The sequence below is a fragment of the Kitasatospora sp. NPDC093806 genome (genome assembly GCF_040683335.1).
Taxonomy (GTDB): domain Bacteria; phylum Actinomycetota; class Actinomycetes; order Streptomycetales; family Streptomycetaceae; genus Kitasatospora.
In genome coordinates this window covers 1-57,671 of record NZ_JBFBDO010000031.1, presented here as the reverse complement: position 1 = coordinate 57,671, position 57,671 = coordinate 1, and the positions used below count along the sequence as shown (strand labels likewise).

The following is a 57,671-nucleotide window of genomic DNA, read 5'->3' as shown; positions in this document are numbered from 1 at the left end:
CGAGCAACGCCAGTTCCTCGGTGATCCGCACGCTCTGCCGGTCGTCGAAGAAGTACGCGGGAGGCACCATGAAGAACTGCGCCAGGGCCTCCAGATGGCGCTTCGTCGGGTTGTCCCGGCGGCCGGTGCGGAGCTGCCACAGATAGGTCGCCGAGAACGTCTCGCCGGTCGCCTCCCGGCAGGCCCGGGCGACCTCCTCGTGGCTGTACGGCTCGCGGTCGGGACGGCGGACCACGTCGAACAGGCGGTCCAGCTTCGCTGCGAGCGTGGACGCACCGGAGTCTGCTCCGGACACGGCGCACCTCCTCCCTCACCCCTGCGGCCACGCCCCGTGCGGGTGCGGATCGTCCACTCGTGACCGGCCGCCCATTGTAGGGGCTGTCCGGGAGTTCCCGCCGGGCGCCGATGTCGGCTGCCCACCCGGGCGGGAACACGATCGCCCCGGCCGTGGCGGCCGGGGCGATCGTGGTTGGACGGGGCGGGGCCGCGGGCCCCGTGGCTCAGACGGTGACCCGCTCCGGCCGCTCGGTCGTGACCGCTTCGGCGCTCCGCTCCGCCTCGGTGCTCGGCTCCGCGTCGGCGGGCGCGTTCTCCCGGGGGACGGGCAGCAGGGCCATGACCGCGCCGGAGACCAGGATGGTCGCCGCCCAGGCGAGGCCGTACCGGCCGACCGGGGTGTCGGACAGCGGGCCGGCGAACCAGTCGCACTTGGTGAAGGCCAGCCCGACCAGCAGCGCGACCACCCACGACACCATCGCCTGCCAGCAGAAGCCGCCGACGTACCAGTAGCGGCTGTTCCGGCTGGTGTCCATCAGCGCGGCCGCGTCGTAGCGCACCGCGCGCGAGCGGCGGCGGAACATGTCCACCGCGTAGACGCCGATCCAGGCGGAGAAGGAGACGGCGAGCAGGATCAGGAAGGTGATGAAGGAGCCCAGGAAGCTCGTGGCGACCAGCATCAGCAGCAGACCGCCGACCAGCGAGATCACGGCGTTGATGCTGACGGCCATGGCGCGCGGCAGCCTGACGCCCATGGTCTGGGCGGTGAAGCCGGCCGAGTACATGGAGAGGCTGTTGATCAGCAGCATGCCCACGATCGCGGTGAGCAGGTACGGCACGGCCAGCCAGGTCGGCAGCAGGTCGCCCAGGAAGGAGACCGGGTCCGCGGCGTCCGCCAGGCCGGGCGAGGCCACCGCCATCACGGCGCCCATCAGCACCATCGGCACCATCACCAGGCCCGCGCCGGAGACCGTCACCCCGACGATGTTCCGTCCGGAGGCGGAGTGCGGGAGGTAGCGGGCGAAGTCGGGCCCGGTGGGGACCCAGCTGATGCCGCCGGCGGCGATGGTCCCGATGCCGGCGATCATCATCGCGGTGGTGCCCGCGGGCTTGGCGAAGACCTCGTGCCAGTCCATGGTCGCGACCAGGTAGCCGAGCACCAGGACGCTGAAGACGCCGAAGAGGTAGGTCGACCAGGTGTTGCAGACGTTCAGCGCCTTCCGGCCGAGGCCGGAGACCAGGAAGGTGCAGGCGACGAAGGCGAAGAGCGTGATGACGATCAGCGCGGTGTTGCTCCGGACGCCGAGGAGCAGGTCGAGGACGGTCAGTACCGCGTACGCGCCGGTGACGGCGTTGATCGTCTCCCAGCCGAACCGGGCGATCCAGAGGATCGCGCCGGGGAAGAGGTTGCCCCGCACGCCGAAGGTGGCCCGGGAGAGCGTGGCACCCGGGGCCCCGCCCCACTTGCCGGAGACCGAGAGCAGTCCGACCATCCCGAAGGAGGCGAGCGCGGCGCACGCGGCGACGATCAGGACCTGCCAGAAGTTCAGCCGGTTGAACACCACCAGGGCCGCGCCCATGGTGAGCAGCAGCACACTGATGTTCGCCGCGACCCAGGTCGGGAACAGCTCGCGGACTCTGCCCCGGCGCTCGTGGTCCGGGACGGGTTCGATACCGCGGGTCTCCATCGCGCCGTCGGTCTCGGCGGTGGACGGGTTGTCCATGAGGGTGGCTCCGTGCGTGTGAAGCGGGAGATCGATCGAGGGGATCAATCAGGCAAAGTGCACATCTTTAGAAGTCTTCGCGCGTAGAACGAAGGTTGGGTCATCCTACTTTGTCCGCTAAGGCCCAGGACGCCACCCGGCCCCTCGGCGCCCCTGTCGCCGGGGTCGTGGCACAGGCCGAGCCTCGGTGGACGCCCGTTCGTGCCCCCGCCCGAGGGCCGGAGCCGGCACCGATGGATGATGTCCGCCGTGACACCTGACGCGGTTGCGGAGTTCGAACGATCCCGTTCACACCTGTTCGGCCTGGCCTACCGGCTGCTCGGTTCGGCCGCGGAGGCGGAGGACGTCGTGCAGGATGCCTTCCTGCGCTGGCATCGCGTGGAGGCCGGAACCGTGGTCTCGGCTCCGGCGTGGCTGGCCAAGGTGGTCACCAACCTGTGCCTGAACCGGCTGACCTCGGCCCGGGCGCGACGGGAGAGCTACGTCGGGTCGTGGCTGCCGGAACCCGTTCCGACGGCCGGCGGAGCCCTCGGTCCGCTGGACACCGCGGAGCGGCGGAACTCCGTGTCGATGGCGCTCCTGGTGTTGTTGGAGCGACTCAACCCGGTGGAACGCGCGGTGTTCGTCCTGCGCGAGGCGTTCGACTACAGCCACCGGGAGGTCGCCGGGATCCTGGAGGTGTCCGAGGCGAACAGCCGACAGCTGCACCGGCGTGCCCGCCTGCGCCTCGGCGACGTTGCCGACGGGCCCGGTCAGCACGCCGACCGACTCGATCGCGGCTGCCGGACGGACCTGGTGGCGCGGTTCCTGGCCGCCGCGGAGGAGGGCGACCTACGCGGTCTTGAGGAACTGCTGGCAGCGGATGTGACCGTGTGGGTGGACGGGGGCGGCCGGGTCGGCGCCGCTCGACGCCCCGTCATCGGCCTCTCCCGTGTGGCGCGCTACCTGGTGGGAGCCTTGGAGGCGGCTGGGCGGCCGATCCGGCTCGTGGCGTCGGAGGTCAACGGCGAGCTCGCCGGTCTCGCGCTGGCGGATACCCGGTTGGTGGGCGTGCTGGTGGCGGAGACGGCGGGCGGCCGGATCAGCCGCGTTCACATCGTCGCCAATCCCGACAAACTGCAGTTCGCGGCCCGGTTGTCACATTCGGAAGCGCTGTCCGGTTCTTGAGGGGTGAACCCGACAGCCGTGCGGGCCCGGCCACGTCGCCGGGGCCGCGCCTTCACGAAGGTGGCACCCCCATGACAGACCCGATCCTGGTGACGGGCGGTACCGGCAGGCTCGGCCGCGTGCTCGTGCCCCGCCTCGTCGCCGCCGGACACACCGTCCGTGTGCTGAGCCGCAGCCCGCGGCAAGCCCGGACGGGAGCCGGGCACGACCGGGTGACCGGCGACCTGCTGACCGGGGACCTGCTGACCGGGGACGGCTTGGGCGGGGCCGTCGCCGGAGCGGGTACCGTGATCCACTGCGCCACCGGTAACGACCGCACGGACGTCGAGGCCACTCGCAACCTGATCGCGGCGGCGTTGCGGGCCGGCCGCCCGCACCTGGTCTACGTGTCCATCGTCGGCGTCGATCGGGTGGGCCTGGCCTATTATCGCGCGAAGCTGGAGTGCGAACGGCTCCTGCGGAGTTCGGGTCTGCCGTGGACGGTCCAGCGTGCCACCCAGTTCCACGACCTGGTCGCCTGGATGTGCTCCGTCCAGCGATGGCTGCCGGCGATCCTGATGCCCTCCGGCGTCGGCTTTCAGCCCATCGACGTCGGTGAGGTGGCGGACCGGCTCCGCTCGCTCGCCGATGCGGGTCCGCAGGGGCGAGCGGACGACATGGGCGGGCCCGAGGTACGGGCCGCCGTCGACCTGGCACGGACCTGGGTGAGGGCGCACGGTCGGTGCCGCCCCGTGCTCGCGGTGCCGGCGCCTGGAGCCGCCTTCCGCGCCTACCGGGACGGGGCCCACCTCGCTCCCGAGCGCGCCGTCGGGCGGATCACCTTCGAGGAGTACCTGTCCTCCGCCGGCCTCGTCGCAGGGCGGCGCGGATGAGCGCGCGAGCCTGGCTCCGTGCGGGCCTGGCCTTCCTCGCCGTGGCACAGTCCGCCGTCGGGTGCTGGGCGCTGCTGGCCCCGCGCTCGTTCTTCGACATTCCCTGGGTGGGTATGGGGATGCCGTACAACGCCCATCTGATGATGGACTACGGCGCGATGAGCCTGGCCACCTCCGTGGGCCTGTGCGTGGGTGCCGTCACGATGCAACGGCTCGTCGTCCGTACGGCCCTCGCGGTGTACCTCGCCTTCGCCGGGCCTCATCTGCTGATCCACGTTCACCTGCTGCACCACCTTCCGGCCGGCCAACGTGTGCCGCTGCTGTCCGCACTGGCGGCGGCGGCCGTGATCCCGCTCCTGCTGCTGGCGCTCACCGGCAGGCATGCCGACGGAGGACCGGGCCGTCCGTGAGCCGCCCCGTTCGCCGTCGTCGCCGGGGCCGACACCAGGGCCTCCTCGGACGAGCCGCGTCGCGGCCGGGAGATCATGGTGCTTTCAGCGTGTGGTCCCGGGGCCCTTCTCGGGCCACGGTCGAGTGGAACAGGTACACGGGATGAAGGTCGGGTTCGGGTGGAAGCTGCACGGGGACGGGCGTGCGCCGCGGCCCGGGGCTGTGGTGCGGCCGGACGAGCGGTTGTCCTGGGGGCGGACGGTCGGACTCGGGGCGCAGCACGTGGTGGCCATGTTCGGGGCCACCTTCGTGGCGCCCATCCTCATGGGGCTGGATCCGAACCTCGCGGTGATGCTGTCGGGTGTGGCGACGATCTTCTTCCTGCTGGTGACGCAGGGCCGGATCCCGTCGTACCTGGGCTCCAGCCTGTCGTTCGTGGGCGTGGCCGCGGTGATCAAGGCACAGGGCGGTGACACGGCGACGGTGACGGGCGCGCTGCTGGTGGCGGGCGCGGTGCTCGCTGCCTGCGGCGCGGTGGTGCGGGGGCTCGGGGCGAAGGTGGTGCACGCGGTGCTGCCGCCGGTGGTGACCGGCGCGGTGGTGATGCTGATCGGCTTCAACCTGGCGCCGGTGGCGGCGGGGACGTACTGGCCGCAGGACCAGTGGACGGCGCTGCTGGTGATGGCGTTCACGGGGTTGGCGCTGGTGGTGCTGCGGGGGTTCTGGTCGCGGATCGCGATCTTCCTGGGGCTGGTGTTCGGCTACGCGGTGTCGTGGCTGTTCGACCGGATCTTCGGGAAGATCAACTCTCCGGTCGGCGGCGGGGCCGCGACGGAGCACTGGCGCCTGGACCTGTCGGGCGTGGGGAAGGCGGACTGGGTCGGTCTGCCGTCGCTGCACGCGCCGAGCTTCTCGGCGTCCGCGATCCTGGTGGCGCTGCCCGTGGTGGTGGCGCTGATCGCCGAGAACGCGGGGCACGTGAAGGCGGTCTCGGAGATGACGGGTGACCCGCTGGACGACCGGATGGGCACCGCGATCATGGCGGACGGCACGGCGACGGTGCTCTCCACGGCGGTGGGCGGTCCGGCGACGACCACGTACGCGGAGAACATCGGCGTGATGGCGGCGACCCGGGTGTACTCGACGGCGGCGTACTGGTGCGCGGCCGGCTTCGCGATCCTGTTCGGCCTGTGCCCGAAGTTCGGCGCGGTCGTCGCGGCGATCCCGGGCGGCGTGCTGGGCGGGATCACGGTGGTGCTGTACGGCATGATCGGTCTGCTGGGCGCGCAGATCTGGATCCACAACAGGGTCGACCTCACCAACCCGCTCCACCTCGTGCCGGTCGCGGCCGGCGTCATCGTGGGCATCGGAAACGTCACCCTGAAGTTCACCGACGACTTCGAGCTCGGCGGCATCGCCCTGGGCACCCTGATCGCCCTGCTCGGCTACCACGGCCTGCGCGCCCTGGCCCCCGCCCACCTCAAGCACCCGGCCGCCGACGGCCCCCTGCTCGACGAGGGCACCAGCTCCTACGACGACGACACCCGGGACCGGGGCTGACGCAGCCCGCCCCCTGACGGAGCCCGGCCTCAGGGACGGGGGCCCTCGCAGCGGCGGCCCGCCGCGGCGAGGGCGCTTCGCCGGATGATCCCGACGCCCGGACGGATCAGGAGCCAGTAGGCGGCGAACCGGCGCCTTGCGCGGGCATCGGTTCCCTGGATGCGGGTCTCGGTCACCAGCCGCGACCCGGTGCCGTGGGCGACCACCTCGTGGGAGATCACGGCCTTCGCGTAGCCGGGTTCGCCGAAGGCCAGGAACCCCGCGCCGTCGCGCAGCGGCGCCGGCTCGCGCGGCACCGGGCTCCAGAACCGTGCGACGCGGCCCAGCACCAGGGCGCGCCCGGGTTCCTCGGCCAGTGTCACCCAGCGGTCGCCCCGGCGGAACAGGTCGGCCAGCGGCACGGACCGGTCGAGGAGGTCGGGCCCCTTCCCGCGCAGCCGGGAGGGCAGGGTCCGCAGCGCCAGCAGCATCCGGGGGAGCGGGAGTTCGGCCAGCGTCACCGCGTTCAGCGCCGCCCAGACCTCCTGCGGCGGTGCGGCGAGGGTGATGCCGTGGACGGTGCGGTGGCCGTAGGCGGGCAGGAACCGGTCGAGCGTCTGGTCCATCGGGGGCGGCCTTCCTGGATCGGGGGCGAGTGTGGGGGGCCGGCGGTGCGGCCGCCACCAGCGTGTCCGCCCGACGCCCCCGACGGCCAGCCCCCGGGGCACGAACACCGCTACCTCCGACGGGGGTTGACAGAAACATCCGGCGACGTGACGCCCTGACCCGGGAGCAGATCGGTTCGTAGACCCTGCTATCGTCTGCCGTCATGAACACGGGTGGGGCTCGTCCCACCACCGCCCCAGGGAGAAGTTCCACCGTGCGTCGTCCCACCCTCGCGGCCACCGCCGCGGTCACCGTCATAGCCCTGGCCGTGCTCACCGGCTGCGACGGCGGTAGCGACGGCGGCAGCGTCGACCGGTCGGCTCCGTCGGCCGGATCCGCCACGCAGACCGCCCTCGACCCGGCGGACTTCGACCCGGCGGCGGCCGTGGCGAGAGCGAGCAAGGAGCCGTACGCCGTCTCGATCCGAGCGACGACGGAGCCCCTGATCCTCACCGTCACCGCCCGGCAGAACTTCAACACGGAAGTTCCCACCGGCCGCCAGGAACGCAAAGTCGGCGGCACCACCCGGGAGGTCGTCATCACCGCCGACGGCCAGTACCACCGCATCGACGGTCCCGGCGGCCCCTGGCGGAAGACGCCGATCCCGATGCCCTCCATCGCCAAGGAGTTCGACCTCACCGGCTACGCCCCGGCGCTGCTCTCCCTCGGCCCGGCCGCGCGTAAGGGCATGGAAACCCGCGACGGCGTCCCCGTCTTCCACCTCTCCGGCCACCTGGACCTGGAGCACCTCGCCAAGGTCTCGGCCCTCGCCCGTGACGACGTCGAGTCGAGCGGCGCCACGGGCATCGACCTCGACCAGTGGATCGACGTCCAGGGCCGCACGCGCTACGCCGAGAAGCGCATGGTGGTGGACGGGGCCCCGATCGTCCTCACGATGGCCTTCGGCGACTACGGCCCGCCCGAGACCGTCGACGCCCCGACCGTCACCACCGTCTGACCGCACCCGATGAACGGGCCGTGCCCCGCACCGGATCGGTCGTGCTCGGTAGGGCCGCTGGTGGCGGGGCACTCTCGCCGTGTCAGGCGCGGCGGGTGCGGTCCAGGTGGCGGGTGAGGGCGGCCGCGAACTCGGCGGGGTGGCTGAGGTGGGGTGCGTGGCCGGCGCCGACGATGGTGTGGACGGTGGCGGCGGGTAGGCGTTCGGCGAGGATCCCGGTGATCCGGCGGACGGCGGGCGGGCCGTCGGTGCCCACCGTGAAGGTGATCGGGACGGGGCCGGCGGCCAGCGCGGCGAGGTCCAGCGCGTAGTGGTCGGGGTCGCGGAACTGCTCCAGGAACGTACGGGCGTTGGCCGCGAGCATGGCTCGCTGCGGTCCGGCGAACAGCTCCCGCCAGTGCTCACCGAAGGCGACCTTCTCCGCGAAGAGCGCGACGGCGTCCTCGGCGCGGCCCGCCTCGATGTACGCGGCCACCGTGCCGACGTGGGCCCGGGCCGCCTCGCGCATCGGTTCGCCGACCGGGTCGCCGGCGAGCAGGGGGAAGACGGGTGGCTCGTGGACCAGCACGCTGCGGACCGGTTCCGGGTGGCGGGCGGCGGCCATGAGTGCGACGAGGGCGCCGTAGGAGTGTCCGACCACGTGGGCGCTGCCGCCGGTGAGCTCGTTGATCACTGCGACGAGATCGTCGACGTGCTCGTGGATCACGGTCCGGCCGGGCGCGCTGCTGCCGGAGTGGCCGCGCCGGTCGTAGCGGACGGCTGTGACGCCCGGCGGGAGCAGCGGGACGACGCCGTCCCAGCTGGTGTGGTCGTCGAAGGAGCCGTGTACGAACACCACCGGTGTGGTGGCCTGGGCGGTGTGCCAGCTCAGCTCGGCGCCGCCGGTCCGGAGGCGGCCGGAGCGGTGAATGGTGGTGGCGGGCGGGGGAGTTGCCCGGGTTGCGAGATCCATGCCGGGAAGGGAATCATGGCATCTGTCAGACCGTCAATCATTGACCGTCCAGCGAGTTCGGAGAGCAGATGCTGAAGGTCGGGTCGAGTTCACGCGTCGAGCGGATCACGGAGGTTGTGCTGGAGGAGATCGCCTCCGGGCGCTGGGGAGTGGGTGACCGCATCCCGCCCGAGCCGGTGCTGATGGACCTTCTCGGCGTCGCCAGGAACACGATGCGCGAGGCGGTTCGGGCGCTGGCCCATGCCGGTGTGCTGGAGATCCGGCACGGGGACGGCGTCTACGTGCGGGCGCGCACCGACACGGAGGGGATCCTGCGGCGACGCTTCGGCGCGGTGGACCTGCGCGAGATCCTCGCCGCGCGACGGGCCCTCGAAGTGGAGGCGGCGCGGGCGGCGGCCGAGCATCGCACCTCCGAGGACCTGGACCGGCTCGCCGACGCCTGGCAGCGGCTCCACGGCGACGGCGAGGACGAGGCCGCCGGGGTCGCGGCCGGAGTCGCCTTCCACCGTGCGCTGGTGGAGGCCTCGCACAACGTCGTCCTGATCGAGCTGTACCAGGGACTGACCAGTGCGGTGGCCGAGAGCCTGCGGCGCTCCAACGCCCTCGGAGGCCTGCCCGAACCGCCGGTCCATCTGCATGGAGGCCTCTACGAGGCGATCCGTTCCGGTGATCCGATCCGGGCTGCGGCGGAGGCGGCCAAGCCCCTCGACGCCATGATCGACGCGCTTGGATCGGCGGCGACGAAGGCGGCGCGGATCGCGTGACTCGACGGCAGGGGAGCCGGGCTCGTCGAGTGCCCGGTGGATGCCGTCCGGGGCGGGGGAGTCGATCGGTGGGGCGGGCGACCGTTCCGGGGCCCGGTGTCACGTGGGGGGACCGACGGGTCCTCCTCCCTCTCATGGGCATGTCACGAGAGGGAGGAGGGAGTGCCCACACGGTGGGAGCGAGGGGGCCTCAGGCCCCGTCGCCGGCGAGGAGGGTGAAGAGGGGGGCCAGGCCGGCGGTGCGGACCGAGTCGGCCAGGGGGGCGAGGTCGGCGCAGATCTTGTCCACGCCGTCCTCACCCAGGACGGACAGGCCGCCCGACCAGGAGAGCTCGTCGGTCTGGCGCTCCACCCGGTCGCGCAGCTCGCGGCCCTCGGGGGTGAGGGTGCCGGAGGCGGCGTCCAGCAGGCCGCGGGCGACCAGGGTCTCGGCCGCCTCGGACCACTGCTCCGGTGTCCAGCCCCGCAGTTCGCGCATCATCTCGGACCGGCCGAGTTCGGCGGTGAGCAGGTGGTGGGACTGGAGCCCGGTGACGCCGGCGGTGACCCAGGCGGCCAGGTGTCCGTCGCCGCGGTGCTCCCGGACGGTGCTGGCGAGCTGCCACAGTGCCGCGACCGGGTCCTCCGGGAGCGGGAGGGCGGCGTTGGCGGCGCCGAGCGGGCGGCCGGTCGGGTCGAGCGACGACCGCAGCACGGCCAGCCGCGCGACCAGCGGCTCGGCGATCTCCTCGGTGATGCCGGCCTCCCGGAGCAGTTCGCCCGCGAGGGTGTTCCGGCGCTCGATGCACCGCGCCGGCGGCACCAGCGCCCATGCGGCGGGGACGGACTTGCCCACCATCTCCGGGGCGAAGCCGCCGAACGCGGCGACCACCGGCGCGGCGTCCACCGCGCCGAGCGGCGCCGAGCGGAAGGCGATCAGGGTCATCCAGAATCCCCGGAGACCGAGTTCCTTCCCGACGGCCCGGGTGTGCTCCACCGACAGCGCCGGCTGGTAGAGCGCCTCCAGGCTGTGCCAGAGCCGCCGCGCCGGGTGCGTGCTCATGCGCCCACCTCTCCCGGGACGCGCAGGATCAGGGCGGAGCCCTGGCCCCCGCCGCCGCACAGCGCGGCGGCGCCGACGCCGCCACCGCGGCGCTTGAGTTCGAGCGCGAGGGTGAGCACGAGGCGGGCACCGGACATGCCGAGCGGGTGCCCCAGGGCGAGCGCGCCGCCGTTGACGTTGACCTTGGCCTCGATCTCCTCCTCCCCGAGCCCGAGTTCGCGCGCGGAGTGCAGGCCGACCGCCGCGAACGCCTCGTTGAGCTCGATGAGGTCCAGGTCGTCGACCGACAGGTTCTCCTTGCCCAGCGCGTGCCTGATCGCGTTGGACGGCTGCGCCAGCAGGGAGTTGCCGGGGCCGGCCACGTTGCCGTGGGCGCCGATCTCGGCCAGCCATTCGAGGCCGAGCTCCTCGGCCTTGGCCTTGCTCATCACGACGACGGCGCAGGCGCCGTCGGAGATCTGCGAGGCCGAACCGGCGGTGATGGTGCCGTCCGGGCCGAACGCGGGGCGGAGCCTGGCCAGCGCCTCGACCGTGGTGTCCGGCCGGACGCCCTCGTCGGTGTCGACCAGGACCGGGTCGCCCTTGCGCTGCGGGACCTCGACCGGCACGACCTCCTCGGCGAACCGGCCGCTGCTGATCGCGGCGGCGGCGCGCCGGTGCGAACGCGCCGAGAACGCGTCCTGGTCCTCGCGGGAGATGCCGACCTTCGCGGCGTCCTGGTCGGTCAGCGCACCCATCAGGATGTCGTCGAAGGGGTCGGTGAGACCGTCGTGCGCCGTGACGTCCAGCAGTTCGACCGGCCCGTACTTGGTGCCGGTACGGGAGCCGGGCAGCACGTGCGGGGCGTTGGTCATCGACTCCATGCCGCCCGCGACCACGATGTCGAACTCGCCCAGGCGGATCAGCTGGTCGGCCAGGGCGATCGCGTCCAGGCCGGACAGACAGACCTTGTTGACGGTCAGGGACGGCACGCTCATCGGGATGCCGGCCCGGACGGCGGACTGGCGGGAGGGGATCTGCCCCTGGCCGGCCTGCAGCGCCTGACCCATGATCACGTACTGCACGGCCTCCGGCGCGAGGCCCGCCCGGTCCAGCGCCCCCTTGATCGCCACGGCGCCCAGGTCGACCCCGGAGAGGTCCTTCAGCGAGCCCAGCAGCCGGCCCATCGGTGTCCGCACTCCACCGATGATCACAGAGCTTGACATGTTTCTCCCATGCAACGACGACTGATGTCTTCTGGATTATCGGACCCGGCCGTCAGCTGGTCGACCCCGCAGGGGAGTTGCTCGCGTGGGGCAGGCGCAGCGCGATCAGGGCTCCGACCACCCCCGTGGCGGCCATCACGAGCGCGGTGACGAAGCCGGCGTGCGGCGCGTCGGACGGGGCGTGCATGAGGTTCAGCAGCACCGAGCCGAAGACCGCGACCCCGATGACCTGGCCGAGCTGCATCACCGTGGTCAGCACACCGCTGGCGTCCGCCGCGTTGGCCGGCGGCACCTTCCAGAGCGCGATGGTGAACAGCGGGCTGAACGCCGACCCCATGCCGAGGCCGAAGAGCAGGATGCAGATCTCCATCCAGACGGAAATGTGACCGGAATCCATGGCGAGGGCGAGCCCGATCAGCGCCAGCATGGTGAGCGACAGGCCCGCCGTGGGCAGCAGCCGGTGCCACTTCGCGGGCAGCTTGCGCCAGTTCATGCTGGCGAAGCCGAAGGCGCACGCACTGGGCAGGAACACCAGCCCGGCGGCCAGCGCGCCGTGGTTCAGGCCGGTCTGCACGAAGAACGCGATCAGGAACAGGATCGCGCCGTAGTTCGCGGTCGCGGCGAGCAGCGCCAGCGCGCCCGCCACCATGCCGGGCGCGCGCAGCAGCGCGCCGTGGACCAGCGGTGAACCGCCGGTCCTGGTGGCCCGGTTCTCGACCGCCACGAAGGCCAGCGCGAAGACCACGCTCAGCGCCAGGCTCACCCACGTCCACGCGGGCCAGTCCAGCTCGTGCCCGAGGACCAGCGGCAGCACCAGCGCGATCACCGCGAGGGACAGCGTGGCCAGGCCCGGCAGGTCGAGCTTGCGGGCCGGATTGCCGGGGTCCTTCGGCAGCGTGCGCGCCCCGGCGATCAGCAGCACCAGGCCGACGGGCACGTTGACCAGGAACACCGGCCGCCAGTCGGTGCCGAGGATGTCGGCGCTGACCAGCACGCCGCCGGCGATCTGGCCGACGATCGCGCCGCCGGCGATCACCGTGGCGTAGGCGCTGAGCGCCTTGGCCCGGGCGGCGTCGGCGAAGTTCAGCTGGATGAGGCTGAGCACCTGCGGCACCATCAGCGCGGCCCCGGCCCCCTGCACGAAGCGGAAGACGATCAGGGCCGGCGCCGACCAGGCCAGGCCGCAGGCGAGCGAGGCCGCCGTGAAGACGGCGGCCCCGGTGAGGAACATCCTCCGGCGGCCGGTGAGGTCGCCGAGCCGCGCGCCGGTGATCAGCAGGACGGCGTAGCTGACGATGTAGCCGGCGACGACGAGCTGCAGCTCGGCGCCGTTGGCGTGCAGGTCGGTGCCGATGCTCGGCGCCGCCACGTTGGCGATGGCGACGTCGAGGATCGCGATGAACACCCCCGTCAGCAGGACGGCGAGGAGTCCGCGCGACGACGTCTCGGCGCGCGCGACCGTTGAGTTGTGGGACATGCCGGTTTCCCCCTACTGCTGCGAGAGTGCCTGGAGGCGCTGCTTCGCGCGTTCGGGAAGGACGAACTCGCCGTCCCGTTCGATCTGGTCGTACAGTCGCTCCACCCGCTCGTAGTGGGCGTCGAGGTTCTGGTCGAGCAGGTGGTACTCGGACTTGTTGTAGACACCGAACTGGAGGTCGGTCATCAGCCCGAAGGGGTTGATGTGCTCGTTGTGCCGGGTGCCGAACACCAGGTACAGGAACTCGTCGATGTCCTCGTAGCCCAGCGTGGTCAGCAGGAAGTCGATGGAGTCCCGCTTGCGCTTGATCTGGTAGTCGCGCTCGTCCGGGTCGACGATGAAGTCGAGGCCGCTGGACATGCCCGCCGGGTAGTGCACCTTGTTGAAGCAGCGGAAGTCGATCGTCAGCCGGTCCTGCGGCGAACCGGGCAGGGTGCCGTCGCCGTGGGCCCGGTAGTTGTCGAAGACCAGCGCGTCACCGACCCGCGAGTCGCAGTAGTAGCCGGGGGACGGCGTGTCGGCGTACCGCTTCTCCCAGTACTTGGCCATCAGGAAGTCGCGCACGGTGGGCAGGTCGAGCTCGGAGAGCTTGCCCTCCAGGAAGAGGTAGAGGGCCTTGTCGACGGCGGCCTTCTCCTCCTTGTCCACGCCGTACTCCATGATCTTCTCGTACGCGAACTGCAGGTTCGGCGCCTCGACCTCGGCCTCTTCGAAGATCACGAAGGGCTGCCGGTCGAGCGGGGTCGGCGTCACCGCGGTGTGGAAGCTGCGGTACTCGGTCGGGAACCCGAGCCGCTTCTTCACCAGCGACGGGATCTGCAGCGCGATGCCGCTGGCCGAGTGGGTCCCGTAGGAGCGCTTGTTCGCGGTGACCACGAAGGCGTTGACGACCGCGGTCTCGACCTCGGGGAAGTGCTTGTGGACGATCCCCTGGTTGAGGTCGTAGAAGCGCTTGGCCGAGGGTATGAACAGCACGCAGTTCTCGAACATCGTCGACAGCGGGAAGTAGTTGCCGATCGACGCCGCGGCGAAGCTCTCCTGGATGACGGCCTGACACCGCAGCTGCCGGGCCAGGTTGTCGGCCAGGCCGTCGTCGAGGTTCATCTGCTCGACGACGGTGGGGGTGGTGTCCGGGTAGAAGCAGCTGGGGTTGAGGACGCGCTTCGGCGGCAGCCGCAGCTCCACCTCCCCGGCGTCCACCGGGTACTTGTCCAGCACCGGCATCAACTTCTCGGCGTGCGCGCCGGCGGACGTGTGCAGGAAGGTCCCGCTGGGCTGGTAGGTGCCCGTCATCACGGGTTCCTGCTCGGATGCTGCACTCATGCCGTTCACTCTCCTGTCGATCCTGGTGTCGCTGAGGGTGTCGCTCCGGGGCCGGTGGCCGGTCGCTGCTGCCGCTCCGGTGGCCGGTGGCTGGTACCGATCCGGGACCGGTGGAGCCGCCCCGGGTAGGGACGGCTCCACCGGTGCCCGCTGTCGTCACGCCCCGACGGGGCCCTGCTTCCTGGCGTCCGCCTCGTCGGCGGCGATGATGCGGTGGACGTACCGCTCGACGAACCGCTCGTCCAACGGCTCCGCGGGGTGGTCGTCGCCGCCCAGCACGTGCTCGCCGGCCAGGCCGGCCCCGAAGGTGAGCGTCAGGTTGTCCGGCGTCAGCCCGTCCACCAGGGCCGCGATCCGGGCCAGCGGGCTCTTGGTGTCCGCGACCGCGAAGGCCAGGGCCCGCTGCTTCCACTCGTCGAACGGCACCAGCTCACCGGAGCCCGCCGCCGCGCCGACCATCTCGAAGAAGCGGTCGAAGCTCGGCGCCCCCGCGTTGACGAAGTCGTAGTCCCGGCCGATCCGGTCCCGCTCGTCGAGCATGATCCCGGTGATGGTCCGGGCCAGGTGGTCGACCGGCAGGACCGCCGCGAGACTGGCGCCCGTGCTCGGGAAGCAGCCCAGGGCCATGCTGCCCGCGACCAGGTTGTGTAGGAAGTCGCCGCGGTCGAGCCGGAAGTGGCCCGTCGTGGCGGACGGCCCCACGAACGGCAGCCGGTAGACCGAGGCCTTGGCGCCGCGCCAGCGGGCCGCGGTCACCATCTGCTCCGCCATCCACTTGGAGGTGACGTAGCCGTACTCGAACTCGTCCGGCGTGACCTCGTAGCCGAGGTAGCGCGGCAGCGTCCCGAAGGTCGACATGACGTGCAGCGTCTTGCCGCGGCCCGTCGACGCCAGCCGCAGGGCCTCGTGCACACCGACCACGTTCGGGCCGATGTACTCGCTCAGCGGCCGCACCCAGTCCACCAGGGCGCCGGAGTGGCACACCGCGTCGACCTCGTCGGCGAGCCGGCCGAACGCCTCCTCCGTCAGCCCGAACAGCGGCTCGGACAGGTCGCCCACCACCGGGTGCAGCAGCGGCCCGAAGTCGTCCTGCCACATCCCGTAGCTCGACAGCACCCCGGTCAGCCGCTCGGTGCCGGCCTCCTGGCCGTCGGCCCGCACCAGGCAGTGCGTGGCGACGCCGGCGGCCAGCAGCTCGCGCAGCAGGAAGGCGCCGACGAAGCCGGTGGCCCCGGTGAGGAACACGGACTCCGGACGGCCCAGCTCGCCCCGGGCGTTGTCGAACCGCAGCGTCGGGTCCAGGTAGCCCTTGCGCACCGCCGTCAGGTCCGGACCGGCCGCGTCGGCCGGGGCCGCCGCGCTCACGGTGGACTCGTCGACGGAGGCGTCCGCCTCCGACGGCGCGTCCAGGCCGCGCTCCACCAGCTTCTCCAGCAGGAACTGGGCCAGCGACTTCAGGTTCGGACGGTCGAGCGCGATCTTCGCCGGAAGGGCGAGGCCGGTCATGTCCGCGAGCTGGTTGCGCATCAGGACGGCGGTCAGCGAGTCGATGCCGAGGTCCTGCAGCGGCAGACCGGGGTCCACGTCGTTCATCGAGGCGAAGCCCAGCGTCCTGGCCACGCCCTCGCGGACCATGTCCAGCACGACCGACTCCTGCTCCGCCGGAGCGGTCTGGCCGAGCAGCTTGCGCAGACCCGCGCCGCCGTCGCCCTTGCTGCGGGCGGCGCTGCCGCCCTGGGTGCTCAGCAGCGAGCGCATCAGCGACGGCACGCCGCCCTGGCCCTCGTAGTAGGTCTGGAGCGCGGCGAGGTCCAGCGCGGCCGCGACGGTCAGCGGGCGACCGCTGCGCACCGTCTCCTCCAGCAGCTCCAGGCCGTCCTGCGGAGCGAGCGCGTCCATGCCGGTCCGGCTGATCCGGGCCCGGTCCCGCTCGCTGAGCGTCGAGGCCATGCCCTCGCCCTCCCACGGCCCCCAGGCCACCGAGGTGGCCGGCAGGCCCTGGGCCCGGCGCAGGTACGCGAGCGAGTCCAGGAAGGCGTTGGCCGCCGCGTAGTTGCCCTGGCCCGGCGCTCCCAGGATGTCCGAGATCGAGGAGAAGAGCAGGAAGAAGTCCAGCTCGACGTCCTGCGTCAGCCGGTGCAGGTGCCAGGCACCGTCCACCTTCGGCGAGAACACCGTGTCCAGCCGCTCGGGCGTCAGCGCCGACAGGGCGCCGTCGTCGAGCACACCGGCCGCGTGGACCACGCCGCGCAGCGGACGGTCGGCGCCGAACAGCGCCAGCACCGAGGCCATGCTCTCCGCGTCGCCGGAGTCGGCGGCCACCACCGTGGCGGTGGCGCCGAGCTCCGCCAGCGCGGCCACCAGCGCCTCAGCGCCGGGGGCGTCCGGACCGCGCCGCGAGGTGAGCACGAGGTCGCGCACCCCGTGGGTCTGCGCCAGCCAGGTGGCGACCTGCCCGCCCAGGCCACCGACGCCGCCGGTGATCAGCACCGAGCCGCCGGGCTGGATGAACTCCTTCTGCTCGGTGGGCGTCAGCACCACCTTGCCCACGTGCCGGGCCTGCGCCATGAAGCGCAGCGCGTCGGACGTGGCCGTCATCGGGAAGGAGCGCAGCGGCAGCGGCGTGAGCTTGCCCGCCGCGAACAGCTCGGCCAGCGAGCGGAGCATCGCCTGCATCTGGTCCGGGTTGGCCTCCAGCAGGTGGTAGACCCGGTACTTCACGCCGGGGTGGTTCTCGTCCACCCAGGACTGCTCCCGCAGGTCGATCTTGCCGAGCTCCAGGAAGCGCCCGCCCTCGCCCAGCATGCCGAGGCTCGCGTCGATGAACGCGTCGGCGAGCGAGTTGAGCACGACGTCGAAGCCGCGTCCGGGCGCGGTGCGGCCGAACGACTCGACGAAGCCCAGGTCGCGGGAGGACGCGATGTGGTCGTCGTCCAGCCCCATCTCGCGCAGCGTCGCCCACTTCGGCTCGCTGGCGGTGCCGTAGACCTCGGCGCCGTGCAGCCGGGCCAGCTGGACGGCCGCCATGCCGACGCCGCCGGCCGCGGAGTGGACCAGCACCCGCTCGCCCGGCTTCAGCGCACCCAGGTCGTGCAGGCCGAACCAGGCCGACAGGAACGCCATCGGGACGGTCGCGGCCTCCTCGAAGGTGAGGTTCTCCGGGACCCGGACCACCCAGCGCGCGTCGGTGACGACCGACGCGGCGAACGAGCCCTGGCCGAGGCCCAGCACCCGGTCGCCCACCCGGACGTCCTTGACGCCGGCCCCGACCTCGGTGACCACGCCGGAGAACTCCATGCCGAACACCGGGAGTTCGACCATGCCGAGCGCGTTGAGCACGTCCAGGAAGTTCACCCCGGCGGCCTTCACATCGGCCCTGATCATGCCCGCCGCCAGCGGCTTCGGCGCCACCTTGCGCACCGACAGCGGCTGGTCCAGCCGGCCCTTGGCGGCGATCTCCAGCTGCCAGCCGCCCTCCGGCGGCAGGGTCAGCTCGCCCGAGGCGCCGACCCGCTCCAGGTGCGGGACGAGCACCTCGCCGCGCCGCAGCACGCACTCCGGCTCGTCGGCGAGCATCAGCGCCGGGGCGAGGGCGGCCAGATCGGCCTCCTCGTCGCCGAGGTCGAGCAGGCGCAGCGCGAGGTCGGGGTGCTCGCTGCGCGCGGTGCGCATCAGGCCCCACAGCGGTCCCGCGCCCAGCCCGGAGGCCATGTCGTCGGCGTTGACGCCCACACCGCGGCGGGTCAGCCACACCAGCGGCGGCACGAACCCGCTCTCGGCCGCGGTCTGCAGCTGGCCGAGCGCCGCGGCGGACAGCGTGTGCGCCCCGGCCAGGGTGTCCTTGCCGGCGTCCCACAGGCAGATGACGCCGTCGAGCTCGTCGGCCTCCTCCAGCGAGCGCACCTTGAACGCCTGGACACCGGCCCGGCTCAGCGCCCGCTTCACCTCCGCCGCCCACGGCACCTCGCCGCCGGGCGACAGCAGGCCCCAGGAGCCGCCGATCTCCGCCTTCTCGGTGTCGGTCGGCCGCCAGTTCACCTCGAACCGGAGCCGGTCGACGCCCTGCGCGGCGAGCCTGCGCAGCACCGCGCGGTCGACCCGCCGGGCGTGCAGCCGCTCCAGCCGGCCGACGTTCTCGCCCGCGGAGTCGAAGAGGTCCAGCGACGCGTGGAACTCGCCGTCGCCCAGCTCGAACCGGGCGACCCGGACCCACACCTCCGCCAGGCCCCGCTCGCGGATCGACAGCCGCTCCGCCTCGAACGGCACCAGCACGTCCTCGGGGTTCGCGTTGTGCATCCGCATGCTGAACAGCTGCGACTGCATCGCCGAGTCCAGCAGGGCCGGGTGCAGGACGTAGGAGCGGGCGGTGTGCGCGGCCTCTTCGGGCAGCGCCGCCCGGGCCCACACCACCCCGTCGGCCTGCCAGGCCTCCTGGATGCCCCGGAACACCGGGCCGAACTCGTAGCCGATCTCGTCCAGTTCGTCGTAGAGCGCGGAGGTGTCCAGCCGCTCGGCACCCGGCGGCGGCAGCACCACGGAGCCCGCCGTGACGGGCTTCGCGGGCACGATCCGGCCCTCGGCGTGCAGCAGCCACTCGCCGTCCTTGCGGTCCGGCGCGCTGAACACCTGGACCGGCCGGGAGCCCTCGGACTCCTCGCCCACCACGACCTGGAGCCGGGCGGGGGCGCCACCCGCGAACACCATCGGGTACAGGAAGTCGACGTCGGCCACGTCCCAGTCGCCGGGCGCGGTGGCGTCGGCGGCCGAGCGCATCGCCTCGATGTACGCGGTGCCCGGCATCAGGACGGTGCCCATGATCTGGTGGTCCTGCACCCAGGCCGGCTCCTCCGGCGCCACCACGGTCGTGAACACGGCCGTCTCGGTGCCGGCGATCCGTACCGCGCCGCCCAGCAGCGGGTGCGCGGTGTCGTCCAGACCGGCGCCGACCGAGCGCTGCGCCGTCGGCTCGAACCAGAAGCGCTCGCGCTGGAAGGCGTAGGTGGGCAGGGCGACCCGCTCACCGCCGGCCGGCCCGAACCAGCCCCGCCAGTCGACCGGCACACCCCGCACGTGCAGCTCGCCGAGGCTGCCCAGGGCGACGGCGGAGCCGTCCTTGCCCGCGGCCAGCGACGGCAGCCAGGCGAGGTCGGTCTCCTCGGCCAGGGTCGCCACGCCCATGCCGGAGAGCACCGGCTGCGGACCGAGCTCCAGGAAGGTGGTGACGCCCTCGCGGTGCAGGGCGGCGATGCCGTCGCTGAAGCGCACCGCGTGGCGCACCTGGCGCACCCAGTAGGCGGCCTGCTCCATCTCGCCCGGGGCGGCAAGAGCCCCGGTCAGGCTGCTGACCAGCGGGATCGTCGGCGGACGGTAGGTCACGGTCTCGGCGACCGCCTGGAAGCCGGCCAGCATGGCGTCCATGTGGTGGGAGTGGAACGCGTGCGAGACCGTCAGTTCCTTGACCCGGCGCTCCTGGCCGGCGAAGTGCGCCACCAGGGCCCGCACGGCGTCGCCGTCGCCGGAGACGACGGTCTGGGTCGGGGTGTTGAGGCCGGCCAGGTCGACCTTGCCGGCCAGGTCCAGCTCCCGCACCGCGGCCTCGACCTCGGCGGCGCCGGCCTCGACCGAGGCCATCGCGCCGCCGCTGGGCAGCGCCTGCATCAGCCGGCCCCGGGCGGCCACCAGCCGGGCCGCGTCCGCCAGGTCGAAGATCCCGGCGACGTGCGCGGCGGCGAGCTCACCGATGCTGTGGCCCAGCAGCAGCTGCGGGCGCACGCCCCAGCTCTCCCACAGCCGCCACAGCGCCACCTCGAGCGCGAACAGGGCCGGCTGGGTGAAGTCGGTCCGGTCGAGCAGCGCGGCGTCGGCCGTGCCCTCCTCGGCCCACATGACGTCCAGCAGCGGACGGTCCAGCTCGGTGAAGTGGGCGACGATCCCGTCGAGCGCCTCGCGGAACACCGGCTGGGTCTCGTACAGCTCCCGGCCCATGCCGACCCGCTGACTGCCCTGCCCGGTGAACAGCAGGGCCAGGCTCTGCTCCTGGGCGGTGTCGCCGGTCCGCGCGGCGCCGGGCGGGGTCTCCCCGCTGCGGGCGAAGGAACCGAGCTTGTCCAGCAGCTCGGACCGGTCCTTGGCCGGCACCACGAGCCGCTTGCGGAAGTGGCTGCGGGTGGTGGCCAGCGAGTGCGCCAGGTCGAGCAGCCGGTCCTGGATGTTCATGCCCACGTACTGGTGCAGCACCTCGGCCTGCGCGCGCAGCGCGGCGTCGGTGGAGCCGGACACCACGAACGGCAGCGTCGCGGGCTGCTGCGCCGCGGGCTTGTCCGACGGCAGGGGAGCCGGCGGCTCCTCCACGATGACGTGCGCGTTGGTGCCGCCGATGCCGAACGAGCTGACGCCGGCGCGGCGCGGCCGGTCCTTCGGCAGCCACGGCTGCGGGTCCCGGGCCAGGGCCATGTTGGCGCCCGCCCAGTCCACGTCCGGGGTGGCCTCGGAGACGTGCAGGGTGCGCGGGATCACGTTGTGCCGCATGGACAGGACGACCTTCATCACACCCGCGAGGCCGGCGGCCGCCTGGGTGTGGCTGAGGTTCGACTTGACCGAGCCGACCCAGAGCGGCTCGTCGGGGTGGCTGCCGCCGAAGACCTCGCCGAGGGCGGTGCCCTCGATGGGGTCGCCGAGGCGGGTGGCGGTGCCGTGGGCCTCCAGGTAGTCGATGTCCTTCGGCTGGAGCCCGGAGGCGCCGAGGGCGGTGCGGATGACCTTCTGCTGGGCGGGGCCGCTGGGCGTGGTCAGGCTCGCCGCGTGGCCGTCGTGGTTGACGGCGGTGCCGCGCAGGACGGCGTGGATGGTGTCGCCGTCGCGCTGCGCGTCGGAGAGCCGCTTCAGGATGACGACGGCGACGCCCTCGCTCCACCCGGTCCCGTCGTTGTCGGCGGAGAACGACCGGCACAGCCCGTCCGGCGACATCCCGCGCAGCCGGCTGAACTCGACGTTCATGTTGGAGGTGAGCAGGATGGTCGCGCCGCCGGAGATGGCCAGGTCGCACTCGCCGTCGCGGAGCGCGTTGGCGGCGAGGTGCGTGGTCACCAGGGACGACGAGCAGGCCGTGTCGATGGTGATGGTCGGGCCTTCGAGGCCGAACACGTGGGAGAGCCGGCCGGACGCGGTGGCGAGCGCGGAGCCGGTGCCCACGTAGCCGTCCAGGTCGGCTATCGAGCCGCCGGTGGTGATGCCGTACTCCTGGTACGAGGAGTTCTTGCCGACGCCGATGTAGGTGGCGGTCTGGCTGCCGCGCAGCTGGTCGAGCGTGTAGCCCGCGCGCTCGAACGCCTCCCAGGTGGTCTCCAGCATCAGCCGCTGGAGCGGGTCCATCGCGTGCGCCTCGCGCGGCGCGATGCCGAAGAAGGACGCGTCGAACATGTCGATCGGCGTGGCGAGGAAGCCGCCGCGACGGGTCACCGACTTGCCGCGGACATCCGGGTCCGGGTCGTAGATCGCGTCGGCGTCCCAGCGGCCGGCGGGCACCTCGGTGATGCCGTCGGCCCCGCGCTCCAGCAGGTCCCACAGCTCGTCCGGGCTGCTCACGTCGCCGGGGAGGCGGCAGGCCATGCCGATGATGGCGATCGGCTCGTCCTCGGCGCGGCGGCTCGGCGCGATCTCGACCGGGCCTGTCCGGACGCCGGTGAGGTGCGCGGCCAGGGCCTTGACGGTGAAGTGCTCGAAGAGCTTGGCCGAGGAGATCGGCCGGCCCAGCACCTTCTCCAGCCGGGTCTGCACCCGGACCACGCGCAGCGAGTCGCCGCCGATCTCGAAGAAGTTCTGGTTGACGCCGATCCGGTCGTGGCCCAGCACGTCCGACCAGATCGCCAGGATGTCCCGCTCCAGCTCGTTGGCGGGCTTGGCGATGGCGCCGGCGTCGATGACCGGGCTCGGCAGCGCCTTGCGGTCGATCTTGCCGTTCGGGGTGAGCGGGAACTCGTCGAGCTCGACGAAGAAGGTCGGCACCATGTACGCGGGCAGCCGCTCGGCCAGCCAGGGGCGGAGCAGGTGGCCCACCGACTTCTTGGCCGGCTCGCCCGCCGCGGGCACGTTCGCGAACCGGGCCAGCGCGGCGCGGTCGGCGGTGGCGGCGGCCGGGCGCAGGCTCAGGTCCGGCGTGACGCCCGGGCCCCAGAACACCGCGTCGAACGTCCACTTGTCGCCGGAGCGGCTGGGGAGCAGCGCGCACTCCAGCCCGGCCTCCCGGGCGGCCTCGGTGAGGTCGCGCGGGTCCACCGGGCGGGCGTACGGCTCCGCCGCCTCGCCGAGCGCCCCGACCGGGTCCGGCACCTCGGCGAGCCGGGCGTTGGGCACGTCGGTCAGGCGCAGCGGCCCGCCGTCGAGGCCGGCGAGCAGCGCGGGCACGGCCGCGAGGTCGAGCGAGCCGGTCCGCCAGTCGTGCTCGGCGGTGGCGGCCTGCGCCTGCGCGCCGCCGCCGAGGTGGATCGTCACGTCGTAGCGGTAGCGGGTCATCTCGTTGACGTGCCCGCCGTTGCGCAGCATGACGTCGACCCGGGTGATCTGCGGGAACAGCGCCGGGAGGTCGGCGAAGTAGTCCGGCGCGACGACCAGTTCGCGCTCGGCCCGGACCGCGCGCTCGACCCGCTGGGCGATCTCCTCGGGGGCCAGGTCGTCGTGGTGGAACCGGATCACGTCGGCGTGGAACAGGCGCAGCAGCGACAGGTCGCGGATGTCGCCGAGGAACACCCGGCCGTCCGTCACCGCGGTGGTCGCCCACTCCAGCACCGAGGTCAGGTAGTCGACGCTCGGGAAGTACTGGGCCACCGAGTTGACGATCACGGTGTCGAAGGAGCCGGCGGCCACGGCCGGCAGGTCGTGCGCCGGGCGGTGCTCGCAGGTGACGTTCGGCAGCGACCCCAGGTGCTGCCGGGTGACCTCGACGGCCTGGGCCGAGGCGTCCACCGCGTGGTATTCGGCGCAGTGCGGCGCGACGGCGAACATCATCAGGCCGGTGCCGGAGCCGACCTCGAAGACGCGCTCGGGCGCGTAGGAGAGGATGCGGTCGACCGAACCGCGCTGCCAGTCGCGCATCTCGGCCGCCGAGAACGGCAGGCCGTCGTAACTGTTGCGCCACCCGGCCAGGTTGAAGGTGGCGTCGTCGGCGTCGGACTCGTAGGCGCGGTCCCAGGCGCCGGCCCACTCGGCCAGCGCGGCGCGCTGCACCTCCTCGCCGTGGGCGGACTCGGTGGGCGCGGCGGTCTCGCGGACGCAGTAGGCGACCAGTTGCTCCTGGCGGCCGACGACGACCGCGCGGGCGATGTCCTCGTGGGCGGTCAGCGTCGCCTCGACGTCGCCCAGCTCGATGCGGTAGCCGCGGAGCTTCAGCTGGCTGTCGTTGCGGCCGAGCACGCGCAGCGCGTCGGGCGCGACGAACCGGGCCAGGTCGCCGGTGCGGTACAGGGTGCCGCCGGCCCGGAACGGGTCGGGGACGAAGCGGGCCTCGGTCTGCTCGGGGGCGTCGTGGTAGCCCTGCGCCACACCGGCGCCGCCGATGCACAGCTCCCCGGGGAAGCCGGTCGGCACCGGGGCGAGGTTCTCGTCCAGGACGTAGAGCTGGGTGTTGGCCACCGGCCGGCCGATGACGACGTCGCCGTCCGGCTCCACCCGCCAGACGCTGGACCAGACGGTGGTCTCGGTGGGCCCGTACATGTTCCAGACGGCGTCGGCGCAGCCGAGCAGCCGGTCGGCCAGGGCGCGCGGCAGGGCCTCGCCGCCGCAGAGGATCTTGCCCAGGCGCGGCTCGCCCTGCCAGCCCGCGTCCAGCAGCAGCTGCCAGGTCGCCGGCGTGCCCTGCATCATGGTGATGCCGTGCCGCTCCAGCAGGCCGATCAGCGCGTTCGCGTCGACCGTCTCGTGGGCCTGGGCGATGACCGTGGCGCCGCCGCTGAGCAGCGGCAGGAACAGCTCCAGGACCGCGATGTCGAAGGAGATGGTGGTGACCGCCAGCAGGCGGTCGGTCTCGGTGCAGCCGGGCTCCCGGCGCATCGACTCCAGCAGGTTGCACAGCGCGCCGTGGCTGATCTCCACGCCCTTGGGGGTGCCGGAGGTGCCGGAGGTGTAGATGACGTAGGCGAGGTCGTCGGCCTGGACCTCGACGCCCGGGTCGGCGGCGTCGGTGCCGGCCCGCTCGGCGGCGGCGTCGGTGATGCCCAGACAGCGGGTCGACCACTCGGCGAGGTTGGCGGGCACCGCGGCCGGGGTGAGGATGATCCGGGGGTCGGCGTCGTCGATCACCTGGCGGATGCGCTCCGCCGGGAACGCCGGGTCGACCGGCACGTAGGCGGCGCCCGTCTTGAGCACCGCGAGCACGGCCACGACGACGTCGGGGGAGCGGTCCAGCCCGATGCCGACCAGGTCGCCGCGGCCGATGCCGCGCTCGATCAGGGTGTGCGCGACGCGGTTCGCCCGGCTGTTCAGCTCGGCGTAGGTCAGCCGGGTGTCGGCGCAGACCAGCGCGACGTTGTCGGCGTGCCGCTCGGCGGCCCGCTCGAAGAGGGTGTGCAGGCGGTGGCCGAGGACGGTGTCGTCGTCGGTGGCGTTGAAGGCGTCGGTGGAGGACGCGCGCTCCGCGGCCGAGAGGAGGTCGACGGAGGCCAGGGTCTCGTCGGCCGGCGCGGGGACGCGCTCGCACCAGTCGGCGAGCTGCGCGGCGAGGCGGGCGACGTCGGCGCGGGCCAGGCGGTGGGCGTCGAAGTGGAACTCGACCGTCTCGCCGTCGGGCCGGAGGACCAGGTTCAGCGCCGGGCGCCGGCCGTCGGCGGGCTCGGCGGCGGCCGGCTCCGTCTGGTCGGCGGCTTCGGCCGCTTCGGCCGACGAGATCAGCACGTCGGGGGTCAGGTCGCCGGCGTCCCAGAGCCGGCGCAGCGCCTCGTCCCGTCCGATCAGGTCGCGGCGGAGCGGGCCCTTCTCCTGCCCGAGCCGGAACTCCTCGGCGACCGCGCGGAGGTTGTCGGCGACCGTCCGGCCGGGGTCGACCGCGGCGCGCAGCGGCAGCCAGGCGGCGAACAGGTCCCGGTGGCCGGGGTCGATCCCGTCGCGGGGGGCGGCGACGGCGAGGGTGACCTCGGTCGTCCCGGTCGCCCGGCCCAGGTACGTGCTCACCAGGCCGGCCAGGGCGGACACCCCGCCGGGGGCGGCGCAGCGCACGACGACGGGGGCGGCGTCCTGCTCGGTGCCGGGGGCGGGCGGGGCGAAGGGCAGCCGGAACGGCTGGGCGTCGGCGCCGAGCCGCCTGCGCCAGTGCGCGGTGGCCTTCGACGCCAGGGTGCCGGTCTCGGTGAGGGCGTCGCGGAGCGCGTCGCCGGGGGACAGCAGGATCAGGCCGGGCCGGACGGCGTTCTCGGTCGGGAGGCCGTCCGCGTCGACCGGCTCGCCCTCCAGGGTGCTCAGCCGGACCAGGCGGACGGCGCCGGTGGCCGTGGCCACGGTCAGCCCGTCCGCGTCGCAGCTCAGCACCTCGCCGGGGGCGGCACCGGGGGACGCCGTGCCGACCTGGGCCTCGCGGACGGCCAGGATGCGCCCGTTGACGTTCACCTTGGGCCAGACGAGCGGACTGCCGAACAGCCCGTGGTCGGTCGCCCGGACCATGGCGACGACGTCCTCGGCCTCGCCGGCCCAGTCGATCAGGCCCTCGGCGGGGAACTGCGTGTGCCGGGAGAAGTAGCGACGCGCGGCCAGGTCCTGGGGGACGGCGCTCGCACGTCCTTCGGCGATCTCGCCGACCAGTTCGGCGACGCTCGCGACGGCCGCGTCGTCGCACTTCACACCCAGCGACAGCGCGGTCTCGTCGGGCTCGACCGGCACCGGTATCCGCTTGAGGACGTCGCCGCCGTCGACCAGCTCGCCGATCCGGTGCCAGGTGATGGCGTAGTCGCTGGCACGGTGGGCGACGGCCCAGGAGGGCGCGTTCAGACCGGCGTACTCGGGCAGCGGACCGTAGTGGTAGTTGACACTCATGCCGTCCGCGCGTGCCAACAGCGTGTCAGGGATCAGGGCGTCGTTCCCGATACTGAGAAGCACGTCGCACGAGAGCCGTGCCGGGTCGAGCAGGGCGTCGGCAAGGTCGTGGTGGGCGATCCCCGATCTGATGGCCCAGGCGCGGACCACGGCATCGCCGGTCACCACCGCCCGGATCCTGTGACCTGCCGACAGCAGCGCCTCCCCGCTTCGCGCGAGGACACCACCCTTGCCGATCAGAACCACGTTGAGATTCCGCATCACTGTTCCCCCTTCAGTTCCCCCGTCGCCGGAGTTCGAGAGCGATCAACATCGACGGCGCGTGGTCATACTGTGCCACTCCTTGACGAGCGTCAAGAAGATTCGTTGTCACAGCCGTTGACGCCCTTGCTAGCTGACATGACATCAATTGGCAAGACCTCCGGAAGGTCCAAAACCCGCCTTCCGGTGCGGTCGCACTCTTGTGCGGACGGCCGGCTCGTGCTTCGCTGATCATCTGTTCGAGGTCGGCTTTGTCACGCGGGCCCCGGGCTCGGTGAACCGCCTGCTCAGACGGTGACAGCGTCGCTTCCGGTGCCCGGAACCGTGCCCGGGTTACCCGGAACCGTGCCCGGGTCGGCGGTGCGCCGGGCGAGGTCGTCGACGACGTCGGTCAGCGCGCGGCGGTGGGCGAATGCCGCCCGCTGCCGGTCGGCACCGGTTCCGTCGCCGAGGCGTTCGTGGAGGAGCAGGCGGGCGAGTGCCAGGTCGCCGGATCCGGCCAGGGCGGGCGTGGCCAGGTCCATGAGGTCGGCGACGAGTCGTGGCATCGGCTGTCGGCGTCCGGTGGAGGGGTGGGTGCCGACGCCCGCGAGACCGCCGAGCGCGGCCTGCCGGTGGGCTTCGCGCAGGACGACGGTGGGCATCCGCGGCGGCGGCTCGCCGTCCCGGTGCGCGGACAGGAAGGTGTGGGCGAGGGCGCGGAGCAGGACGGCGAGCAGGAGAGGGGTCCGCACATCGGCGTTGGTGTCGGCGACCCGCACTTCCAGCGTGGGCAGGTGTTCGGAGGGCCGGGCGTACCAGTACAGCATCTTCCGGTCGAGGATCGCGCGCCGGTCGAGCAGCCGGTTCACCGTCCGCTCGTAGCCGTCCGGATCGACCGTGGGCGCGGGCCCGCAGGTGGGCCAGGCCAGGTAGCGGCCGGCGCGTTCGCTCGCCGCGCCGTGGTAGCGGCCTTCGCAGAAGGGCGAGTTGACGCAGAGCGCCTGCAGGACGGGCAGCCAGGGCCGCAGGTGCGCGCTGATCGCCAGGGCGTCGGCGCGGTCGAGGTCGCCGAGGTGGACGTGGCAGCCGCAGATCTCGCCGCCCCGTTGGTCGGCGGCCCCGTTCAGATGGGCGGCGACGCGCCGGTGGCGGTCACTGGGCGTGACCGGCAGCGGATGGCTGCTGGGCAGCACCGGGGTCCCGGTGGCCACCAGGCGGCACCCGGTGTTCTCGCCCGCCGCCACCATGGCCCGGCGAGCGGCGACCAGTTCCGCGTACAGCCCCGCCGCACTCGTGACTGGCCGGGTGCACGCCTCGACCTGGGTGGCCAGGATCTCGTGCTGGGCCCGCTCACCGAGCGTCCGGGCGGCGTCCGGCACCACCAGGTGCGCGCGGCGAGGTGACCCGCGTGGCCGGGTCGACCAGCAGGAACTCCTCCTCCACACCGAACTTGAGCACGCCGTCCGCGGACCCCACCGGCTGGGCCGCGCCGCGTACGGAGCAGTTGCGTGTCATGAAGCTGCACTCCCGGGACGGAACCTACCGCCCGGCGGATGTCCCGTACCGCCGAAGGGAAACCGCGGCATGTCCACCGTCCGGGCGGAGCCCTGACGGCCCGCGCGCCGGTCGGGCTGGGGCACCGGTGGCGGGCCCGGGTCCGGGAGGGGACCGGGGTCCGGGAACGGCGGAATGGGCGGGGGAGCCGGGTGCGGCTCCTCGCCTGGGCGGGGTGCGGGGTTGGGGTGGGGCGGGGGGGATCGGCGTGGTGTCCGGATCGGGGGGCGTCGGGATCGTCATCGTGGCACCTCCGTGGCATGGGGGGCATGGGGGTCTACCGGCCCGCGCCTACCCGGAGAAAGCGCGACGAATCGGTCGGGCCTCGGGGCGTTTCCGGGCGGCGGTGCGCGGGCTTCGGCCGCGGACGGTGCCGGCGCTCGCCCTGCTGTCGCCGGGCCTGCTCGTGGTCGGCCTGCGGGCGTCCGCCGCACCCGTGCTGGGGGCGTTCGCGGCGTGCTGGGCCCTGGCGCTCGTGCTCGCGTTCGCGGTGCTCTGCGCCTGCTTCGATGGCCGGGGGCTCGGACGGTGAGGGCGCCAGCGCGCCCGTCTGCCCCGGAACGGCGTTTGACCCGCGGCCGTCCGGGGGGGCGAAGGGCGGGCCCGGTGACGACCGGGCCCGCCCTTCGGGTTCAGCTGCCCATCCGTCCGCCCTGGGCACCGGCGGTGCGTGGTGCTGTGCGGCCGGGCTCGAAGGGCGCCGTGTCAGTCGCCGAGGCCGCCCGCGAAGGGGGTGGTCTGCCAGTGGTCCACGGCCGGCCTGAGGAGGTCCGTCAGCTCGGGCAGCTGCGGGGCGAGCGCGAGGGCGGTGACGGCCCGCAGCATGCCCAGGGCGTTGGCGAAGCGCAGGACCTCCTCGTCGAGCGGCCTGGTGCCGTTGCGCCGGGCGCCGCGGTCGTAGGCGGAGGTGTGCTCGGGTCCCAGCGCGGCCAGGTCCCACTCGACGGGCCCCAGCGTGACCAGTTCGAAGTCGGCGTGGAGGTCGCCGTCCACCCCGGAGAAGACGTTCACCGGCGGGCAGTCGCCGTGGATGGGCTGGAGGTCGATGCCCGGGAAGCGGGCCTCGAAGGCGCTGCGCGAGCGGACGAGGGGTTCGAGGACCTGCCACTCGCGGCGGGCACGGTCGAGCTCGGCCGCGCCGATCAGGCCGGGGTCCCGGCCGAGCCGGGTGAGGCTTTCGGTGATGAACCGCGGCTCGACGGCGGACATGAACTCCAGGCGGCCCGGGTAGCCGCGCATGGCCCCGTGCAGCCCGGCGACGCTCTCGGCGTTCGCCACGTAGTCGGGTGCCTTGCCGTGGTCCTCCGCGACGAACGGCCAGAACGTCATCGAGAACCCGTCCCGCCGCACGGGTTCCCGCGGCACGAGCGCGCTCGGCGCGATCACGGGGACCCCCTGGTCGGCGAGCCACCGCGTGACGTCCAGCTCGTCCTGCTGGCGGCGCGCGAGCGGGGCCAGGTCGTCGGGGAACGGCAGGACGGTGGGGACCCGGGCCACGACGGGCGACGGCGCCAGGTGGACGACGACGGAGAACACGTCGTGCAGCACCCTGGGGTCGGTGACGGTCAGGCCGAGCTCGCGCCCCGCCGCGACGGCCGCCCCGACGGCGGCGGAGGTGCGGGCGGCGCGCTGTTGCGGCGTCAGGAAGGTGGTGGTCATGGCTCCATCGTTTCGGTTGAGCGTGTGGGCGTGCGGGACCGCGACCTCTGGCAAGTGGAGAGGCCGACGGGCGGCAGAAACGGCGGCCATGGCCGCCGCGCGCGGGCTCAGACGAAGAAGAACCAAGTCATGGACGGACGATAACAAAGGGGACGGTGCCGCCTCGAACCATTTACGAGGACGGTGTGGATCCTCGGTTCGTTTCCGACGGTGGTGTTCCGACGAGGCGGCGGACCAGGCGGACCATCGAGGCGCGTTCGTCCTCCGGGGTGGTGGGGCCGCCGAAGACCATGCGGACGGCCTGCGGGGCGCTGAACCACCAGGCGCCGAGGGCGAGCACCGCGTAGAAGAGGTCGTCCGGGTCGAGGGCGGGGTCGAGGTGGCCCCTGGCCTGGGCCTCGGCGAGGGCGGCGACCCGTGAGCGGTAGGTGGCGGTTCGTTCGGCTTCGCGCAGGGCGGGGCCGCCGCGGTCCCGGAGGCCCTCCCAGTGCAGGAGGCGGATGAACTGCGGGTGGGAGCGGTGGTAGTCGTACAGCTTCCCGGCGTACTCGCCCAGGTCGGCGGCCTGGTCGGCGGTCAGCGGGATGGCGGCGGCGATCCGCTCCAACTCCGCTTCCAGGACGTGGCCGAAGAGCTTCTCCTTGTTCCCGAAGTACTGGTAGATCCGCTCCTTGTTGATCCCGGCGCGGCTGCCGACGCGGTCGACCCGCGCGCCTTCGAAACCGTGCTCGGCGAACTCCTCGACGGCGGCGTCGAGCAGGGCTTGGCGGGTGCGTGCGGTGTCCCAGGGCATGGGTCGATGGTACACCGATTCCAACCAGTCGTTTGGATTTGCGCCGGCTCCGTGCCTATAGTTCCAACCATCCGTTTGGAGTTTTCGCGGTCGACAAGCCGACAAGGAGTTCTTCGCCATGTCCCACCACGCGCCCTCGGGCCCGCCCCCCAAGCACCACATGGCGCTCATGATCTGGACGGCGGTCTTCCCGAGCCTGACCGTGCTGGAGTTCCTGCTCCACCCGTGGCTCGCCGGCCTGCCGATGGTCCTGCAGACCCTGGTCCTGAGCGCGCTCGTGGTGCCGGTCGTCGTCTGGGTCCTGATGCCGCGGCTCCAGCGCGTGCGCGGCCGGCTGCTCCTCCGCCTCGCGCGCGACTGAACCGGCGGGCCGACGGCGGCAGGCGGCGGCGATCAGGATGTCCGATCCTGGAGCTGCCGCCCCGGACACCGGCAGGACCCGGACACCGGACATCGGACCCTGGACGAGGAGCCGAGATGACAACCCCGCGCCCCGCCCCGAAGCACTGCCTGGTGACCGGCGCGACCGGCTACATCGGCGGCCGGCTGGTGCCCGGACTGCTCGCCCGTGGGTACTCCGTACGCTGCCTGGTGCGCAACCCCAGCCGGCTGCGGGACCACCCCTGGCGGGCCGAGGTCGACGTCGCGACCGGCGACATCACCCGGCCCGAGACCCTGGCGGGGGCCTTCGACGGCATCGACGTCGCCTACTACCTCGTCCACTCCCTCGGCACCGGACCGGCCTTCGAAGCCACCGACCGGGACGCCGCCCGCGCGTTCGGGGCCGCCGCCGAGGCCGCCGGCGTCACCCGGATGATCTACCTCGGCGGCCTCGTCCCCGCCGGTGTGCCCGACGCGGACCTCTCACCCCATCTGCGCTCCCGCGCCGAGGTCGGCCGCATCCTGCGCGACAGCGGGGTGCCGACCGCCGAACTGCGCGCCGCCGTGATCATCGGCTCGGGCAGCGCCTCCTTCGAGATGCTCCGCCACCTCACCGAACGCCTCCCGGCGATGGTCACCCCGCGCTGGGTGTCGACCCGGATCCAGCCGATCGCCGTCCGCGACGTCCTGCGCTACCTCGCCGAGGCCGCCGAACTGCCGCCCGAGGTGAACCGCACCTTCGACATCGGCGGCCCCGACATCCTCACCTACCAGGAGATGATGCAGCGCTACGCCCGCCTGGCCGGACTGCGCCGGCGCCTCATCGTCCCCGTGCCCGTCCTCACCCCGCGCCTCTCCAGCCACTGGGTCGGGCTGGTGACCCCGGTGCCGAACTCCATCGCCCGCCCGCTGGTCGAGTCGCTGCGCCACGAAGTCGTCTGCGGCGAACACGACATCGCCGCCTGGGTGCCCGACCCGCCGCAGGGGCTCACCGGCTTCGAGCAGGCCGTCACCCTCGCCCTGCGCCGCATCAAGGACGCCGAGGTCGCCACCCGCTGGTCCTCCGCCTCCTTGCCCGGTGCCCCGAGCGACCCGCTGCCGACCGACCCCGACTGGGCCGGCGGCAGCCTCTACCAGGACGTCCGGGAACGCACCGTGACCGCCCCGCCCGCCGCCGTCTGGCGCGTCATCGAAGGCATCGGCGGCGACAACGGCTGGTACTCCTTCCCCCTCGCCTGGGCCCTGCGCGGCTGGCTCGACCGCGCGGTCGGCGGCGTCGGCCTCCGCCGGGGACGCCGCGACCCCCACCGGCTGCGGGTCGGGGACTCCCTCGACTTCTGGCGCGTCGAGGAGGTCGAACCCGGCCGGCTGCTCCGCCTGCGCGCCGAGATGCGCCTGCCCGGCCTCGCCTGGCTCGAACTCTCCGTCACCCCGGACGGCGACCACGGCGCGCGCTACCGCCAGCGCGCCCTGTTCCACCCCCACGGCCTGGCCGGCCACACCTACTGGTGGGCCGTCGCCCCCTTCCACACCGCGGTCTTCGGCGGCATGGCCCGCAACATCACCGAACGCGCCCGCCACGCCGATTGACCGGCCCGACCGGCGGGCAGGCGATCGGCCACCGGCCCGCCGGCCACCGCGGAACGGGTGATGCCCCACCCGACGGCGGGTGGGGCATCAGCGGGCGCGGCCACCCGGTGGGAGTGGGGCCCGGACCCCCGGCCCGGCCGGACGGGGCCGGGGCGGGGGTGGGGTGGGGGTGTGGTCAGGCCGTCGGGGGGATGGCGGGCTGGGACTGGGTGGCGCAGTGGATGCCGCCGCCGCCGGTGGCGATGGCGTCGATGTTCACTTGGACGACGGTGCGGCCCGGGTATTCGGCGGCCAGGATGGCGCGGGCCGCCTCGTCGGCGGCGGGGTCGCCGAACTGGGGGACGATGACGGCGCCGTTGACGGTGTAGTGGTTGGTGTAGCTCGACAGGAACGAGGAGCCGGTGCCGGAGACCGGGCCGCGGATCTTCGTGTGCTCCGGGCCGGGCAGCTCGATGATGGTCAGGGCGCGGCCGCGGGCGTCGGTGGCGTTCTGCAGGACCTGCTTGGCCTGCCGGTGGACCTCCATCCACAGCGGCGCCGAGCCCGGGCCGGGCTTGTCGAGGATGACGCGGCCGGGCGCGCTGAAGCGGGCGACGCAGTCGATGTGGCTGTCCGTGATGTCCTGGCCGGCCAGGCCGGCCACCCAGATGACCTTCTCCATGCCGAGGGAGGACTTGAGTCGCTGTTCGAGCTCGTCCTGGGTCACGCCGGGGTTGCGGTTCGGGTTGACCAGTGAGCTGACGGTGGCGAGCAGCGTGCCCTGACCGTCGGTCTCCAGCGAGCCCCCTTCGCCCACGAACGGGGCCTGGACGTGGTTGACGCCGTAGCGGCCGAGGAGCGCGGCGGCGACCTTCGCGTCGTTGGCGTAGGGCTGGTAGAAGCTGGTGCCGGTCTTGCCCCAGCCGTTGAAGTTGGTGTCCAGGCCGGCGATGGCGCCCGGGGCGACCAGGAAGGTCGGGCCGAAGTCGCGGATCCACAGGTCGTCGGTGGGGACCTGGAGGAGCGTGATGCCGCGCGAGGAGGGGAGGCCGGTGGTGTCGAGGAGCGGGGCGGCGGCGGCCACCGAGTCGGGGTTGATCACCAGCACGACGGGCTCGTAGCGGGAGATCTGCTTGGCGAGGTTGGCGATGTCCCGGCGGACGGCGGGGAGGTCGCCGCGCCAGGCGGTGGACTCGGGCCAGGCCATGAAGGTGCGGGTGTGCGGGTCGGTCTCGGCCGGCATCCGCAGGGGCGACGCGGCGGCGGGGCCGGCGTCGGCGGCGCGGGCGATCGCGGGGAGGCCGGCGGTGAGGGCGGCCAGGGGGACGGCGGCGGCGCCGAATCGGAGCAGGCCGCGTCTGGAGATCGTGGACATGGTCCCACACCCTGACATCAACTGAAATTTCAGTCAATCCAGGCCTCGAAGTTCCCGCAGTTCTTGTCGGATGTATTGACTGACTTTTAAGTCAGTTCCTATGGTGGCGCAGCCCCGCCGGGTCCTGATCGGCCGGGGCCACCGAGAGGAGAGCTACATGGGGGCATCCGCCACCGGCATCGAACAACACTCGATCGACTGGGTGCCGCTGGAGGAACGGCATGGCGAACCGTCGAGCGTCGGCGCCATCTGGTTCGTCGGCAGTCTGAACCTCACCGGTCTGGCGACCGGTGTGGTGACCCTCTCGATGGGGGCCACATTGGTGTGGACGGTGGTCGCCACCGTCCTCGGCTCGCTCTTCGGCACCTTCTTCATGGCGTTCCACTCGGCCCAGGGCCCCCAACTGGGCCTGCCTCAACTGGTGCAGTCACGGCCGCAGTTCGGCTATCTGGGGGCCGCGCTCACGGTGTGGGTGTTCGCCCTGGTCAACTACGTCGCCTTCAACACCTCCGACGCGCTGCTGTCCGGTCAGGCGATGAACACGCTCACCGGGATGCCGCGCGAGGCCGGCTACCTGCTGGCCGCGCTGGTCGCGGCCGTGATCGCCCTGTTCGGCTACGAGTGGATCCACCGGCTGAACCGCTGGCTCACCTGGCCCTTCATCGTGGTCACGGTGGCGGTGACCGCGGTGGCGCTGTTCGGCGGCGGGCTGCCGCCGGGCATCTGGGAGCCGGGGCCGTTCGAACTCGCCCCGTTCATGCTGGTGTTCGTCTTCGTCGCCGGGTTCCAGCTCGGCTGGGCGCCGTACGTGTCGGACTACTCGCGCTACCTCAGACCGGACGTCCCCGTCCGCAGCACCTTCTGGTGGACGTACCTGCCCAGCGCGGTCGCCGGGCTGTGGGTGTTCATCCTCGGCGCGGTGGTCTCGGCCGCCGCCCCGGCCGGCACCGACCCGGTGACCGCGCTGAAGCTCGCCGCCGACCGGCTGTTCGACGGCTTCGGCACCATCGCGGTGGTGGTGCTGCTGGTCGGGCTGCTGTCCATCATGGCGATCAACCAGTACGGCGGCAGCCTCACCATGATCTCGATCGTCGACTCGTTCCGGCCGGTCCAGCCGACCCGGGCGATCCGGGTCACGACGATCGGGATCATGCTGGTGGCCGTCGGCGCGATCTCCGCCTTGGTCGGCATCGACCGCTTCAACTGGTTCTTCGCCAACGTGGTGGTCGCGCTGACCTACCTGTTCATCCCCTGGACGGCGATCAACCTGGTGGACTTCTTCTTCGTCCGGCGCGGTCAGTACGTCGTGAAGGAGATCTTCAACCCGAACGGCATCTACGGCCGCTGGGGCTGGCGCGGCAATCTCGCCTACCTGATCGGGCTGGCCTGCATGGCCCCGTTCATGGTGATCACCGGTCTCTACGTCGGACCCGCCGCGGAGTACCTCGGCGGCGTCGACTACTCGATCCTCGTCGGCCTGCCGGTGGCCGGCGTCCTCTACAAGGTCTTCGCGCGCGGTCTCGACCTGGAGACCGAGCGGCGACTGGTCCGGGAGGAGGGGCTGCTGGCACCGCTGCACTGAGTCCACCGAATCCACGGACGTCCACCGAGTCCTGTACCTCCCCGTAGATCACCCCACGTAGATCACCCCCACACGAAGGAGCAGTACGTGAACACCGAACACCTGAACCCGGAGCACCCGAACGCCGCCACGAACGACGCGGCCACCCCCGGCATCGGCCGCCGCGCCCTGCTGGGCCGCGTCGGCGCGGCCGCGGCCGCCCTGGCGATCGGCCCGGTCCTCGGCAGCGGCCTGGCGAAGGCGGCCACCGGCTCGGCCGAAGCCGCGTCCTGGCGGGTCCCCGGCGAGGACGAGACGCACCAGCGGACCTGGATGGCCTGGCCGTCGAGCTACACGATCTGGGGCAACGTGCTGCCCAAGATCCAGGCCGACATCGCCAAGCTCGCCAAGGAGGTCGCCAAGTACGAGCCGGTCGTGATGTGCGCGGACGGCTCGTCGGCCGCCTCGCAGGCCCGGAGCATGTGCGGGTCCAGCGTCTCGGTGCTCAGCTCGATCCCGGTCTCGGACTGCTGGATGCGCGACACCGGCCCGCTGTTCCGGACGGACGGCCTCGGCGGCATGGACGCCCTGGGCCTGAACTTCAACGCCTGGGGCGAGAACGCCACCACCTTCTACGGCCTCCCCGCCTCCGCGTACGACAAGGACCGGGTGGTCGCCTCGAAGATCGCGGCCTACCAGGGCCTGTCGCTCACCAAGGCGTCGGTGGTCGGCGAGGGCGGCGGCGTCGAGTACGACGGCGACGGCACCCTGATGGCGACCGAGAGCTGCTGGGTGAACTCCAACCGCAACCCCGGCAAGACCAAGGCCCAGATCGAGGCGGAGCTGCTCGCCCGGTTCGGCGCCACCAAGATGATCTGGCTGCCCGGGGTCAAGGGGCAGGACGTGACCGACGGCCACATCGACGGGACCGCCCGCTACATCACCCCCGGTGTGGTGATGGTCCAGCTGGCCGGCGCCGTCCGCCCGGACGTCTGGACCGCCAACGCCCAGGCGATCTACAACGTGCTGGCCAACGCGACCGACGCCAAGGGCCGCCGGCTCCAGGTCCTCACCATCGAGGGCCCGGACAGCCTGCCCCGGATCTCGCCCGGACGCCGGGCCGAGTTCCTGAGCTCGTACATGAACTGGACGGTCACCAACCAGGCGGTGATCACCACCCAGTTCGGCGACACCGCCAAGGACGCGGCGGCCAAGTCGGCCATCAGCGCCGCCTTCGGCCGGCCCGTCGTCCAGCTCAACCTCGACAACCTCTACGGCAACGGCGGCGGCGGCGCTCACTGCGTCACCATGCAGGAGCCCGTGCGCTGATCAGCCTGTGCGCTGATCAGCCCGTCGTCGCCCCCGGCCCGCGTGGCCGGGGGCGGCGACGCCCTACCCCCTACCGGCCGACGCTGTCGAACAGCAGCCGCGCGGCCACCGTCGTCCCGTCGGTGCGGATCGTGCCGGCCACGGCGGTGGCGCGTGCGCGGGCCGCGGGCGTCAGGGCCGTCCCGAGCGCGGCCGACAGGGAGTCGACGGTCGGGTCGGCGGCGTCGTCGTGCGCCGCGCCGATCGCCAGCCCGGCCACCCGGCCGGCCCAGTACGGCTGGTCCGCGCCCCGGGGCACCACCACCTGGGGCACCCCGGCCCGGGTGGCGGTCGTCGTGGTGCCCGCGCTGCCGTGGTGGACGACGGCGGCCACCCGGGCGAACAGCGCCTGCTGGTTGACCTCGCCGACGAGGAAGCAGTCGTCCCGGTCGTCGATCAGGTCCAGCTCGCTCCAGCCGCGGGAGACGACCACGCGGCGGCCCCGCGCGCGGACCGCCTCGATCGCCGCCCGGGCGAAGCCCGCCGGGGCGGGCATGCTGCCGAAGCCCACGTACACCGGCGGCGCGCCGGCCTCCAGGAAGTCCACCAGCTCCGCCGGGAGCGGGCGCTCGTCGGGCCGCAGCCACGCGCCGGTCTGGACGGCGGCGACGTCCGCCGGCGTCAGCCACGGGTCCAGCACCGGGTCGCTCGCCAGCCACGGCCGCTCGGTGAAGGCGTAGTCGCGGACGCTGTCCACCGGCGGCAGGCCGAACGCCGCCCGTTGGGTGTTGAGTTCCGCGCCGAACATCGAGTGCGCGATCTCCGCGTCCGAGGCCCACAGCGCCCGGTTGTCGATCGCGCCGTCCGGCAGCGGCTGACCCCGCCGGGCGGGCGGGCGGCGGTGCGGCGACGGCAGCAGGACCTGCTGGTGGCTCGCGTGGACGTAGTGCACGCCGAGCTTGTCGGCCACCGAGCGCGCGCCTGCGGTGGCCGGCAGCGGACCGGTCGCCACCAGCACGTCGCACCCCTCGGCCGCCGCGGCGACCGTCTCGAACTGGGCGGCCATCAGATCGGCCACCCGCCGGGCCAGCCCGGCCGCCGACCCCGGCGTCACCGAGGTCACCAGCGGACGCACCGGGTCGCCGGCCGGCACCGACTCGACCCCGGCCCGGGCCAGCAGCTCGGCGAACTCCTCGTCCGGCGGCGCGCACACCCGCACCTGCGCGCCGAGTTCCCGCAACCGCACCGCGAGCCCCACGATCGGCTCGACGCTCCCGCGCGACCCGTACGTCGAGAACAGCACTCGCATCTGGTGATTCCCCATTTCGCAGCTTCCGCTCCGGGCCGCGTTCCGGCCCAGGTCGGCGATTCTGCTGCACGACAGGGGCCTTGCCGCAAGGCCCCCGGTCGGCTATACCTTGAGAGTGCCGAGGAGTGGGTGCTTCCTCCTCGCGCCGCTTCCCGCCGGATACGGACCGCTTCACGCGGCCACGGCGAGGCCCCCACTCCACGAGGTCCGGCCGCCTGCTGCCGAACGACGCCGGGCGGCCCCCTCCCGGGAGAACGGGAAGGGGTCGCCCGGCGAAGGGTCAGGCCGCAGGGCCGGACGGGGTGTTCAGCAGTTCGGCCAGCACCTTGGGCAGCTCGTCGGCGGAGCCGGCGGTCTGCGCGCGCCAGGCCACGTGCCCGTCCGGACGGACCAGCACGCCGCCGTCCGCCTCGACCTCGCGCAGCCGCTCCCACGCCCCGTACGGGTCGCGCAGGCCCTCGGCGGCGCCGATCGTGCGGACCGTCACCGGGACGCCGGTGAGCCGGGCCGCCTCGCGGGCGGCGTCGTGCCAGCGCTCGCCGCCGCGGCCGGTCAGCAGGACGAACCGGCCCCGGCCGACCACGTCCAGGGTGGAGCGGCGCCGGCCGCCGTCCTCCAGCCAGGCGTGCGGCAGCCGGGCGCCCGGCCAGGTGGTCGGCTGGTAGTACAGCTCCCGGTCCCGCTCGTCGACCGGCTCGGGCGTGCCGTCGTCGACCCGGGCGCCGCCGCGGTAGCGGTAGCCGATCTCGACGCCGTGCGCGTTCACCTGGTAGTTGATCCGGTCGGTCGCGGCGGCCAACGCGGCGCGCCGGGCGGCGGCCTCCTCGGTGTCGTCGGCCAGGCCGCGCAGCAGGCTCCACTGCTCGTCGGCGCTCTGCCCGGCGGTGAAGCCGAGCGCCGCCGGGATGCCGAGGAAGTCCAGCATGCTGCGGACCGCGCGGTCGACGATCTGCCCGCCGACCGGCAGCCGCTCCGCCTGGTAGCTGTCCAGCAGGGCCGGGGAGGCCGTGCCGTCCAGCACCAGCTTCAGCTTCCAGGCGAGGTTGAACGAGTCCGCGACCGCCGAGTTCAGCCCGAGGCCGTTGGTCGGCGGCATCTGGTGCACCGCGTCGCCGACGCAGAACACCCGGCCGTCGGAGTAGCGCGGGGCGACCACCGCGTTGACCTCCCACGGCGACACGCTCTTGATCCGGACGTCGACGGACGGGTCGCCGATGCTCTCCCGGATGTGCGCGAGGATCTCCTCGTGGTCGTCGCGGTCGAACTCCCCGCCGTGGTCGAGGAAACGCAGGTAGACCCACTCGTTCCAGGGGCGGATGCTGACGAACACCCGGCCGTCCTCCGGCGGGTTGCCGGGCACGGCGCCCATGTAGAGGATCGCCGGACGGTCCTCGCAGTACTTCGACAGGTCCGCCTCGAACCAGACCGAGGCGACCTTCGCCAGCCCGGTCGCGCCCTCCACGGTGAGCCCGGCCTGCTCCAGCACCCGGCTCTTGGCGCCGTCGGCGCCGATCACGTAGTCCGCGCGCACGGTGTACTCCAGGCCGGACTGCCGGTCGGCGATCACCGCCGTGACCCCGTCCTCGTCCTGCTCCAGGCTCAGGAACTCCTGCCCGAAGCGGAGTTCGCCGACCCCGGCCGCCCGGACCTGCTCGACCAGCAGCGGCTCCAGCAGGTGCTGCGCCAGGTTGCACATCGTGCTCGGGCTGGCCGCCAGGTAGTCGCCGATCCGCTCCGGGCCGTTGCCGTACGCGTCCAGCCGGCTCACCTCGGGGCCGGCGAAGGTCGACATGAAGACGTGGTTGGCCAGCAGCCGGCTCGGGGTGGCCTCGGCCAGCACCGCGTCCTCGACCCCGAGGTCGCGCAGGATCTCACCGGTGCGCTGGTTCAGCAGGTGGGCCCGCGGGGTGTGGGCGGTACCCGGGTACTTGCCGACCACCAGGTGCGCGACGCCGTAGCGGGAGAGCGCCAGCGAGGCGGTGAGGCCGGCCGGGCCGGCTCCGACGATCAGTACCGGAACCCGGACGTCGGGGGTGGTGGTGGTCTTGGTCACTGTGCAGCCTTCCGTGCATAGCCGGCGTAGATCACCGACGTGTCCTTGTGAATGCCGAGCTGGAACTGACGCCCCAGCTCGCCGTACGTGATCTCGCCCCGGGCGCGGCGGCGCATCGCCTTCAGCAGCTCCAACTGCGGCCGGGTGGAGGCGAATCCGACGAGATCCTGATTGGCCAGGCCGTGCTTGCGGAACACCGCGTGCAGCTCGGCCGGCTTGATGAAGCTCTTCCAGTCGTGCAGGTCCTTGGGCGCGAAACTGACGGACTTCCAGTCCTGCGCCATCTTGATCATCGCCAGCTTGGACCGGAACGTCCGGTTGATGGTGTCGTAGAGGTAGTGGCCGCCCGGCTTGAGCACCCGCACGGCCTCGCCGACCGCCTGGTCCACCGAGCCGACGTGCTCCAGCGTGTCGCAGCAGTAGACGAGGTCGAACTCGCCGTCCTCGAAGGGCAGTTTCTCGGCGATGCCCTGCCGGTAGGTGATGTCCAGACCGTTCTGCCGGGCGTGCTCGCCGGCCGCCTCCAGCGACGGGCCCGACGGGTCCAGCCCGGTGACCCGGCAGCCGGCCCCGGCGAAGAGCTCGGCCAGCAGACCGCCGCCGCAGCCCACGTCGAGCACCTTGAGGCCCTTGAGGTCCAGCCGCAGCCGCGTGGTCAGGACCTCCTGGAAGTAGGAGAAGCGGGCCGGCGTGAACGCCTCCAGCGTCGCGAACGGCTGGTCGTCGTGCCACCAGGAATGGGTGTTGTAGACATCGTTGTCGACGGGCATGGTCCGACTCCTCGGGAGAACTGGTCAGGAGAGCTCGGGGGAGCTCGGGGAGCTCAGGAGAGCTTGATGGTCGGGCGGTGCAGATCGAGCCAGACGGCCAGGTCGAGGACCCGCTCGAAGGCCTCCCGCTCGTCCCGGTCGACGGCCTCGGGCCGGGCGCCCGCCGCCGCCACGAGCGCGGCCCGGTCGAAGAACTCCACCGCCTGGTGGTCGCCCGACAGCAGGTCGCCGACCTGGCGCTGCAACTCCCCGACGTAGGCGAGCTGCTGGGTGTGCGGGTAGAGCGCCTTCTGCCGCTCCACCACCGAACCGGGCAGCAGGTCGCGCACCGCGGCGCGCAGCAGGCTCTTCTCCCGGCCGTCGAAGGTCTTCATCGCCCACGGGGTGTTGTAGACGTACTCCACCAGCCGGTGGTCGCAGAACGGCACCCGCACCTCCAGGCCCACCGCCATGCTCATCCGGTCCTTGCGGTCCAGCAGCAGGCCCAGCAGGCTGGTCAGGTGCACGTGGCAGAACTCGCGCATCCGCCGCTCGTGCGCGTCCTCGCCCTCCACCACCGGGATCCCGGCCACCGAGTCCTGCCAGCGCTGCCCCCAGTAGCCGGGGACGTCGAGGGTGCGCAGCAGCAGCTCGGAGTCGATCAGCTTGGTCGGGTGCTTGCGCGGGCCGAGCCCGGAGGCGGTCACCCACGGGAACATCGGGACCTGCTGCACCGCCGGCAGGTGGAACCACGGGTAGCCGCCGAAGATCTCGTCGGCCGACTCCCCGGACAGGGCGACCGTCGAGTGCTCCCGGATCGCCTTGAACAGCAGGTACAGCGAGTTGTCCGCCTCGCCGAAGCCGAACGGCAGGTCGCGGGCGGTCACGGTGGCCAGGCGCACCGCGGGGTCGGCCAGCGCCTGGTGGTCGAGCCGGATGTCGTGGTGCTCGGTGCCGACGTGCTCGACCACCGCGCGGGCGAACGGCGCGTCCTGCGAGCCGCGCAGCTCGTCGGGGCGGAACGCGTCCGGCTGCTCGAAGTCGACGGTGAAGGTGCGCGCCCGCTCGCCCTGCTCCGCCAGCCGGCGGCCGGCCAGAGCAGTGAGGGCGCTGGAGTCGAGGCCGCCGGAGAGCAGCACGCACTGCGGGACGTCGGCGACCAACTGCCGCGCCACGCTGTCCTCCAGCAGCTCCCGGACGTGCCGGACGGTGGTCTCGGTGTCGTCCCGGTGCTCGGTGACCTCCAGCCGCCAGTACACGTGCTCGCGCAGGCCCGAGCGGTCGAAGGTCACCATGGTGCCCGGCTTGACCTCGTGCATGCCCGCCCAGACGGCGCGGCCGGGGGCCTTGACGAAGCCGAACAGCTCACGGAAACCGTCGGTGTCCACCACCGGCTCCACGGCCGGGTGGGCGAGCAGCGCCTTCGCCTCGGAACCGAACAGCACACCGTCGGCGGTCTGCTGGTAGTAGAGCGGCTTGATGCCCAGCCGGTCGCGCAGCAGGACCAGCTTCTCCACCCGGCCGTCCCAGATGCCCAGCGCGTACATGCCGTTGAGCCGGTCGGCGACGCCCTGCCCCCACTCCAGGTAGCCGCGCAGGACGACCTCGGTGTCGCTGGCGGTGCGGAACTCGTGCCCCCGGCGGCGCAGTTCGTCCCGGAGCTCGGTGAAGTTGTACGCCTCGCCGCTGTAGGTCATGGCGACCGGGCCGTCCGGCGTCTCGGCCACCATCGGCTGGGCGCCGCCCGCCAGGTCGATGATGGCGAGCCGGCGGTGGCCCAGCGCGGCGTGCCGGGACAGCCAGGTGCCGGCGGCGTCCGGACCGCGGCAGGCCATGGTGTCGGTCATCGCGGTCAGGGTGGGGAGTTCACGTTCGAGGTCGTGCTGGAAGGAGATCCAGCCGGCGATCCCGCACATTCGGGTCTTCTTTCGGTCGGGGGCGGGGTGGCTGTGTGTGGCGGGGCGGGGCGGGGCTCAGCGGCGGGCGGCGTCCCGCTGGGCGGCGTCGCGCTGGGCGGCCATGTAGGCGGGCAGGCCGTCGATGTGCGAGCGGCCGGTGGGGGCGAAGAAGAACCGGTCCAGCGTGCCCTGGAGGAAGGACCACGGGCGGTTCAGCTCGGCCGCCCAGCGCCAGCCGAACCGGGCGCCGTTCTCGGTCGGCTCGACCACGTAGTCCTCCACCAGGTGGCGGAAGATCGGACGGGTCCCCTCGGTGGCGGTGAAGGTCTTGCGGGTGCCCTCCTCCCAGCGGAAGAAGCGCTCCCGGAGGGCGAAGTCACCGTCCATCTCGATCTCCCGGGTGGTGCCGACGCCGAACGGCCGGGGCGAGGTCCAGGTGAGCCGCCGCATGCCCTTGGTCCAGCTGGACACGCCGTCGCCGGTCAGCGCCGCCCAGGTCTCCTCGGCGGAGAACGGCACCTCCACCGAACGGGCGTGGTAGAGCGGGGCGGTGGCGAAGAGGGAGTCGTCGGCCTCCTCGATCGGGTACCAGCGGGGTGCGGCCATGGGCGCGGTTCCTTTCCGGAACGGAACGGGGCGGGGGCGGGGTCGGGGAGAGGGGGAACGCGGGAGGGTGTTCAGGCCTTGCGGGCCCGGAAGAGGCCGACGGAGCCGCGCGTGACGAGGTCGAAGTCGTCGAAGTTCTGCTTCAGCTGGTCGCGCAGGTCCTCCAGGTCGTCCCGGTCGTTGTGGAACACGCCCTTCGCGTTGAGGTTGTTCATCAGCCAGCGGCCGGCCCCGGTGACCGGGACGCCCGAGGACAGCACGGTGCTGCCGAAGACGATGCCGCCGGGCTTCACGGCCGCGGCCGCGTGCTTGATCGCCACGCCCTTCTCCCGCAGGCTGCCGGGGATGCAGTGCAGCAGGAAGCTGAGGGCGGCCGAGTCGTGGCTCTCGGCGGGCACCGGCAGCGGCTCCAGGGCGTTGGCGACGACCTTGGTGGTGTTGATGTGGGCCAGCCGCTCGGCGGTGAAGTCCAGCGTGCTGGGGTTGAGGTCGGCCAGCGTGACCTGCGGGTTCGAGACCGGGAACCGGGAGTGCTCCAGCAGGTAGCCGGTGCCGACGCCGATCTCCAGGTGCTTCGCGCCGAGGCAGGTGTTGTACATCTGCTGGAAGTTGCGCGGCGAGCAGCGCCAGAACAGCGGCGCGCTGCCGCGGAACACGACCAGGTCGTAGAAGTTCAGCGCGCGGCGGTGGTAGGGGGCCTGGCCGTCGAGGACCGCCTGGTCCAGGTCGGCGTGCTGGTGGCCGTGGTCAGTGCTCATCTTCTGCTCACCTTCGTCGGGAGTTCGTCGGGCGGCGGTGCTGCGGTGCGGCATTGCGGCGGGCGGAGCGGTGGAGCGGGTGGAGCGGGAGGGTCAGGCGACCGGCTCGGCGAGCAGGTCGAGGACCGCGCGCACGGTGGTCGGGCTGTGCTCGCCGGTCATCGTGAAGTGGTCGCCCGGGACCTCGGCCCCGGTGTGCGGGACCGGCCAGGCGGCCTGCCAGTCGGTGGCGGGGAAGCCGGGCAGCGGCCGGGCGGCGCGCAGGTGGAGCGTGGGCGTGGCCAGGGGCTGCGGCTGCCAGACCTCGAAGAGCCGGGCGTAGCCGCCCATCGCGGTGAGGCAGACGTCGTCCAGCAGGGCACCGGCGGGAATCCGACCGGACGTCAACTGTCCGGCGATCTCCGCCTGGACGAGGGGCAGTATGGCACTCCCGGGCCGGTAGCTGTCCAGCAGGACGACCGAGGCGGGGTGGACGCCCAGCTCCTCCAGCCGCGCCGCCACCGCGTGCGCGATCCACCCGCCGGCCGAGTGGCCGAGGAGCGCGAACGGCTGCCCGGCGGCGAGCCGGCGGACGTCCTCCGCGTGCAGCCGGACCAGCGCGTCGAGGTCGGCCGGAAGCCGCTCGCCCGGCGAGAAACCGGGGGCGGGCAGCGCCCACAGCTCGTGCCGGCCGCTCAGCGCGGCGGCGAGCCGCGCGTACTGGTGGGCGCCGGACCGGCTCGCGAAGGAGGGGAAGGAGAAGATGCGGGGCACGGCCGGGCCGGTGGCCGGACCCCGGGTGAGTCGGACCGGGGCCGGCCGGGCGGACGGCTCGGGCAGGGCGCCGGCGTGGAAGGTGTCGCGGAACCGCGCTGTGGCGGCGAGGAGTTCACCGAACTCCGCGAACCGGCCGAGCTCCGCCGCCCGGGGCGCGAGCGCGGCCAGCAGGCCGTCGGCCGGTGCGGCGTCGGGGGGTGTGGTGGGGACGGCGGGTGTCGGGGCGGCGTCCAGGAGGTCCCGCAGGTGGGCGGCGAGGGCGTCGAGGGTGGGGTGTTCGAACACCGCCGTGGCGGTCAACTCCAGCCCGGTGGCGGCTTGGAGGGCGGTGCTCAGCTCGGTCGCCGCGAGGGAGTCCAGCCCCAGTTCGGGCAGCGGCAGGTCGGCCTCCAGGTCGTCCGGCGAGTCGTGTCCGAGCGCCGCGGCCACCTCGGCGGCCACCAACTCGGCCAGCACGGACTCGCGTTCGGCCGGGTCGAGATCGGAGAGCCGCGGGTACCGCCGGGCGGGTTCCGCCGTCGCGGACGGGTCGGCGGACGGGTCGGCGGGCGGCTCGATGGTGGGTCCGCCGGGCCGGGTGGCCGCGCCGACGGGCTCCGGCCAGAACCGGCGCCGCTGGAACGCGTAGGTGGGCAGGGTGACCAGGCCCGGACCGGGGGAGGGAGCGTGATCGTCGACGGGCCCGGACTCGGACTCGGGCGCGGGTTCGGGGAGGACGGCGTCCCAGGCCACCGGGACGCCCCGGACGTGCGCGCCGGCGAGCGCGGCCAGGGCGCTGTCCGCCTCCGGCCGACCGTTCCGGAGCAGCGGCAGGGCAGCCGGGGCCGGGCTCCGGTCGGCCGCCGCGTCCCGCACCAGCGCCGACAGCACACCGCCGGGCCCGAGTTCGAGGAAGGTGGTCACGCCGTCCGCCAGCATCCGGCGCGCGCCGTCGTGGAACCGCACCGCCTCCCGGACGTGCCGCACCCAGTACTCCGGCGCGCACACCTGCTCGGCCGAGGCCGGTTCGCCGGTCAGGTTCGAGAGCAGCCGCAGCCGCGGCGCCCGGTAGGTGATCCCGCTCGCCACCGCGTGGAAGCGGTCCAGCACGCCGTCCGTCAGCGGCGAGTGGAAGGCCCGGGTGACCCGCAGGCGCTTGGTCCGGTGACCGCGTCCGGCGAGGACGGCCGCGACCTCCTCGACCGGCCCGGCCAGGCCGGACAGCACGACGGCGCGCGGCCCATTGACGGCGGCGATGCCGAGCTCGGCCGACCTGCTCGCCAGCAGCGGCAGTACCTCGTCCTCGGCCGCCTCGACGGCCACCATCAGGCCGCCGTCCGGCGTTTCCTGGAGCAGCCGGCCACGCGCGGCGACCAGGCGGCAGGCGTCGTCCTCCGACAGCACTCCGGCCGCGCAGGCCGCCGCCAGTTCGCCGATCGAGTGGCCGCCGACGTAGTCGGGCGTGACGCCCCAGGACTCCAGCAGGCGGAACGCCGCCATGCCGACGGCGAACAGCCCGGCCTGGGTGAACACGGTCTCGTCGAGCAGAGCGGCCCCGGGGCTGCCCTCCTCGGCGAACAGGACGTCGCGGAGGGCCGGGAGCCCGGGCTGGGCTGCCAAGTGGCTGTCCAGCCGCTCGCACAGTCCGTCCAACGCCCGGGCGAAGACCGGGTGGGCGCGGTACAGACCCTGTCCCATGCCCGGCCGCTGGCTGCCCTGGCCCGGGAAGAGGAAGCCGACCCGGCCGGTGGCCGCGGTGCCCCGGAGCAGTCCGGGCGCGGTGTCGCCCGCGGCGAGCGCGTCCAGCCCGGACCGGAGCTCGTCGAGGTCCCGGCCGAGCACGACCGCCCGGTGCGAGAGCGCGGCGCGGGTCAGTGCCAGCGAGCGTCCGATGGTCGTGGGCGTGGTGGGTGTGGTGGCGAGGTGGTCGCGCAGGCGCTCCGCCTGGGCGCGCAGGGCGGCCTCACCCCGGGCCGAGACCGGCCAGGCGATCAGCGGCCGGGGCCCGGTGGGGGCGGGCTCGCTGGGGGTGGATACGGGCTCGCCCGGTGTCACCGCCGGTGCCGCCGGGGCCTGTTCGAGGACCACGTGGGCGTTGGTGCCGCTGATGCCGAAGGCCGACACGCCCGCGCGGCGGGGGCGGTCCCCGGCCGGCCAGGCCACCGGCTCGGTGAGCAGCGAGATCGTGCCGGAGGACCAGTCCACGTGCGGGGTCGGGGCGTCGGCGTACCGGGAGGGCGGCAGGACGCCGTGCTCCATCGCCTTCACCATCTTGATCACGCCCGCCATCCCGGCGGCGGCCGCGGTGTGGCCGATGTTCGACTTCACCGAGCCCAGCCACAGCGGCTGCTCGGCCGGCCGGTCCACCCCGTACGTCGCGAACAGCGCCTCGGCCTCGATCGGGTCCCCGAGCGGCGTGCCCGTGCCGTGCGCCTCGACCGCGTCCACCTCGGCGGCCGAGAGCCCGGCACTGGCCAGCGCCTCCCGGATGACCCGCTGCTGAGCGGGACCGTTGGGCGCGGAAAGGCCGTTGCTCGCGCCGTCCTGGTTGGTGGCCGAGCCACGGATCACGGCCAGCACCGGATGCCCGTTGCGGCGGGCGTCGGACAGCCGCTCCAGCAGTACCACGCCCGCCCCCTCGCCCCAGGCGGTGCCGTCGGCCGAAGCGGCGAACGGCTTGCACCGGCCGTCCGGCGCCAGCCCGCGCTGGCGGCTGAACCCGATGAACGCGTGCGGCGTCGACAGCACGGTGACGGCCCCCGCGAGCGCGAGCGTGCTCTCGCCCGCGCGCAGCGACCGGCAGGCCAGGTGCAGGGCGACCAGCGAGGAGGAGCACGCGGTGTCCACCGTCAGGGCTGGTCCCTCCAGCCCGAAGGTGTAGGCGAGGCGACCGGAGATGACGCTGGCCGCGTTGCCGGTCAGCAGGTAGCCCTCCAGGCCGTCCGGGGCGCCTGCCGCCAGCAGCGGGTAGTCCTGGCCGCTGCTGCCCGCGAAGACGCCGGTCCGGCTGCCGCGCAGCGACTCCGGGTCGATGCCGGCCCGCTCGAACACCTCCCACGAGGTCTCCAGCAGCACCCGCTGCTGCGGGTCCATCGCGAGAGCCTCGCGCGGGCCGATGCCGAAGAACGCGGCGTCGAAGCGGTCGGCGTCGTGCAGGAAGCCGCCTTCACGGGTGTAGCTGCGGCCGGGGCGGTCCGGGTCGGGGTCGTAGAGGTTGTCGAGGTCCCAGCCCCGGTTCCCGGGGAACGGCGTGATCGCGTCGCGGCCCTCGGACACCAGCTGCCACAGGTCCTCGGGGCTGCGGACGTCGCCGGGGTAGCGGCAGGCCATCGCGACGATGGCGATCGGCTCGTCGCCGTCGTCGGTGCCGACGGCCACCCTCGGGGCGGGCGGGGCGTCGGGAGTGGCGGCCCCGGTCTCGGAGAGCAGGGCGAGCAGGTGACGGCCCAGGACGCCCGGCGTCGGGTGGTCGAAGGCGACGGCGGCCGGGAGACGCAGGCCGGTGGCGGCGATCAGCCGGTTGCGCAGCTCGACGGCGGTGAGCGAGACGAACCCCAGCTCGTGGAAGGACCGGTCCGCCGGGATCGGATCGGCGAGGCCGAGGACGGCGGTCGCGTGGGACACCACCAGGTCGAGCAGCAGGTCTTCGCGCTCGGGCTCGGCCAGCCCGGCCAGCCGGCGGCGCAGCTGCGCGCCGGGGGAGTCGGCGGCGTGCTCGTCGGGGGCGGCGGACGTGCTCGCCCTGCCGCTCGTGCCGACGGTGTCGAGCGTCTCCACCCAGTAACGCTTGCGTTGGAAGGGGTAGGTGGGGAGGTCGGGGTGGGTGCCGGGGTGGAGGTGGGGGGTCCAGTCGACGGGGTGGCCGTGGGTGTGGAGGTGGGCGAGGGAGGTGAGGAGGCGGGTCCAGGTGTCGTCGTTGCGGCGGAGGGTGCCGGTGGTGAGGGCGGGGTCGAGGGTGTCGTCGATGGCCGGGGTGAGGACGGGGTGGGGGCTGGTCTCGATGTAGACGTGGTGGCCGTCGTTGTGGGCGGCTTGGAGGGTGTCGGTGAGGAGGACGGGCTGGCGCAGGTTGGTGTACCAGTAGTCCGCCGTGAGCTTCGTGGTGTCGATCAGGGCACCGGTGACGGTGGAGTAGAACGGGATGGAGGCTGTCACCGGGGTGATACCCGCTAGCTGTTGTGAGAGGTCTTCACGGATGGCTTCGACGTGGTGGGTGTGGGAGGCGTAGTCGACGTCGATGCGGCGGGCCCGGATCTCGTGCTGCTCGCAGTGGGCGAGGAGTTCGGCGAGGGCGTCTTGGTCCCCGGCGACGACGGTGCTGGTGGGCCCGTTGTGCGCGGCGATGGCGAGCCGGCCGTCCCAGCGCGCCAGGAGCGCGGTGGCGTCGTCGTGGCTGAGGGGGAGGGAGGCCATGCCGCCGCGTCCGGCGATCGCCAGGATCGCCCGGCTGCGCAGCGCCGCGATCCGGGCCCCATCCTCCAACGTCAAAGCACCGGCGACGGTGGCGGCGGCGATCTCGCCCTGCGAGTGCCCGATGACGGCGGCGGGCTGAATCCCCAGGGAGCGCCAGACCTCGGCCAGCGACACCATGACGGCGAACAGCGCGGGCTGGACGACGTCGACGCGGGTAAGGTCGTCGCCCCCGCGCAGCACCTGCGTCAGCGACCAGTCCACGTGCGGCGCCAGCGCGGCCTCGCAGCGGGCGATGGATTCAGCGAACACCGGTGAGGTGTCGAGGAGTTCGGCGCCCATGCCGATCCACTGCGAACCCTGTCCGGGGAAGACGAACACCGGCCGGTCGAAGGTCCCGGCGGGGGTGCCGGGGTTGGGGTCGTCGGCGAGGGCGGTGAGGTGGGCGCGGAGTTCCTGCGGGGTGGTGCCGAGGGCGACGGCGCGGTGGTCGTGGGTGGTGCGGGCGGTCAGGAGGGTGTGGCCGACGGCGCGCAGGTCGGCGTCGGGGTGCCGGTCGAGGAAGGCGGCCAGCCGCCCGGCGTGCTCGCGCAGCGCCTCGGGGGTCCGCGCCGAAAGCACCCACGGTACGACGGGGGAGACCGGCGCAGCGACCGAGGGCTCAGCCTCCTCGACCTCCGAGGCCTCCTCCAGGATCACATGCGCGTTCGTCCCGCTCGCCCCGAAGGCCGAGACGCCCGCCCGGCGCAGTCGCCCGTCCTCCTGCGGCCACTTCTGCGCCTCGGTCAGCAGCGCGACGACACCGGCCGACCAGTCGACGTGCGGGCTCGGCTCATCCGCGTGCAACGTGCGCGGCAGCACGCCGTTGCGCATCGCCATCACCATCTTGATCACCCCGGCCACGCCCGCCGCCGCCTGGGTGTGCCCGATGTTGGACTTCAACGACCCCAGCCAGAGCGGACGTTCGGCGCTCCGCTCCTGCCCGTACGTCGCCAGCACCGCCTGCGCCTCGATCGGGTCGCCGAGTGTCGTCCCGGTGCCGTGCGCCTCCACCGCGTCCACGTCGGCGGCGGTGAGCCGGGCGTCGGCGAGCGCGGTGCGGATCACCCGCTGCTGGGACGGCCCGTTGGGCGCCGTCAGCCCATTGCTCGCGCCGTCCTGGTTGACCGCCGAGCCGCGCACCACGGCGAGCACGGGGTGCCCGAGCCGCCGGGCGTCCGACAGCCGCTCCAGGAGCAGGACGCCCACTCCCTCGCCCCAGCCCGTGCCGTCCGCCCCGGCGCCGAAGGCCTTGCAGCGGCCGTCGGGGGAGAGGCCGCGGGCGCGGCTGAACTCGACGAACATGCCGGGTGCGGCCATCACGGTCGCCCCGCCGGCGAGCGCCGTCGAGCACTCGCCCCGGCGCAGCGACTGGCAGGCCAGGTGCAGCGAGACGAGCGATGAGGAGCACGCCGTGTCCACCGTGATCGCCGGGCCCTCCAGGCCGAACACGTAGGACAGCCGGCCCGAGATGACGCTGGCCGCGCCGCCGGAGAGCAGGTACCCCTCCAGGCTCTCGGTGGCCCGCTGGGCGAGCGCCGCGTAGTCGACCTGGCCCGCGCCCATGAAGACGCCGGTCCGGCTGCCGCGCAGCGACTCCGGGGTGATGCCGGCCCGTTCGAACACCTCCCAGGTGGTCTCCAGGAGCAGCCGCTGCTGCGGGTCCATGGCCAGCGCCTCGCGCGGGCCGATGCCGAAGAACCCGGCGTCGAAGCGGTCCGCGCCGTCCACGAAGCCGCCTTCGCGGGCGTAGGTGTGGCCGGTCCGGTCGGGGTCGGGGTCGTACAGCGCCTCCGGGTCCCAGCCGCGGTCGGCGGGGAACGGCGTGACGGCGTCGCGGCCGTCGGCGACCAGGTCCCACAGCCCTTCGGCCGAGTCGGCGCCGCCGGGGAAGCGGCAGGCCATGCCGACGATCGCGATCGGCTCACCGGCGACGGCCTCGGTCTCCTGGAGGCGTCGGCGCGTCTCCTGGAGGTCGGCGGTCACCCGCTTCAGGAAGTAGCGGAGCTTGTCCTCGGTCTCGCTGGCCACAGTGGCGCAACCCCTTCGGATGGAGCAGGAACAGGACGGGCGGGTCGGCGGCGGGGCCGACGCGGGCGGGTCAGCGGTGGGTCAGGAGATGCCGAGTTCGTTGGTGATGAAGTCGAAGACCTCGTCGTCGTCGGCGGATTCCAGCTCCAGCCCGGCCCCCGCGGTGTGTTCGTGCCCCGGTCCGTGCGGGTCGCTCCACCGGGCGGCGACGGCCCGCAGTCGGTCGGCGATCCGGGCCCGTTCGGGGTGGTCGGCGGCGACCGCGGCGAGCACGGCTTCGAGGCGGTCCAGTTCGGCGAGCACCGGTGCGGCCGAGGAGGCGTCGGAGCGCGGGAGCTCCGCGTCCAGGTGGCGGGCGAGTTCGGCCGACGTCGGGTAGTCGAAGACCAGCGTCGCCGGCAGTCGCAGGCCGGTGGCGGTGATCAGCCGGTTGCGCAGTTCGACGGCGGTCAGCGAGTCGAAGCCGAGCTCGCCGAACGCCCGGTCGGCGTCCACCGAGGCGGTGGCGGAGTGGCCGAGTACGACGGTCACCTGGGCGCGCACCAGGTCCAGCAGGGCGCGGGCGCGGTCCTCTTCGGAGAGCCCGGCGAGCCGCCGCTTCAGCTCCTCGGCCGCCCCGCTGTCGGGGCGGGCCCCGGCGCCGGTGGACGGGCCGGCCAGTCCGCGCAGCAGCGGCGGGAGGTCCGGGCCGGCCTGGCGCAGCGCGGCGGGGTCCAGGCGGACCGGCAGCGAGGTCGGGTCGGGCCCGGCGAGCGCCGCGTCGAACAGGGCCAGGCCGTCCTGCGGGCCGAGCGGCAGGACGCCCGAGCGGCGCATCCGGCCGAGCGTGGTCTCGTCGAGCGCGCCCGCCATGCCCCGGTCCTGCTGCCACAGGCCCCAGGCCAGCGACCGGGCGGGCAGGCCGTGCGCGGTCCGGTGCTGGGCGAGGGCGTCGAGGAAGGCGTTGGCCGCCGTGTAGCCGCCTTGGCCGGCGCCGCCGAGGGTGGCCGTCGCGGAGGAGAAGAGGACGAACGCGGCGAGGCCGGCGTCCCGGGTGAGCTCGTGCAGGTGCCAGGCGGCGTCGGCCTTGGGGCGGAGCGCGGCGTCGAACCGCTCCTCGGTGAGCGAGGCGAGCGATCCGTCCGCGGCCACGCCGGCGGTGTGGACGACGGCGGTCAGCGGGTGCTCGGCCGGGACGGCGGCGAGCACGGCGGCGAGCGCCTCCCGGTCCGCCACGTCGCAGCCGGTGACCGTCACCCGGGCGCCCAACTCTTCGAGCTCGGCGGTGAGTTCGGCCGCGCCGGGGGCCTGCGGGCCGCGCCGGCCGAGCAGCAGCAGGTGCCGCACGCCGTACGCGGTGACCAGGTGGCGGGCGAGCAGCGCGCCGAGCGCGCCGGTGCCGCCGGTGATCAGCACGGTGCCGTCCGGGTCCAGCGCGGGGGCCGTCGCGGCCGCCGCCGGGCGGGTCCGGACCAGGCGCGGCGCGAGGACGGCGCCGCCGCGCAGGGCGAGCTGCGGTTCGTCACCGGCGGCCGCCAGGGCGAGCGGGACGCTTTCGTCGGTGTCGCCGTCCAGGTCGAGCAGGACGAAGCGGCCGGGCTGTTCCGCCTGGGCGGCCCGGACCAGCCCCCACAGCGGGGCGTGGGCGAGGTTCGGGACGTCCAGGCCTGCTGCCTGCCCGGCGGCCACCGCGCCGCGGGTCGTCAGGACCAGCCGGGCGGCCGCGAACCGCTCGTCCGCCGCCCACGCCGTCAGCGCGGACCGGGTCCGGTGCAGGGCGGCGCGCGCCGCCGCGGGCAGCTCGCCGGAGGCGTCCGGCAGCGGCAGGACGACCGCGTCCGGCACCGGCAGCCCCGCGTCGACGGCCGTGCCGAGCGCCGCGAGGTCCGGGTACCGGTCGAGTTCCGCGAACCCGGGGCCGTCGCCGAGCACGGCGAGCCGGCTCGGCTGCCGCTCGGTGGCCGGGACGGGCGCCCACTCGACGCGGAACAGCGCGTCGCCCAGCCCGGCGCGGGCCGCCGCGCGCAGCTGGTCGACCGACACCGGCCGGGCCCGCAGCGCGCCGACCGAGGCGACCGGCGCCCCGGTCTCGTCGGTGACCTCCAGGGACATCGCGTCCGGCCCGGCCGGGGCCAGGCGCAGGCGCAGCGCGGCCGCGCCGGGGCGGTGCAGCCGCACGTCGTTCCAGGCGAACGGCAGCAGCACCTGCTCCCCGGTGTTCCCGACCAGGCCCGCGTGCAGGGCGGCGTCGAGCAGCGCCGGATGGACGCCGTACCCGTCCGCCTTGGCCCGCTCGGGCTCCGGGAGGACGACCTCGCCGTACACCTCCTCGCCCGCGCGCCACATCGCCCGCAGGCCGCGGAAGGACGGGCCGTAGTCGAAGCCGTCGCGGGCGACGGACGGGTAGAAGCCGTCGAGGTCCACCGGCTCGGCGCCCTCCGGCGGCCAGACGCCGGTGAGCTGCCGACCCGACCCGCCGTCCGCGGCGGACCCGGCGGCCAGCGTGCCGTCCGCGTGCCGCGTCCACTCGGCGGTGTCGTCCGGCCGCGCGTACACGCCGATCGACCGCCGGCCCGAGGCCTCGGCCGCGCCGACCACCACCTGGAGCTGGGTGGTCCCGGTCTCGCCGAGGATCAGCGGCGCCTCCTGGTTGAGCTCCTCGACCGCCGCGCAGCCGGCCAGCCGCGCCGCGTGCAGGGCCAGTTCCAGGTACGCGGTGCCGGGCACCACGGTGCTGCCCAGCACCACGTGGTCGGCGAGCCAGCGGTGCGACCGCGGCGACAGCCGGCCGGTGAGGATCAGCCCGCCGCCCTCGGCGGGGGTGACGGCGACCCCGAGCAGCGGGTGCCCGGCGGGCGCCACGCCCGGCTCGGACGCCCCGGCGAGGCTCCCGCCGGCCGGGTCCAGCCAGTACCGCTCGCCCTGGAAGGCGTACGTCGGCAGGTCCGGGCGGGCTCCGGCCGGGCCGACCAGCGCGGTGAGGGCGGCCGGCCAGTCCACCCGGACGCCCCGCACGTGCGCGTGCGCGACGGCGGCGAGCAGCGTCTCCGGCTCCGGGCGGCCCCGGCGCAGCAGCGGCACCGCCGCGACGTCCCCGGCCCGTTCCCCGGCGCTCTGCTGGGCCATCGCGGCCAGCACCCCGTCCGGGCCGAGCTCCAGCAGGGTGGTCACGCCTTGGTCGAGCAGGTAGCGGACCCCGTCGTCGAAGCGGACGGCCTCCCGGACGTGCCGCACCCAGTACTCCGGCGTGCGGATCAGCGCGCCGTCGACCGGGCGGCCGGTCAGGTTGGAGACGACCGGGATGGCCGGCTCGTGCAGGGTGAGGCCGTCGAGCACCGCGCGGAACGGCGCGAGCATCGCGTCCATCCGCGCGGAGTGGAAGGCGTGGCTGACGGTCAGCCGCTTGGTCCGCCTGCCCTGCGCGCGCAGCTCCTCGGCGACGGCGGTCACCGCCTCCTCCTCGCCGGAGACGACGACGGAGCGGGGCCCGTTGACGGCGGCGATCCCGGCCGGGCCGGCGTGCCCGGTCGGCAGGGCGGCCAGCAGGGCGGTCACCTCCGGCTCGGTCGCCTCGACCGCCACCATCGCGCCGCCGGCCGGGAGTTGCTGCATCAGCCGGCCCCGGGCGGCCACCGCGGTGACCGCGTCCTCCAGCGAGAACACCCCGGCGACGTGCGCCGCCGCGAGCTCCCCGATCGAGTGGCCGAGCACGAAGTCCGGCCGCAGCCCCCAGGACTCGACCAGCCGGAACAGCGCCACCTCCACCGCGAACAGGGCGGCCTGGGTGAACGCCGTCTCGTCCAGCCGGGCGGCCTCGGGCGACTCCTCGGCGGCGAACAGCACCTCGCGGACTGGCAGCCCGGAGGCGGCCTCCAGCAGCTCGCAGACCCGGTCCAGCTCGGCCGCGAACACCGGGAAGCGCCCGTACAGTTCGCGCCCGGCGCCGGCCCGCTGGGCGCCCTGGCCGGTGAACAGGAAGGCCAGCCGGCCGGTTCGCCCCGCCGATCCCAGCAGCAGGTTCGGCGCGTCCTCGGCCCGGCGCAGCGCGTCCAGGCCCGCCAGCAGCTCGGCGCGGTCGGTGCCGAGCACCGCCGCCCGGTGGTCGAGGCCGGCCCGGGTGGTGGCCAGCGGCCAGGCGACGTCGGCGGCCCGCCACGCCGGGGCGGCGGCGACGGCCTCGGCGAGCCGGCCGGCCTGGGCGCGCAGCGCCTCCGGGCTGCGGGCCGACAGCAGCCACGGGGTCGCGCCCGCCTCGGTCCGGGTCTCGACCTCGGCCGGGGTCTCGACGTGCTGCTCCAGGATGACGTGGGCGTTGGTGCCGCTGATGCCGAAGGAGGAGACCGCGGCCCGCCGGGGGCGGTCGACGGCGGGCCAGTCGCGCGCCTCGGTCAGCAGCTCGACCGCCCCGCGCGACCAGTCGACCTGCGGGGTCGGCTCGTCGACGTGCAGGGTGGCCGGCAGGACGCCGTGCCGCATCGCCAGCACCGTCTTGATGACGCCCGCGACGCCCGCGGCGAGCTGGGTGTGGCCGAGGTTGGACTTCACCGAGCCGAGCCAGAGCGGCCGTTCGGCGGGCCGCTCCTTGCCGTAGGTGGCGAGCAGCGCCTGTGCCTCGATCGGGTCGCCGAGCCGGGTGCCGGTGCCGTGCGCCTCGACGGCGTCGATGTCGGCGGAGGCGAGCCGGGCGTCCGCGAGCGCGGCCCGGATCACCCGCTGCTGGGCGGGCCCGCTCGGCGCGGTGAGCCCGTTGGAGGCGCCGTCCTGGTTGATCGCCGAGCCGCGGACCACGGCGAGCACCTGATGGCCGAGCCGCCGGGCGTCGGAGAGCCGCTCGACCAGCAGGACGCCCACCCCCTCGCCCCAGGCCGTGCCGTCGGCCGCGCCGGCGAAGGCCTTGCAGCGGCCGTCGGGGGCCAGTCCGCGCTGGCGGCTGAACTCGATGAACATGTGCGGCGCCGCCATCACCGCCGCGCCGCCGACCAGCGCCATCGTGCACTCGCCGTTGCGCAGCGACTGCGCCGCGAGGTGCAGGGCGACCAGCGAGGACGAGCAGGCGGTGTCGACCGTCACCGCCGGGCCCTCCAGCCCGAAGGCGTAGGCGAGCCGGCCGGAGGCGACGCTGACGGTGGTCCCGGTCAGCAGGTAGCCCTCGGCGCCCTCGGCGGTGCGCGGATCGGCGGCGTAGCCGAGCGGGGAGGCGCCGACGAACACGCCGGTGCTGCTGCCGCGCAGCGACTCCGGGGCGAGGCCGGCCCGTTCGAACACCTCCCAGGAGGTCTCCAGCAGGAGCCGCTGCTGCGGGTCCATGGCCAGCGCCTCGCGCGGGCTGATCCCGAAGAACGCGGCGTCGAACCGTCCGGCGTCGCCGAGGAAGCAGCCGGAGCGGACGTAGCTCTTGCCCGGCCGGTCCGGGTCCGGGTCGTACAGCTCCTCGGTGTCCCAGCCGCGGCCGTCCGGGAAGTCGGTGACGGCGTCCCGGCCCTCGGAGACCAGCTGCCACAGGTCCTCGGGGCTGCGGACGTCGCCGGGGAACCGGCAGGCCATGCCGACGATCGCGATCGGCTCGTGCCGGGCCTCGGTCAGCCGCTGGTTCTGCTGCTGGAGGCGCTTGGTCTCCTTGAGCGAGAGCCGGAGCGCCTCCAGCACCCGTTCCTGTGATGCAGCCTGTGATGCAGCCATCGTCGCTTCTCCGCAGTCTCCGCAGTCCGAACGTGATCAGAGGTCAGTGGTGCCGAAGACGAGGCCGACCAGGTCGTCGGCGTCCATGGCGTCGATCTCGTCGAGGTCGTCCAGGTCGTCGAGGTCGTCGAGTTCGCCGCCCGGATCGGCGGCCGGCTCCTCGGCGCCGGTGCCGGTGCCGGCCAGCGCGAGCAGGGCGTCGAGCAGCCCGGCGGCGCGCAGCCGGGCCGGCGGGATGGTGGCCAGCAGCCGGCTGACCTCGCCGTCCGCGGCCGTCCCCTCGCCGCCGGGGTCGGCCGGGGCCAGCTCGGTCCCCAGGAAGTCGGCCAGCGCCTCCGGCGTCGGGTGGTCGAAGATCAGGGTGGCCGGCAGCCGGAGCCCGGTGGCGGCGTTGAGCCGGTTGCGCAGCTCGACGGCGGTCAGCGAGTCGAAGCCGAGCTGCTTGAACGCCCGGTCCGGCCGGATCGCGTCGTCCGAGGCGTGGCCGAGCACCACGGCCGCGTTGGCGCGCACCAACTCCAGCAGTGCGAGCGCCCGTTCGGCCGCGGGCAGTCCGGCCAGCCGCAGGGCGGGCGCGGCCGTGTCACCCGACCCGGCGGCGGCGACCGCGCG

General features: G+C 73.7%; 34 protein-coding genes (1 of these 34 running past the window's edge). 11 read left to right on the top strand and 23 right to left on the bottom strand.

The genetic code is table 11. From position 1 onward, the window contains the following. Both AB0N76_RS17605 and AB0N76_RS17600 read right to left on the bottom strand, forming a co-directional pair. Positions 1 to 295, bottom strand: the 5' portion of a protein-coding gene (locus AB0N76_RS17605) for an XRE family transcriptional regulator (RefSeq protein ID WP_363558025.1). Its footprint begins 185 nt before the window's first position; only the first 295 of its 480 coding nucleotides appear in the window; the start codon lies at positions 293 to 295; its stop codon lies beyond the left edge, outside the window. 205 nt (positions 296 to 500) lie between these two features. After that, entirely contained in the window at positions 501 to 2,000 is a 1,500-nt protein-coding gene (locus tag AB0N76_RS17600) for a cytosine permease (RefSeq protein ID WP_363558023.1), read from the bottom strand. Between the two features lie 240 nt (positions 2,001 to 2,240). On the opposite strand from AB0N76_RS17600, the gene sigJ reads away from it, so the two are divergent. The 4 genes from sigJ (at position 2,241) to AB0N76_RS17580 (ending at position 5,989) form a co-directional block, all read left to right on the top strand. Next, a complete protein-coding gene (gene sigJ / locus AB0N76_RS17595; RefSeq protein WP_363558061.1) occupies positions 2,241 to 3,167 on the top strand; it encodes an RNA polymerase sigma factor SigJ in 927 nt (308 codons plus the stop codon). Between the two features lie 71 nt (positions 3,168 to 3,238). After that, a complete protein-coding gene (locus AB0N76_RS17590) occupies positions 3,239 to 4,039 on the top strand; it encodes an NAD(P)H-binding protein (protein ID WP_363558021.1) in 801 nt (266 codons plus the stop codon). Next, the gene (locus tag AB0N76_RS17585; RefSeq protein WP_363558019.1) at positions 4,036 to 4,449 is read left to right on the top strand and encodes a hypothetical protein; all 414 of its coding nucleotides are present in this window, start codon (positions 4,036 to 4,038) and stop codon (positions 4,447 to 4,449) included. Before AB0N76_RS17590 ends, AB0N76_RS17585 begins: the two co-directional genes overlap by 4 nt. Positions 4,450 to 4,591: 142 nt before the next feature. Further along, entirely contained in the window at positions 4,592 to 5,989 is a 1,398-nt protein-coding gene (locus tag AB0N76_RS17580) for a solute carrier family 23 protein (protein ID WP_363558017.1), read from the top strand. A 29-nt stretch (positions 5,990 to 6,018) separates the two neighbouring features. On the opposite strand, the gene AB0N76_RS17575 is transcribed toward AB0N76_RS17580, so the two are convergent. After that, entirely contained in the window at positions 6,019 to 6,594 is a 576-nt protein-coding gene (locus tag AB0N76_RS17575; RefSeq protein WP_363558015.1) for a hypothetical protein, read from the bottom strand. A gap of 254 nt (positions 6,595 to 6,848) precedes the next feature. On the opposite strand from AB0N76_RS17575, the gene AB0N76_RS17570 reads away from it, so the two are divergent. Beyond that, positions 6,849 to 7,592, top strand: coding sequence for a hypothetical protein (locus AB0N76_RS17570; protein WP_363558013.1), 744 nt, complete (start codon positions 6,849 to 6,851; stop codon positions 7,590 to 7,592). Between the two features lie 82 nt (positions 7,593 to 7,674). Here the strand turns inward: AB0N76_RS17570 and AB0N76_RS17565 are convergent, their stop codons facing one another. After that, positions 7,675 to 8,544 carry an alpha/beta hydrolase gene (locus tag AB0N76_RS17565; protein WP_363558011.1) on the bottom strand — a complete coding sequence of 290 codons (870 nt, stop codon included), beginning with the start codon at positions 8,542 to 8,544 and terminating at the stop codon, positions 7,675 to 7,677. 68 nt (positions 8,545 to 8,612) lie between these two features. On the opposite strand from AB0N76_RS17565, the gene AB0N76_RS17560 reads away from it, so the two are divergent. After that, complete coding sequence (locus tag AB0N76_RS17560) at positions 8,613 to 9,308, top strand: FCD domain-containing protein (RefSeq protein WP_363558009.1); 696 nt, start codon at positions 8,613 to 8,615, stop codon at positions 9,306 to 9,308. A gap of 190 nt (positions 9,309 to 9,498) precedes the next feature. On the opposite strand, the gene AB0N76_RS17555 is transcribed toward AB0N76_RS17560, so the two are convergent. The 7 genes from AB0N76_RS17555 to AB0N76_RS17525 form a co-directional block, all read right to left on the bottom strand. Beyond that, complete coding sequence (locus tag AB0N76_RS17555; RefSeq protein WP_363558007.1) at positions 9,499 to 10,350, bottom strand: hypothetical protein; 852 nt, start codon at positions 10,348 to 10,350, stop codon at positions 9,499 to 9,501. After that, entirely contained in the window at positions 10,347 to 11,555 is a 1,209-nt protein-coding gene (locus AB0N76_RS17550) for an acetyl-CoA C-acetyltransferase (RefSeq protein ID WP_363558005.1), read from the bottom strand. Before AB0N76_RS17550 ends, AB0N76_RS17555 begins: the two co-directional genes overlap by 4 nt. A 52-nt stretch (positions 11,556 to 11,607) precedes the next feature. Then, positions 11,608 to 13,032: an MFS transporter gene (locus AB0N76_RS17545; RefSeq protein ID WP_363558003.1), complete on the bottom strand. Its 1,425-nt coding sequence runs from the start codon at positions 13,030 to 13,032 to the stop codon at positions 11,608 to 11,610. Positions 13,033 to 13,044: 12 nt separating this feature from the next. Then, entirely contained in the window at positions 13,045 to 14,355 is a 1,311-nt protein-coding gene (locus AB0N76_RS17540) for a hypothetical protein (protein ID WP_363558001.1), read from the bottom strand. A gap of 156 nt (positions 14,356 to 14,511) precedes the next feature. Further along, positions 14,512 to 26,631 (bottom strand): amino acid adenylation domain-containing protein, encoded by a 12,120-nt coding sequence (locus AB0N76_RS17535; protein ID WP_363557999.1) that lies wholly within the window; start codon positions 26,629 to 26,631, stop codon positions 14,512 to 14,514. 287 nt (positions 26,632 to 26,918) lie between these two features. Continuing rightward, a complete protein-coding gene (locus AB0N76_RS17530; protein ID WP_363557997.1) occupies positions 26,919 to 27,992 on the bottom strand; it encodes a glutamate-cysteine ligase family protein in 1,074 nt (357 codons plus the stop codon). Then, positions 27,964 to 28,128: a hypothetical protein gene (locus AB0N76_RS17525; RefSeq protein WP_363557995.1), complete on the bottom strand. Its 165-nt coding sequence runs from the start codon at positions 28,126 to 28,128 to the stop codon at positions 27,964 to 27,966. Before AB0N76_RS17525 ends, AB0N76_RS17530 begins: the two co-directional genes overlap by 29 nt. 385 nt (positions 28,129 to 28,513) lie before the next feature. Between AB0N76_RS17525 and AB0N76_RS17520 the strand changes: the two genes are divergently transcribed. Further along, a complete protein-coding gene (locus AB0N76_RS17520) occupies positions 28,514 to 28,699 on the top strand; it encodes a hypothetical protein (RefSeq protein WP_363557993.1) in 186 nt (61 codons plus the stop codon). 173 nt (positions 28,700 to 28,872) lie between these two features. On the opposite strand, the gene AB0N76_RS17515 is transcribed toward AB0N76_RS17520, so the two are convergent. Together AB0N76_RS17515 and AB0N76_RS17510 are read right to left on the bottom strand one after the other, a co-directional pair. Continuing rightward, a complete protein-coding gene (locus AB0N76_RS17515) occupies positions 28,873 to 29,826 on the bottom strand; it encodes an aminoglycoside phosphotransferase family protein (RefSeq protein WP_363557991.1) in 954 nt (317 codons plus the stop codon). Positions 29,827 to 29,998: 172 nt separating this feature from the next. Continuing rightward, positions 29,999 to 30,619, bottom strand: coding sequence for a TetR family transcriptional regulator (locus AB0N76_RS17510; RefSeq protein WP_363557989.1), 621 nt, complete (start codon positions 30,617 to 30,619; stop codon positions 29,999 to 30,001). Between the two features lie 118 nt (positions 30,620 to 30,737). Between AB0N76_RS17510 and AB0N76_RS17505 the strand changes: the two genes are divergently transcribed. Beyond that, positions 30,738 to 30,980: a hypothetical protein gene (locus tag AB0N76_RS17505; RefSeq protein WP_363557987.1), complete on the top strand. Its 243-nt coding sequence runs from the start codon at positions 30,738 to 30,740 to the stop codon at positions 30,978 to 30,980. A 116-nt stretch (positions 30,981 to 31,096) separates the two neighbouring features. Further along, complete coding sequence (locus AB0N76_RS17500; RefSeq protein ID WP_363557985.1) at positions 31,097 to 32,590, top strand: SDR family oxidoreductase; 1,494 nt, start codon at positions 31,097 to 31,099, stop codon at positions 32,588 to 32,590. A gap of 175 nt (positions 32,591 to 32,765) precedes the next feature. Here the strand turns inward: AB0N76_RS17500 and AB0N76_RS17495 are convergent, their stop codons facing one another. Beyond that, on the bottom strand, positions 32,766 to 33,944 hold the full coding sequence (locus AB0N76_RS17495) for an agmatine deiminase family protein (protein WP_363557983.1): 1,179 nt from the start codon (positions 33,942 to 33,944) through the stop codon (positions 32,766 to 32,768). A gap of 157 nt (positions 33,945 to 34,101) precedes the next feature. Here AB0N76_RS17495 and AB0N76_RS17490 point away from each other — a divergent pair, with 157 nt between their 5' ends. Both AB0N76_RS17490 and AB0N76_RS17485 read left to right on the top strand, forming a co-directional pair. Next, the gene (locus tag AB0N76_RS17490; RefSeq protein ID WP_363557981.1) at positions 34,102 to 35,526 is read left to right on the top strand and encodes a cytosine permease; all 1,425 of its coding nucleotides are present in this window, start codon (positions 34,102 to 34,104) and stop codon (positions 35,524 to 35,526) included. 87 nt (positions 35,527 to 35,613) lie between these two features. After that, a complete protein-coding gene (locus AB0N76_RS17485) occupies positions 35,614 to 36,834 on the top strand; it encodes an agmatine deiminase family protein (protein ID WP_363557979.1) in 1,221 nt (406 codons plus the stop codon). 70 nt (positions 36,835 to 36,904) lie between these two features. On the opposite strand, the gene AB0N76_RS17480 is transcribed toward AB0N76_RS17485, so the two are convergent. The 9 genes from AB0N76_RS17480 to AB0N76_RS17440 all read right to left on the bottom strand — a co-directional run. Continuing rightward, entirely contained in the window at positions 36,905 to 38,122 is a 1,218-nt protein-coding gene (locus tag AB0N76_RS17480; RefSeq protein WP_363557977.1) for a glycosyltransferase, read from the bottom strand. Positions 38,123 to 38,402: 280 nt separating this feature from the next. After that, positions 38,403 to 40,175, bottom strand: a complete 1,773-nt coding sequence (locus AB0N76_RS17475; protein WP_363557975.1) for an FAD-dependent monooxygenase — start codon at positions 40,173 to 40,175, stop codon at positions 38,403 to 38,405. Then, the gene (gene ubiG, locus AB0N76_RS17470; protein WP_363557973.1) at positions 40,172 to 40,945 is read right to left on the bottom strand and encodes a bifunctional 2-polyprenyl-6-hydroxyphenol methylase/3-demethylubiquinol 3-O-methyltransferase UbiG; all 774 of its coding nucleotides are present in this window, start codon (positions 40,943 to 40,945) and stop codon (positions 40,172 to 40,174) included. Before ubiG ends, AB0N76_RS17475 begins: the two co-directional genes overlap by 4 nt. 53 nt (positions 40,946 to 40,998) lie before the next feature. Further along, the gene (gene asnB / locus AB0N76_RS17465; RefSeq protein WP_363557971.1) at positions 40,999 to 42,840 is read right to left on the bottom strand and encodes an asparagine synthase (glutamine-hydrolyzing); all 1,842 of its coding nucleotides are present in this window, start codon (positions 42,838 to 42,840) and stop codon (positions 40,999 to 41,001) included. Between the two features lie 57 nt (positions 42,841 to 42,897). Then, on the bottom strand, positions 42,898 to 43,428 hold the full coding sequence (locus AB0N76_RS17460; protein WP_363557969.1) for an SRPBCC family protein: 531 nt from the start codon (positions 43,426 to 43,428) through the stop codon (positions 42,898 to 42,900). Positions 43,429 to 43,499: 71 nt separating this feature from the next. Next, positions 43,500 to 44,186 (bottom strand): class I SAM-dependent methyltransferase, encoded by a 687-nt coding sequence (locus AB0N76_RS17455; protein ID WP_363557967.1) that lies wholly within the window; start codon positions 44,184 to 44,186, stop codon positions 43,500 to 43,502. Between the two features lie 93 nt (positions 44,187 to 44,279). After that, on the bottom strand, positions 44,280 to 51,401 hold the full coding sequence (locus AB0N76_RS17450; protein ID WP_363557965.1) for a beta-ketoacyl synthase N-terminal-like domain-containing protein: 7,122 nt from the start codon (positions 51,399 to 51,401) through the stop codon (positions 44,280 to 44,282). An 81-nt stretch (positions 51,402 to 51,482) separates the two neighbouring features. After that, entirely contained in the window at positions 51,483 to 57,059 is a 5,577-nt protein-coding gene (locus AB0N76_RS17445) for a type I polyketide synthase (protein WP_363557963.1), read from the bottom strand. Between the two features lie 36 nt (positions 57,060 to 57,095). Continuing rightward, a partial coding sequence (locus tag AB0N76_RS17440; RefSeq protein ID WP_363557961.1) for an acyl carrier protein occupies positions 57,096 to 57,671 on the bottom strand: 576 nt, incomplete at its 5' end.

What these genes read in the sequence shown, in the direction of transcription:
- AB0N76_RS17480 (WP_363557977.1), bottom strand. Translation starts at nt 38,122, where the DNA reads ATGCGAGTGCTGTTCTCGACGTACGGGTCGCGCGGGAGCGTCGAGCCG.
- AB0N76_RS17505 (WP_363557987.1), top strand. Translation starts at nt 30,738, where the DNA reads ATGTCCCACCACGCGCCCTCGGGCCCGCCCCCCAAGCACCACATGGCG.
- AB0N76_RS17515 (WP_363557991.1), bottom strand. Translation starts at nt 29,826, where the DNA reads ATGACCACCACCTTCCTGACGCCGCAACAGCGCGCCGCCCGCACCTCC.
- AB0N76_RS17490 (WP_363557981.1), top strand. Translation starts at nt 34,102, where the DNA reads ATGGGGGCATCCGCCACCGGCATCGAACAACACTCGATCGACTGGGTG.
- AB0N76_RS17580 (WP_363558017.1), top strand. Translation starts at nt 4,592, where the DNA reads ATGAAGGTCGGGTTCGGGTGGAAGCTGCACGGGGACGGGCGTGCGCCG.
- AB0N76_RS17565 (WP_363558011.1), bottom strand. Translation starts at nt 8,544, where the DNA reads ATGGATCTCGCAACCCGGGCAACTCCCCCGCCCGCCACCACCATTCAC.
- AB0N76_RS17525 (WP_363557995.1), bottom strand. Translation starts at nt 28,128, where the DNA reads ATGACACGCAACTGCTCCGTACGCGGCGCGGCCCAGCCGGTGGGGTCC.
- AB0N76_RS17445 (WP_363557963.1), bottom strand. Translation starts at nt 57,059, where the DNA reads ATGGCTGCATCACAGGCTGCATCACAGGAACGGGTGCTGGAGGCGCTC.
- AB0N76_RS17560 (WP_363558009.1), top strand. Translation starts at nt 8,613, where the DNA reads ATGCTGAAGGTCGGGTCGAGTTCACGCGTCGAGCGGATCACGGAGGTT.
- sigJ (WP_363558061.1), top strand. Translation starts at nt 2,241, where the DNA reads ATGTCCGCCGTGACACCTGACGCGGTTGCGGAGTTCGAACGATCCCGT.
- AB0N76_RS17495 (WP_363557983.1), bottom strand. Translation starts at nt 33,944, where the DNA reads ATGTCCACGATCTCCAGACGCGGCCTGCTCCGATTCGGCGCCGCCGCC.
- ubiG (WP_363557973.1), bottom strand. Translation starts at nt 40,945, where the DNA reads ATGCCCGTCGACAACGATGTCTACAACACCCATTCCTGGTGGCACGAC.
- asnB (WP_363557971.1), bottom strand. Translation starts at nt 42,840, where the DNA reads ATGTGCGGGATCGCCGGCTGGATCTCCTTCCAGCACGACCTCGAACGT.
- AB0N76_RS17550 (WP_363558005.1), bottom strand. Translation starts at nt 11,555, where the DNA reads ATGTCAAGCTCTGTGATCATCGGTGGAGTGCGGACACCGATGGGCCGG.
- AB0N76_RS17545 (WP_363558003.1), bottom strand. Translation starts at nt 13,032, where the DNA reads ATGTCCCACAACTCAACGGTCGCGCGCGCCGAGACGTCGTCGCGCGGA.
- AB0N76_RS17540 (WP_363558001.1), bottom strand. Translation starts at nt 14,355, where the DNA reads ATGAGTGCAGCATCCGAGCAGGAACCCGTGATGACGGGCACCTACCAG.
- AB0N76_RS17510 (WP_363557989.1), bottom strand. Translation starts at nt 30,619, where the DNA reads ATGCCCTGGGACACCGCACGCACCCGCCAAGCCCTGCTCGACGCCGCC.
- AB0N76_RS17555 (WP_363558007.1), bottom strand. Translation starts at nt 10,350, where the DNA reads ATGAGCACGCACCCGGCGCGGCGGCTCTGGCACAGCCTGGAGGCGCTC.
- AB0N76_RS17460 (WP_363557969.1), bottom strand. Translation starts at nt 43,428, where the DNA reads ATGGCCGCACCCCGCTGGTACCCGATCGAGGAGGCCGACGACTCCCTC.
- AB0N76_RS17590 (WP_363558021.1), top strand. Translation starts at nt 3,239, where the DNA reads ATGACAGACCCGATCCTGGTGACGGGCGGTACCGGCAGGCTCGGCCGC.
- AB0N76_RS17600 (WP_363558023.1), bottom strand. Translation starts at nt 2,000, where the DNA reads ATGGACAACCCGTCCACCGCCGAGACCGACGGCGCGATGGAGACCCGC.
- AB0N76_RS17455 (WP_363557967.1), bottom strand. Translation starts at nt 44,186, where the DNA reads ATGAGCACTGACCACGGCCACCAGCACGCCGACCTGGACCAGGCGGTC.
- AB0N76_RS17535 (WP_363557999.1), bottom strand. Translation starts at nt 26,631, where the DNA reads ATGCGGAATCTCAACGTGGTTCTGATCGGCAAGGGTGGTGTCCTCGCG.
- AB0N76_RS17500 (WP_363557985.1), top strand. Translation starts at nt 31,097, where the DNA reads ATGACAACCCCGCGCCCCGCCCCGAAGCACTGCCTGGTGACCGGCGCG.
- AB0N76_RS17575 (WP_363558015.1), bottom strand. Translation starts at nt 6,594, where the DNA reads ATGGACCAGACGCTCGACCGGTTCCTGCCCGCCTACGGCCACCGCACC.
- AB0N76_RS17585 (WP_363558019.1), top strand. Translation starts at nt 4,036, where the DNA reads ATGAGCGCGCGAGCCTGGCTCCGTGCGGGCCTGGCCTTCCTCGCCGTG.